Consider the following 56,904-nt stretch of genomic DNA (forward strand, 5'->3'; position numbering starts at 1 on the left):
GACGGTTGACGCCGTGGGGAGGCGCACCGTGACGTCGCGGAGAACTCGCTCGTGATCCACGTCGTTCCTGCTCGGAGGGGGGTCGGGTCGCGATCAAGGGTACTCAGCGCGACCGCCGCCGACCTTCGTACACATGTGCTATCCACAGGCTGTGGACGCAGCCTGTGGGCGGAATCGGGCCTGCGCGAGGAGGGCGTGCGGCGATAGCGTGAGGGCCCGGGCACCCGAGGAGGCCGCCGATGCTCATCGCCCAGCTCAGCGACCCGCATGTGGCCACCGGCCCGCTCGCGGCCGATCCGGCGTCCGGGCTGCACCGGGCGCTCGGCGCGGTGCTCGCCCTGCGCCCTCGGCCCGACTGCGTGGTGATCACCGGTGACCTGACCGCCAACGGGCGCCCCGACGAATACCTCGCGCTGCGCGAGATCGTCGGCGCGTTCCCGCTGCCGGTGCACCTGGCGACGGGCAACCACGACGACCGCGAGTCGCTGCTCGACACGTTCGGCGGCACCCCCTACCTGGCCGGTGGCTTCTCGGCGCACTACCACGTCGACCTGCCGGACGCGACGCTCGTGGTGCTCGACTCGCTCACCCCGGGCGGCACCGGCGGCCGGCTCGGCGACGAGCAGCTCGCCTGGCTGGACGGGGTGCTCGCCGGGCGTACCGACGTGCCCGCCGTCGTGTGCCTGCACCATCCGCCGGTCGCGGTGGGCGTATCCGGCATGGACGCCGTCGGGCTCGCCGACGCCGAAGGGCTCGCCGCCGTGGTCGGCCGGCACCCCCATGTCGTACGCGTCACCGCGGGGCACCTGCACCGCCAGGTGACCAGCGCGTTCGCCGGTACGGTGCTGACCGTCGCGCCGAGCACCTGGATCCAGGTGAGCCTGGCCATGACCGACGAGGAGGAACTCGGCTTCGTCGCCGAGCCGACCGCCTTCCTGCTCCACCTGATCGCCGACGGCGGCTGCGTGACGCACACCGTCCAGGTCAGCCACGCCGCCGGGCGCACCTGCTGGTTCTGACGCCGATGCTCTGGTATGTCGCGTACGGGTCCAATCTGCACGCCGCACGGCTCGACTGGTATCTGCGTGGCGGGTGTCCACCCGGCGGGCTGCGCACGTACCCCGGCTGCCGGGACCGCCGGCCACCGCGCCGGACGGTCCCGGTGCTGATCCCCGGCGGCGTCTACTTCGCCGGGGAGTCGCGGGCCTGGACCGGCGGCATGGCGTTCTACGACCCGCTGCTGCCCGGCCGGGCGGCGGCGCGCGGCTACCTGGTGACCGTCGAGCAGTTCGCGGACATCGCCGCGCAGGAGATGTACCGGCCGCTCGGCGCCGACCTGGCCGGCATCCGCGTGGCGGCCGAGACCGGCCGGGCGAGGCTCGGGCCGGGCCGCTACGAGACGCTGCTGCGCGTCGGTGTCCACGAGGGCCTGCCGATGCTCACGTTCACCGCGCCGCACCGGGCGGTGGAGGTGCCCTGGACCCGGCCCGCCCCGGTCTACCTCGGCCTGCTGGCGCGCGGGCTGCGCGAGGCGCACGGATGGGACGCCGCGCGCACCGTCGGCTACCTGGCGGGCCGGCCGGGGGTCGCCGGGCGGTGGACCCGGTCCGCGTTGCGCGGGCTCGTCGGCGCCGCCTACAGCGGACCGCCGGACCGGCCCTCCGGGGCGTCAGTCGAGTTCGGACAGTTTGCTCGATATGCCGGGCCGTCGGAGATGAACGACCGTTCGGTCGGCAATGGGTGTCCGGCAGGAGGTGATTCGGGCGAAGACGGTTGCCAGTGCAAGGATTTCCGCGTGACATGAGCGTCGGCGCCGGCTCCCTGTCCCTGGGAGCCGGCGCCTTCGACTACGGCCGGCGCCGACAGCGTGCGCCGCGCGGAATTTCATCTGACCGTCATGTCCGACTCGTCCGGCAGACCGGCACCCGCCGTCGAAGACAGCGACGATTCCTGATGCCGCCCCGTTCGACCTGGCGGCCGGTGGATGAGAAGCTACCCCGGCGGGGTGGCGTTCCCCCGAGTACCGCTCTCCGCGATCGACACCTGTCACGGCACGGATCAGGGTCGCCGGGCGAACCATCGTCCGGACGCCACATACCTGCATCTCACGAGGAGTTCCATGTCCGTCACCGGGATGCGACGCCGGGCCGCCGTCGGCCTGGCCGCACTCGCCGCGACCGCGTTCACCGCGGTCGCCGTCACCCCCGACCAGGCCGAGGCCCGCCCGAAGCCGGTCGACGTCCAGTTGCTCGCGCTCAACGACTTCCACGGCAACCTGGAGCCGCCGAGCGGGTCCAGCGGCACCATCGACGGTCAGCCGGCCGGTGGTGCGGAATACCTGGCCAGCCACCTGAAGTCGATGCGCGCCGCCGCGAAGCAGCAGGGCAAGGGCACCGTCACCGTCGCCGCCGGTGACCTGATCGGCGCCTCGCCGCTGCTGTCCGCCGCGTTCCACGACGAGCCCACCATCGAGGAGATGAACCTCGCCGGGCTGGAGTTCGCGAGCGTCGGCAACCACGAGTTCGACGAGGGCGCGGCCGAGCTGCTGCGCATGCAGCGCGGCGGCTGCCACCCGGTGGACGGCTGCGCCGACGGCACCCCGTTCGGTGGCGCCAAGTTCACGTACCTCTCGGCGAACGCGTTCAAGACCTCCACCGGCCTGCCGCTGATGCAGCCGTTCGGCATCAAGATCGTCAAGGGTGTCCCGATCGGTTTCATCGGGATGACCCTGGAGGGCACCCCGAACATCGTCAGCCAGCAGGGCGTCGCCGGCCTGCGGTTCACCGACGAGGCCGACACCGCCAACAAGTACGCCAAGATCCTGCGCCTGCTCGGGGTCAAGAGCATCGTCGTGCTGCTGCACGAGGGTGGCGTGCAGAACGGCGGCGGCATCAACGACTGCACCGGGTTCAGCGGCCCGATCGTCGACATCGCCAACCGGATGGACCCGTCCATCGACGTGATCGTCAGCGGGCACACCCACGCCGCGTACAACTGCAACATCAACGGCAAGCTGGTCACCAGCGCCAGCTCGTTCGGCCGCCTGGTCACCCAGATCGACCTGAAGATCGACCCACGTACCCGCGACGTGGTGAGCGCGTCCGCGAACAACGTGGTGGTCACCCGGGACGTGAAGCCGGACCAGCCCTCGACCGACCTGATCAACAGGTACAAGACCGCGCTCGGCCCGGTGGCCGACCGGGTGGTCGGCGAGACCACCGCCGCGATCACCAAGACCCAGGAGAACCTGTACCAGACCGGGGTCGACGTCAACGGCAAGCCGACGTACCAGACCGGTGAGTCGCCGCTGGGCAACCTGATCGCCGACGCCCAGCTCGCCGCCACCGACACCGAGCAGAACGCGGTCGCCGCGTTCATGAACCCCGGTGGCGTACGCGCCGACCTCGACGCCGGCCCGGTCACCTACGCCGAGGCGTTCACCGTGCAGCCGTTCGCCAACAACCTGGTGACGCTCGACCTGACCGGCGCGCAGCTCTACTGCATGCTGGAGCAGCAGTTCACAGTGGCGCGTGTGCTCTACGCGTCCTCGACCGTCAACTACGTCGTGGACGTCAACGGCACCACCGCGCCGGCCGGCACGCCGTGCGCGGGCACCCGGGTGGTCCGGGGCAGCCTGACCATCAACGGCGCCCCGGTGGCGGACACCGCCACCTACCGGGTCACCGTGAACAACTTCCTCGCCGGTGGCGGCGACGGCTTCAGCGTCCTGACCGGCGGCACCAACGCGGTGACCGGCCAGATCGACCTGGACGCCTTCACCGCGTACCTGACCGAGAAGTCGCCGGTCTCCCCGCCGGCGCTGGACCGGATCCGCACGACCACCGAGGTCGCGGCCGGCTGACGGCCGACCGCACCGCCGACGGGCCCCGGAGCGTTCGCTCCGGGGCCCGTTCGCGTGTCAGGCTGCGCGCTTCGTCGCAGGCCGCCGGCTTCGTGTCAGGTCGCCCGCGCGGGCTCGGGCTCCGGCGTCGCGGCGGCCGTCGGACGGCCGTCCTGCGCGGCGGTGAGCAGCGGACGCAGCGACAGCGCGAGCAGCGAGGCGGCCAGGCAGCCGCCCACCACCACCGCCACCCAGACCCGCCCGTCGGCCGCACCGATCAGCGGGCCGGCGGTGACCGGACCGACCACGCCGCTGATCCCGAAGATCATCGAACTCATGGCGTTGTACCGGCCGCGCAACTCGTCCGTGGCCAGCGCGTTCGTGAGCGCCGGCATGACCGGCGACAGCATCGTCTCGCCGAACCCGAAGATCGCCGAGCAGGCCACCACGCCGAGCGCCGCGAGCACCGCGTTGCCGCCGCCCACCACGCCCGCCGCGCCGAGCACCAGCCACGCGCCGGCGAAGACCGCGCCGACTGTGGCGAGTGCCCGGGTGCGGCTGCGTCCCTCCAGCCGCCGGATCACCAGCAACTGCGAGAGCACGATCATGACGGTGTTCGCGGCGAGCGCCCACGCCACCACCCGGGGCGTCACCTCCACCACCCGGACCGAGTACGCCGCGAAGCCCACCTCGATCTGCGCGTACCCGCAGGTGGTGAGCACCAGGCCGAAGAGGACCAGGCGGCGGAACGGCCGGTCCCGCAGCACCGTCAGGTAGCCGCCGGTGCTCCGGCCGGCGGACTTCGCATCCGCGGCCACCGCCGGCCGGCGCCCGACCCGCGGCAGGCTCAGCAGGATCAGCGCCGGGATCAGGTAGCTCACCGCGTCCAGCAGGTAGATCACCTCGAAGGTGAACGGACGGGCCACGTCGACCACCGCGCCGGAGATCAGACCGCCCGTGCCGATACCGAGGTTGAGCAGCGCGAAGTTGAGCCCGAAGACGCGTTGCCGCTCGCCGTCGTCGGTCAGCGACGCCAGGATCGTGTTCTGCCCGGCCCAGATCGCCGAGCTGCCCACGGCGACAAGCGTCATCACGCCGAACGCCGACGCGGTCGAGTCGACGAGCGCCAGCGAGCCGGTGCCGATCGCCTCGATCACCAGGCAGGGCAGCACCACCCGGCGTGCACCGAACCGGTCGATGAACGTGCCGGCCAGCGGCGAGAGCGCCAGCGTGACAGCGCCGAACCAGCCGATCACCAGACCGGCCCGGGTGTCGGTCAGGCCGCGTACGTCGGTGAGGTAGATGAACAGGAACGGCAGGGTGAGGCCGCGCCCGACGGCGGAGAAGAGCGTGCCGAGCAGGATCCGGCGGGCTTCGGGACGGGCGGGCAGGGCGCGGCGCAGCATGGCAGGGATTCTGTTCGGCGGGTACGACGACCGCGACCCGTTTACTCCTTACACCCGCCGTCGCCGGGCCGGAAGGTGAGCGAGCACACGTGCTCTGCCATGCTGACCCGGTGACGACGACCTGGCGGCACCTGCCCGCACCGGCCCGCGAGATCGCCGAGACGGCCACCGACGCGGTGGGCGCCGCGCAGGCCCGCGACACCGAGGCGTACGCCCCGGCCGTCGAGCGGCTGGCCGCCGCCGACCGGGCCGGGCTGGTGCTGGGCGGCGTGGTCCGGCTGCTGCTGGAGGAGGGGCACCCGGACGGGCTGGACGGCGACGACGTACGGCAGGTGCTGGAACAGTGCGTCAGGTCGGCGGCGCCGTGGTGGCCCGACGTCGACCCGCACGTGTTGCTGGTGCTGCTGGCCGGCGCGCTCGGCGTCTACGACCCCGGCGACGACGACAGCCCGCCCGACCCGGCGGCGGTCGCCCGGCACGCGCCGCTGCTCGTGGCCGATCTGCTCGCGGTCACCGGACGGCCGTTCGCCGGTTACCTGACCGCCGCGTTCGCCGAGGTGGCGCGCACGGAGACGCACGACTGACGGTTCTGTCGACCCTCCTCTTCGGCGGGCTTGATCACGGCCTGGCCTGTTCACGGCCTGGCGGCTGCCGGCTTACGGGCTGGCGGCCAGGAAGACGAACGCGGCGAGCAGGACCAGGTGCACCCCGCCCTGGAGCACAGTCGCCCGGCCCGGCACGACGGTGAGCACCGCTGTCACGGCGGTCAGCGCCAGCAGCGTCATCTGGGTGCCGCCCAGGCCCAGCACCAGCGGCCCGTCCAGCCAGATCGAGGCGATCGCGATGGCCGGGATGGTCAGGCCGATGCTGGCCATGGCCGAGCCGAGCGCGAGATTGAGGCTGATCTGCACCCGGTCCCGCCGGGCCGCCCGGGCGGCGGCGAGCGTCTCCGGCAGCAGCACCAGCAGCGCGATGACCACGCCGACGAACGCCTGCGGCAGGTTGGCCGCGCTGACCGCCGTCTCGATCGCCGGGGAGATCGTCTTCGCGTCACCGACCACCGCTACCAGCGCCACCACCAGCAGGGCCAGGCTGGCCAGCGCGGTACGCGTGGACGGCGGCTCGGCGTGCCCGTCTCCGGTCTTGTCCTCGGCGAGGATGCTGCCCTCCTGGGTCACCGGGAGGAAGTAGTCGCGGTGCCGACCGGTCTGCACCATCACGAACAGCAGGTAGAGCGCCAGCGAGGCGACCGCCGCGAAGGCGAGCTGCGCGGGGGAGAACTCCGGCCCCGGCCGGCTGGTGGTGAACGTCGGCACCACCATGCTGAGCGTGGCCAGCGTCGCCACTGTGGCGAGCGCCCCGCCGGTGCCCTCCGGATTGAACACCGCGACCTTTCGCCGCAGCGCGCCGAGCAGCAGCGACAGGCCGAGGATGCCGTTGCAGGTGATCATGACGGCGGCGAAGACGGTGTCCCGCGCCAGCGCCTGCGTCTTGTCGCCGCCGCTGATCATCAGCGTGACGATCAGACCGACTTCGATCACGGTGACAGCCACCGCGAGCACGAGTGACCCGTACGGCTCACCGACCTTGTGCGCGACCACCTCGGCGTGGTGCACAGCGGCGAGCACAGCCGCCGCGAGCAGGGCCGCCACCACGAAGATGAGCGGGCCGGGCAGCTCCCGTCCCCAGGTCATCACGAGCACGAGCACGGCGACCAGGGGCGCGACGGTGGTCCAATCGGTGAGTCGGGATCGGATCATCGGCGGCATAGGCATACTTTGCCAGGAGGCACCGTCAACCGCGCGTGGCGGGGTGGCTTCGGGCAGTCCTGTCGATCTATCCGGCCGAGGCCGGTTGCTCCAGGTGGGCGGGCAGGTCACGGAGGTTCGTGATCATGTTTCCGGCCGTCAACTCCTGCTGCGCTTCCGCATACGTGTCCAGCAAGGCACCGCGACACGTCAGGACAGGGGCCAATACCTTCGCCGCCTACGGCATCCAGCAAACCAGAACCAAACCAGACGTCGAACAACAACGCCGGGGCGCTGGCTAGGTCCTTGCTTGATTTACTCCACTGTGATAGAAATTCATCCATGCGGATGCTTTAGGCATCGCCGTTCGTTACACAGCCTGTCGTCTATTTCTAACTCGGGGGAGACTGTCGTGCAGGTCCGAAGTGTTTTAACTGCCCTAGCCGTTATGGTTACTGTTTCGGCGATCGGTATGGCACCCGCTCATGCCGAGTCGAGTAGCAGAGTCGATGACAACTCCTTTGCGAGCCAGGCGCGGGCTGGCAAACTCTCGGAACGGCAGGCGGAAGCTCTCCAGGGCCGGGTTGACGTGTACCTTCAGAAGACTGGCGGGAAGCAGATCTCGCTCAACGAGATCAAGCTCGATAATGGCGTTCTCAGGGTCGCCGTCCCTGGTGAGGCCCACCCGAGGGACTTCGTCAACGCCCCGACAAGCGTAGCGCTTGCCGATCGGTGTTTGGATGGCCAGAACAACGGCTGGTTCTGCGCGTACAGTTCCACCGGCTTCCAGGGCGATACGCTTCAATGGTACACCTGCGGAACGTACAACATGCCCTGGACTGGTTACGGCTCCTGGCGTAACAATCAAACCAGCGGCACGGTTGCCAAATTTATAAACGCTTCCGGAAGTGTAATCTACTCGACGCCCGGCGCCTACTCCAGTAGCCTCAGCTACGTCTGGACGCCCGTCTATAAGGTCAAGCCCTGCTAATCCGCTGGCTATGCGCTAGCTGGTGCAGCGCTGCTACCGCTCGCCTCCAAGGGTGAGCGGTAGTTGCGCTTGCCCGGATAAACCTTTGCGCAATCCCGGTTTGTCACCCTTACCTGGCTAGACCCGACGATGGATTCCCAGTGCGTTCAGTTTCAGGACTCTGCGAGCAGGGGCGACCCACACCTCATGGAGCTGACCAGGGCCAGGGGGACAAGGTGGAGAGTCCTACTCTGGGCCATGAGACGGTGGGGCAGGTGAGTGCGTCGGTGGCGCTGCACCCGTTCTGTTCGCAGCGGCGGCGCTATTGCTCGTGCACAGCGAAGATGCGGTTCATCCTGTCGTGCTCGTTGCGCTGATCGTGGTCGGGTCAACGCCGACGGCGGGCGCGAGGTCCTCGACCCCGATGTCGCTTCCGACTGGCGTTTCTGCGCAGCCTGACCGCCCGCGACCCTGTACGGCGTCCGCCTGGTCATCTCCGACGCTCACGCCGCCCTCGTCGCCGCTATCGGCGCGGCCCTGCCCGGGGCGTCGTGGCAGCGGTGCCGAACCACTACCTGCGCAATCTGCTGACCAAGGCGCCATGTCGGCGCAGCCGTGGATCGCTACCCTGGTCCGCGCGATCTTCGACCAGCCCGATTGTCGCGAAGCAGCGATCATCTGCCAGGACGAATCAAGGCCCCTCCGTGGAGGGGCCTTGACCTTTACTTACCTCTGGTCGGGGTGGCCGGATTCGAACCGACGACCTCTTCGTCCCGAACGAAGCGCGCTACCAAGCTGCGCCACACCCCGAGGCGTGCCGACAAATAGTAGCCCACCCGCCCCCACGGTCAAACTCGGTACCCCCCGCCCCGCACCCCCGGCGGATCTTGGTACGGATCGGCCCCCGGAGGGGCGGGCGCGTACCAAGATCTGAAGGGCGGGGCGGGGGCGGGCGGGGGAACTGTCAGCGGGGGATCAGCGTCAGGATGCTGGCCTCCGGGGGGCAGGCGAAGCGAACCGGGGCGGTGGGGTGGGTGCCGAGGCCGGCGGAGACGTGCAGCCAGGAGTCCGAGCCGGGCCAGCGGTGCAGTCCGCGCGCCATCGAGCGGGGCAGCCCGCAGTTGGTCACCAGGGCGCCGTACCCGGGCACGCAGACCTGGCCGCCGTGGGTGTGTCCGGCGAGCAGCAGGCCGAAGCCGTCGGCCGCCATCCGGTCCAGCACCACGGGCTCGGGGGAGTGGGACACCGCGATCGACAGCGCCGCGTCGCCGCTGACCGGGCCGGCCACGGCGTCGTAGTCGTCCCGTTCGATGTGCGGATCGTCGACGCCGACGAGTTCGATCTCCCGCCCGCCGGCCTTGAGCGTGGTGCGGGCGTTGTTCAGGTCGGCCCAGCCCGCGCCGGTGAGGATGTCGCGCAGCTCCTCGTACGGCAGCGGCACGCCCTCGGTGTACTCCCGGTCGGGCAGGAAGTAGGTGAAGGGGTTCTTGAAGACCGGCCCGGTGTAGTCGTTGGAGCCGAAGACGAACGCGCCGGGCAGGTCGAGCAGCGGTTGCAGGGCGCGCAGCACGCCCGGCACGGACTCCGGGTGCGCCATGTTGTCGCCGGTGACCACCACCAGGTCGGGGTCGAGCGCGGCCAGCGAGGCCACCCAGTCCTGCTTGCGTCGCTGGTCGGGCGTCATGTGCAGGTCGGACAGGTGCAGTACCCGCAGCGGTTCGGCGTCGGTCGGGAGGACCGGTACGTCGTACCGGCGGAGGGTGAACATGTTGCGCTCGATGAGCGACGCGTACGCCAGGGTGGCCGCACCGGCGGCGACGGTTCCGGCCGCGAGCCGGAATAGTGTGCGCTTTCGCATGGCGTTCAGGGTAGTTTCACCGTCCATGAGCACGCTGAAGGACCGTCTCACCGCCGACATGCGCGCCGCTCTCAAGGCGCGCGACGAGCTGACCACCTCCACGCTGCGGATGGCCCTGGCCGCCGTGGGCAACGCCGAGGTCGCCGGCCGGGAAAAGCGCGAGCTCAGCGACGACGAGGTGCTCGCCGTGCTGACCAAGGAGGCGAAGAAGCGCCGGGAGGCGGCGGTGGCGTTCGCCGACGCCGGGCGCGCCGAGCAGGCCGGCAAGGAGACCGCCGAGGGTGAGGTGCTGGAGCGCTACCTGCCCAGGCAGCTCCCCGACGAGGAGCTGGCCGAGCTGGTCTCGGGGGCGCTCGCCGCGGGTGGCTTCACCGGCAAGGCGCAGATGGGCCCGGCCATGAAGGCCGCCCAGGCCGCGGTGGCCGGCCGGGCCGAGGGTGGCCGGGTGGCCGCCGAGGTACGCCGCCAGCTCGGCCTCTGAGCCGGCGCTCCCGTAGTGCGGAAAGGACGACGGCCACCTCCCGTAGGAGGTGGCCGTCGCTGTCTGCTGTCTGGAATCAGTTCCCGGGTCGTCCCGGTCGGCCGTTACCTGGTCCGCCCGGGCCACCCGGCCGGTCCGGCGTCGCGCCGCCGCCCTGCTCCGGGGTGGTGCCCTTGCCGGAGCTGACCTCGATCATCACCACGCCGCCCTTGATGGTGCGCCCGTCCGGGCTGGTGCCGGCCGCGGTGCCGGCCGGGCACTCCGACGCCACCTTGTTGCTGGAGACCACCGGCTCGAAGCCGGCGCCCTTCAGCCGGGACTTCGCGGTCTCGATGGACTCGCACTTCACACCCGGGATGGAGCGCTGGTCGCCCAGGACGATCTTGCCGCTGGGCGGCGTGAAGTTCTTCCGCTCCTTGCCCCTCATGGCGTCGCGCAGCGTCTGGTAGACCGCCGGGTTGATGCCGGTGGGCACGTCGTGACCCATCTTCTGGGTGGTCTGCGGCCAGTCCGGGTCGGCCATGATGCCGGCCACCGCGTACTGCTTGGTCATCGCGACCAGCGCCGAGGTCTTCTCCGAGTCGGTGGTGCCGGACTTGCCGGCCACCGGAGCGTCGACGATGCCACGGACGTTGCCGGCGGTGGGGGTGCCGCACTTGGTGGTGGAGGAGCGGTCACCGACCGGGCAGCGGGCGGCGTCCACGGCGGCGCGGGCCACCTCGGTGCTGATCCGCTGCTCGCAGCGCGGGTTGGCGACGTCCAGCTTGTCGCCGTCCGGGCCACGGATCTCCTGCACCGGGATCGGCTCGCAGTACTTGCCGTCGGCGGCCAGCGTGGCGTACGCGTTCGCCAGCTCCAGCGGCGTGGTCTGGGAGACGCCGAGGCTGAACGCGCCCCACTGGTGCGGGTTGGCGGCGAGCTGCGCGTCGCTCGACGAGCGGAACGAGATGCCGAGCTTCTGTGCCGCCTTCACCACGTTCTCCGCGCCGACCCGCTGCTGCAGGTCGATGAAGAACGTGTTGACCGAGAAGCCGAAGCCGCTCCACATGTTGTGCATGCCGGCCATCGCGGGGTTGGCGTTCTTCGGGCAGTACTTGTTGGTGCCCGGGCAGGCGGCGGGCGAGTTGAACTCGACCGGGTAGTCGGACTTGAAGACCGGCCCCGCGTTGATGGGGTAGCTGAGCGGGTAGCCCTTCTCCAGCGCCGCCACCAGCGTGAAGATCTTGAAGGTCGAGCCGGCCTGGTAGCCGGCGATGCCGGGACCACCAGTGACCAGCGGGTTCACCGTGTTGGGGTAGTTACCCCGGATCTTCTTCTTGGCCTTCTTCGGGTCGCTGGAGATCTTGTTCTGCGGGTCGGCCGGGTCGTCGAGCTTGAAGTTCCGGTTCACCGCCACGGCGCGGACCCGGCCGGTGCCCGGCTCGATGGCGGCCACCATGCGGGCCGCCTTGCTGCTCTCGCCGAGCTTGTTGCGGACTGCCTTGTCGGCGCCCTTCTGGGCCTGGACGTCCAGCGTGGAGATGATGGTGTAGCCGCCGCTCTTGAGCCGCCGCTCACGGTCGTACGAGGTGGCGCCGAACGTCTCCTGCTGGAGCCACCAGCGGTAGAGGTAGTCGCAGAAGAAGCCCCACGAGCGGGTGGTGGTCTGGGTGCAGCCGTTCGGGGTGCGCTTGCCCTTGACCACGAGCTTGATCTTCTTGGCGGCGTCGGCCTCCTGCTGGGTGATCGCGCCGATCTGCACCATGTTCTGGATGACGTAGTCGCGCCGGCCGGCCGCCTCCGGGTAGCCCGACTTGGTGGTCGGGTCGAACGAGGTGGGGGCCTTCACCATGCCGGCGAGCATCGCCGACTCCTGGATGTCGAGCTTGCTCGGCGGCTTGTTGAAGTAGACCTGGCTGGCCGCCCAGATGCCGTACGCGCCGTTGCCGAACGCGGCGATGTTCAGGTAGCGCCGGAGGATCTCGTCCTTGGAGAGTTCCTTGTCGACCTGGAGCGCCAGGCTCATCTCGCGCAGCTTGCGGCCGCTGGTGTCCTCGGTCGCGGCGACGACGTCGGCCGGGTGGGTGGCCGAGTAGGAGATGGCCAGCCGGACGTACTGCATGGTGAGCGTTGACGCGCCCTGCCGGGAGGAGCCGGCGGCCTGGTTGTTGACGAAGGCGCGCGCCACACCGTTGATGTCCACGCCGTTGTGCTTGTAGAAGTCGTGGTCCTCGGCCGCGATGATGGCCTGCCTCATGTACGGCGAGATGTCCTCGAACTTGACGTCCTTGCGGTTCTCGTCGTACATCGTGGCCAGCACGGTCTTGCCGTCGGACGCGAGCAGCTTGGTGATCTGCGGGGCGCGGGCGACTGTCAGCTCCTTGGGCAGCGCCTCGAACGTCTCCGCACCCGCCTTGGCGGCCAGTCCGGACATCGCCGCCACGGGGAAGGCCGCCGCGGCGACCACCACTCCGGCCAGTAGGCCGCAGATCAGCAGCGATGCGGCGTTGGTCAGCACGTTGTGGTCACGTTTCCGCATCCAGGTCACCTCGACAGGGTACGCGAGCAGGGAACGGCGGGCGCGCGGGGAACTTTCCCCATTTCCTGCACGCGCCGGCCTCGTTGTGCTAAACGCACGAGCCCTGGTCCGAGGTTGCGTGAGATCCGGCGGAAGTCTCGCCGAACTCCGGGAGCGGCGCAGCGTTTTCACGTAGTCGGGCCGGGTAGTCGCGGGGCGAAAGCCCGGGAAGCCGGGAGTGTCCGGAATGATGGATTTCGCCGACAACGTTGCGTAATCGGGCGACTACACAGCATGATGGTGGCGGCGACCGCAGCCATGTGTCGTTCGTGCCTCCCTGGGGAGGCCGGCGCGAACGACCGGGGGGATGCACGAGGGGCTGCTCGCGCGAAGTCGGTAGGTACTGCAAGGGGGGACGTGTACAGATGGGCATGATCACTGACTGGCCGTCACTGGCGGCGTGTCAGAACGGAGACCCGGACGCGTTGTTCGTACAGGGCGCCGAACAGAACGTGGCGAAGAGGATCTGCCGGAGCTGCCCAGTTCGGTACGAGTGCCTGGCCGACGCGCTCGACAACCGGATCGAGTTCGGCGTGTGGGGTGGCATGACCGAGCGCGAGCGCCGGGCGTTGCTGCGCCGTCACCCGCAGGTGACCAGCTGGCGCAAGATGTTCGAGGCGGCCATGAAGAAGAACGCCAAGGAGAAGGCCGGCAAGGACAAGGTCCTGGTCACCACGGCCACCTGACCGGCCCGGTCAGCTCCGGCTGATCGCCTCGCCGATCGTCCGCAGCCCGTCGACGTCGTGCACGTCGGCGGGCTGCGCGGTCACCGACACCGCCGGCACCGCCGGGAACGCCTCGGTGAACCGGGCCGCCACCCGCTCCTCGCGTACCGCCTGCTGGGCCAGCGCGGCGTGCGCGCGCAACACCTCGGCGGCGCCCTCGTGCCCGCCCATGCCGGCCAGCCGCTCCGCGGCGGCCAGGCTCTCCGCCGCGGACAGGTCCGCCGCCGGCCGGTGCACCCGGTTGAGCACCAGCCCGGCCAGCGGCATCCGCTCTTCGCGCAGGCGGCCGGCGAAGTAGGCGGCCTCCCGGACCGCGTCCGGCTCCGGCGCCGCGACCAGCAGGAACGCCGTCTCCCGGGCCTGCAGGATCCGGTACGTCTGTTCGGCGCGCTGCCGGAACCCGCCGAACATCGAGTCGAGGGCGGCCACGAAGCCGGACAGGTCGGTGAGCAGCTGGGCGCCGATCACCTTCTGCACCACCTTGGAGAACATCCCGAAGCTCGCCGTGACCAGGCTGAACATGCTCCGCCCGCCGCTGCGCGCGGGGGCCAGCAGCAGCCGCAGCATCCGGCCGTCGAGGAACCGGGAGAGCCGGGCCGGCGCGTCAAGGAAGTCGAGCGCGGACCGCGACGGCGGCGTGTCCACCACGATCAGGTCCCACTCGCCCCGGGCGTGCAACTGGCCCAGCTTCTCCATCGCCATGTATTCCTGCGTGCCGGCGAAGGTGGAGCTCATGGCCTGGTAGAAGGGGTTGGCGAAGATCTCCGCCGCCTTCGCCGGGTCGGTGTGCTGAAGCACCACGTCGTCGAACGTGCGCTTCATGTCCAGCATCATGGCGTGCAGTTCGCCGCCGCTGGCCTCGACGTCGATGCCCTTGACCTGGCGGGGTGTGTTGTCCAGCTCGGTCAGGCCGAGCGACTGCGCCAGCCGGCGGGCCGGGTCGATGGTGAGCACCACCGTCCGCCGGCCGTGCCGCTCGGCGGCCCGCAACGCCAGCGCCGCGGCGGTGGTCGTCTTGCCCACTCCGCCCGCCCCGCAGCAGACCACGATCCGTACGCCGTCGTCGGCGAGGATCTGGTCGACGTCGAGCGGAGGCGCCGCGTCTTCGGAAGGCACCAATCGAGCGTATCGGTCCCGAGGGGCACTCTGCTCCGTGCCGGCCGCAGGTGTGAGTCAATCCGCCCGGACGAGGGCCTCGGCGAGCGTCTCCAGCCCGGCCCGGTCGACCCCGTCGGGCAGCAGCGGCAACTCGACCAGGGGCAGGCCGAGATCCACCAGGTCACCGCGGAGCGAGTCCTCCAGCTCACGGCGTACCTGCTGGTCACGAGCCTCCTCGACGAGCCCGGCCACGGTCGGGCCGTCGGTCGGCAGGCCGGCGGCGGCCAGCCCGCGCTTCAGCTCGGCCGCCGTCACCGCCCGCCCGGCCGGCACCGGCGGGCGGACGCCGTTGACGATCACCCGGCCGACCGGGAAACCGAGCTGGGTCAGCTCCGCCACCGCGTCGAGCGTCTCCTGGACCGGCATCTCCTCCAGCAGCGTGACCACGTGCACGGCGGTCATCGGCGACCGGAGCAGCGCGGAGACACCGTCGCTCTGGGTCTTGATCGGGCCGACCTTGGCCAGCCGGGCGGTCTCCGCCGTCACGTTGAGGAAGCGGCCGATCCGCCCGGTCGGCGGCGCGTCCAGCACCACCGCGTCGTACGTCCGGCGCGACCCGCTGGTCCGGGTGGTCGCCTCCTTGACCTTGCCGGTGAGCAGCACGTCGCGCAGGCCCGGCGCGATGGTGGTGGCGAAGTCGATCGCGCCGAGCTTGCGCAGCGCCCGGCCGGCGGCGCCGAGCTTGTAGAACATGTCCAGGTATTCGAGGAGCGCCTCCTCGGCGTCGACCGCCAGCGCCCGCACCTCACCGCCGCCTGGCGCGTCGGCGAGGTGCCGTTCCTCGTACGGCAGCGGGTCGGTGCCGAACAACTGGGCGATGCCCTGCCGGCCCTCCACCTCGACGAGCAGGGTGCGCCGGCCCCCGGCGGCCAGGCCGAGGGCCAGCGCGGCGGCCACGCTCGTCTTACCCGTGCCGCCCTTGCCGGTCACCACGTGCAGGCGGGCCGGCCATCTGCCGGCGGACTCGGCCGGCTGCTCACTAGCTGCCACCCGTCGAGCCTAACCAGCCGTTGGGACCAGCTCTGTCCGGCCGGTGGGATCAGCCGACCTCGCAGACCCACCAACCCGTCTTCCGCACCACGGTGAAGCGCAGCGCCTGCTCGGCGACCTTCTCGTCGGCGGTGGTCATGGTCACCCGGGCGGAGACGGTGGCCCGGTCGCCGGTCTGGTTGTCGACTGTCGGGGTGGCCCAGCGGAACCGGGGGTTCTGGTACTGCGCGACGTACTCCCGCACCTCGGCGACCTTGGTGGCGATCCTCTCGTCGTCGCGGGCCGCCGAGCAGACGAACGCGGCCGCCTTCTCGGCGTCGCGCTCCTGGTAGACGGCCTTGAGGAAGCCGTCCACCGCGACCTGCGGCTCCTTCGCGCCCTGGCCGTCCTCGCTGTCGCGCAGCGCGAGGAACGCGGCAGTGCCCCCACCGCCGCAGAGCAGGACGGCGGCGGCCAGCACCAGCGAAGCGATCAGCGCGGCCGGTCGCTTGCGCGGCTGCGTGCCGCCGGACGGGTACGCCGGCGGACCGGCTGTGGGAGGGGATCCCGGCGGCGCGCCGCCGGGAGGCGGCGGTTGCGGATTCGGGTCGCCGGGCGTGCCGGCGTCGCCACCGGCGGGTGGTTGGGTCATCTGTCTCCCCCGGGTTGCGGCTCCCGTCGCCGCCCCAGGCGACGGGCACGGGTCGAGGTGTGCGGGCGCGCGTCGGCGCGCGTCCAGCCGGAAGGGTAACGGTCGGCGAGGCGCTTGCCAGCCCCGCGTACACGCCCCATCGGACGGAAACCGGCTATCGCCTTCCCGACCAGCCTTGTGTCGTAAATGTGACTCGACGTGACCAGGCGTGCGCGTCCCGTTGCCGGGAGTTGGTGGAGGCTCTACGTTCGTCCAGACGCGGAGAGCCGGACCGGGGACGGTTCCGAGCCGAATGGCGGTTTTGGTGAACAGGTACGACGCCCGGAGGCGACGGATGCGCGACGCGGAGAACAGTCCCCGAGCCCAGTTTCCGGGCGACTGGGCCGGGCGGCCGGGGGAGGCGGAGCTGCCGTTCAACGAGCGGTCCTACGGCCTTCCCGCCGAGGTGGTCCGGACGCTTCCCCGCCCCGGCGGGAAGGGGCGGGACGAGGACGAGCCCGGCTACGTCATCCACCTGCCGGTCCGGGTATCCGACCTGGCGGCGGCCACCGCGCTCGCCGGCACCGTGGCGACCTCGCTCGGCTTCCTCGTGGAGCTGGACGCGGGCGAGACCACCGTCTCCACCGCCGACGACCAGAACAACAGGCACCGGGTCTTCTGCGACCTGCTGCTGCCCGACCGCAGCCGGTGTCCGCAGCCCTTCGAGCACGAGGGCCCGTGCGGCGAGCCGCCACTGCCGCCGGAGCCGCGTCCCGCGTCCTGGTGACGGCGGCGGACCGTAGGCTGTGCCTGACCGAAGTCCAAGTCAGGCAAGGGAGCCCTCCTCCGATGCAGAAGTGGGAATACGCCACGGTGCCGCTGCTGGTCCACGCGACCAAGCAGATCCTCGACAACTGGGGCGAGGACGGCTGGGAACTGGTCTCCGTGGTCCCCGGCCCGAACCCGGAGCAGCTCGTCGCGTACCTGAAGCGTCCGAAGGGCTGACCCGGATGAGCAACGGACCCCACGCGAAGCTCGCCGAACTCGGCCTCGAACTGCCCGAGGTGGTGCCGCCGGTGGCCAGCTACGTGCCGGCCGTCCAGTCCGGGCAGCACGTCTACGTCTCCGGCCAGTTGCCGATGGCCGAGGGCAAGCTGCTCGCCACCGGGAAGGTCGGCAACGGCGTCTCGGCCGAGCAGGCGAAGGACCTGGCGCAGCGGTGCGCGCTCAACGCGCTCGCCGCGATCGACGCACTGGTCGGGCTGGAGAACGTGGTGAAGGTCGTGAAGCTGACCGGCTTCGTGGCCAGCGCACCGGGCTTCACCGGACAGCCCGGCGTGATCAACGGCGCCTCCGACCTGTTCGGCGCCGTGTTCGGCGAGGCCGGGCGCCACGCCCGCAGCGCCGTGGGCGTGGCCGAGCTGCCCCTCGACGCCCCGGTAGAGGTAGAGGTCATCGTCGAGGTCGCGTGACCCGGCCGTTCCCCCGCCCGCGATCTTGCGGTTGCCGCCCCGGCAGAAGCCCCAGACGGGGACAAAGCTCGGGCCGGTACCGCAAGATCGCGGGGAGCGGCGGGCGGAGTCGTACGATCGCAGCCATGGGTGGGCGGATGGCCGGGGCCGCGGGAGCGCTCGCGGAGGAGCTGCCGGCGTGGGTGACGTTGCTGCGTGCGCCGAACCCGGGGCCGATGACGCTCGACGGGACGAACACGTGGGTCCTGCGGGCCGGGCCGGACGCGCCGGCCGTCGTGGTCGACCCCGGGCCGGCCGACGAGGGTCATCTGGCCGCGATCGCGGCGCAGGGGCCGATCGGGCTCGTGCTGATCACGCACGGGCACGCGGACCACACCGAGGGCGCGCCCCGGCTGCGCGAACTGCTCGACGGCGTGCCGGTGCTCGCCGCCGACCCGGCGCACACCGCCGGAGGCGAGCCGCTCACCGCCGACACCACCCTCGACCTGGGGCTGGACCTGCGGCTGCTGCCCACCCCCGGGCACACCGCCGACTCGGTCTGCCTGCTCGCCGCGCACGACGGCGACCGCGTCGTGCTGACCGGTGACACCATCCTCGGCCGTGGCACCACAGTGGTCGCCCACCCGGACGGGCACCTCGGCGACTACCTGTCGAGCCTTGAACTGCTCTCCGCGTACCGGGAGATCCCGGCGCTGCCGGGCCACGGCCCGGCGCTCGCCGACTGCGGGGTGGCGGCCGACTTCTACCTGGCCCACCGGCGGGCCCGGCTGGACCAGGTGCGCGCCGCCGTCGCCGCGGGCGCCACCACCGCGGCCGAGGTGGTGGCGGTGGTCTACGCCGACGTCGACAGGTCGCTGTGGTGGGCCGCCGAGTGGTCGGTCCGGGCCCAGCTCGAACACCTCGGAGTGGAGCAGCCGTGACCTGCCCGGTGTGCGGAACCGTTGCCGTGCCCGGGGCGCGGTTCTGCCACAACTGCGGGGCGGCGCTGCCTGCCGCCGCCACACTGCCCGCCGCCGAGCGCCGTGTGGTGACAGTGCTCTTCGGCGACCTGTCCGACTTCACCTCCTGGTCGGAGGACCTGGACCCGGAACGGGTCGGCGCGGTCACCGACCGGGTGCTCGCCGCCCTCGCGGGTGCGGTGAAGACGTTCGGCGGGCACGTCGACAAGCTGACCGGCGACGGGATCATGGCGGTCTTCGGCGCCCCGGTCGCGCACGAGGACGACGCCGAGCGGGCGGTCCGCGCCGCGCTGTCCATGCAGCGCGCGGTGCGGCGGGTGCTCGACGACGAGCGCGGCGGCGGCGCACCGCTGGGCCTGCGTGTCGGCCTCAACACCGGGGACGTGATCGCGGGCATCCAGGCGGCGATCGAGTACACGGTCATCGGCGACACGGTGAACACCGCCGCCCGGCTGGCCGACGCCGCCGCCGTCGGCGCGGTCTACGCCGGGGCGCGTACCTCCGCCGCCACCCGGCATGTCGCGTCCTGGCGGGCGCTGCGCCCGCTGCGGCTCAAGGGCAAGCGGGAGCCGGTCGAGGCGTACGAGCTGCTGGGCCTGCTCGACGCGCCCGGCACCCGGTCCGGCCTCGGCGACGAGGCGCCGTTCGTGGGCCGGGAGACCGAGATCGGCCGGGTTGCCGGCCGGCTCGCCGAGGTGATCGACCGGGGCGAGCCCCGGGTGCTGCTGATGACCGCCGAGGCCGGGATCGGCAAGTCCCGGTTCGCTGCCGAGGTGGAACGCCTCGCCGCCGGCTACGACGTCGGCGCCGGGCGGTACGCGGCGCACACCGGCGCCCGGGTGCTGTCGGTGCGCTGCGCGGCGTTCGGCGAACGCCGCCGGCTGGCGCCGCTGGCCGACCTGGTCCGGGCCGCCGTCGGCCTGCCAGGTGACGCGGCCACGGCGGTGACGCGGGCGGCCGTCGAGGAGCGGCTGCGCCGCCTCGGCCAGCGCCTGTCCCGGCTGCCCGGCGACCCGCCGCCGATCGCCGTGGACCAGCTCCTGGCCCTGCTCGGGTACGCCGAACTCCCGCCCGCCACGGAGAACGGCGAGTGGAACGCGGCCGGGCCGCCACCCGACGACGAGGCGGTGCCGACCGCTGTCGCGGACCTGCTCAGCGCGCTCGCCGGTGAGGCGCCGCTGGTGATCGTGGTGGACGACCTGCACGACGCCACCGCCGAGACGCTCAAGGCGCTGGCGCTGACCCTCAACCGGCTCAGCGGGCCGGTGCTGGTGCTGCTGCTCGGCCGCCCCGAGCTGGTACGCACCGCCGGCGCGCTCACCCGCGTCGCGGACGCCGAGGTGCACGCGCTGCCGCCGCTGCGCGGCGCGGACGCCTCCCGGCTGCTCACCAGCTACCTGTCCGGTGGCCGCATGCCCCAGGCCGACACGGACCGGCTGCTCGCCACCGCGCAGGGCAATCCGTTCTACCTGGCCGAGCTGGTCACGTTGCTGATGGAGCGCGGAGCGCTCACCGCCGGGCCCGGCCGGGGCGTCGATGTCGGCTGGCGGCTCGCACCCGGTTCGCTCGGCAGCCGGCTGCTCTCCCGGGACCTGGCCGCAGTGCTCGCGGCGCGTATCGACGCGCTGCCGCCGAACGCCCGCTCGGCACTGCGCGACGCCGCGGTGGTGGGCGACACCGTACCGGCGGGCGCGCTGGAGGCGCTGCGAGAGCAGCGGGTCGGACGCGACGGGCGGCCCGCCGCGGTGGCCGCCGTCGAGGAGGACCGGGCGGTGGAGGAGCTGCTGCAACGGCGCATGCTGCACCGCACCCGCAGCGGGTTCGCCTTCGCCACCCCGCTGATGCGCGAGGCCGCGTACGCCGGGGTGAGCAAGGCCGAACTGGCCGAGCGGCACGCGGCGCTGGCCCGCTGGGCCGCGCCGGAGAGCGTCGACGGGACCGGTGCCGCTCCGGGTGGCACCTTCACCGAGGCCGCCCGGGACGACTTCGTCGCCGAGCACGTGGAGCGGGCCACAGTCCTCGCCGACGCGGTCAAGCTGCGCCCGGACGCACCGGCCCGGGCGGTCACCCCGCTGGGCGTGGCCGCGCTGGGCCGGGCCGCCCGCCGGTCGCTGCGGTCGGGGGAGCCGGCGCTGGCCGTCGAGTACGCCGAGCGCGCCGCCGAGCTGGCCCGCGACGGGGTGCCGGCGGCCGACCGGGTGACGCACGCCCGGGCACTGCTCCAGATCGGCCGCCCGGCCGACGCGCTCGCGTTCGCCGAGAAGATCGCCGCGAACACCGCCGACCCGGCCACCCGGACCGCCGCGCTGCTGCTCGCCGGGCAGGCCCAGCAGACCCTCGGTGACGCCGAGCGGGCCGAGTGCAACTGGCAGGAGGCGTTGCAGGTGGCCACCGAGGCCGGCCTGCCCACCCTGCGGGCGTCGGCGATGCGGCGGCTCGGCATGGCCGACTTCATCGCCGGCCGGCTCGGGCAGGCCAGCAGCCGGCTGGCCGCGTCCTATCAGGTCAGTCTCGCCGCGCGGGATCCCCGCGGCCAGGCGTGGTCGTTGCAGAACCTGGCCTGGGTGACCACCACCCGTGGCGACTTCGCCGGCACGGACGCGGTACTCGGCCGGGCCGCCCGGCTGTTCGCCGAGCTGAAGGACCCGTACGGGCGGGCCTGGCTGCGCGGCACCACGGCGTTCGCCCGGCTGCTCGCGGGCCGGCTGCGGGAGGCGTGCCGGATGGCGCGGGTGTTCCTGCCGTTCGGGGAGCGCGTCGGCGAGGCGTGGGCGGTGGGTACGTTGCGCGCGGTCGAGGCGTACGCCACCGCCGAGCTGGGCGACCTGGCCGAGGCGGACCGGGCCGCGCGCCGCGCGTACCGGGACTTCGCCGAGGTCGGCGACGACTGGGGGCAGGGCTTCGCGCTGGTGGTGCGTGGGGTGGTGGCGCGCGGGCTGGGCGAGCCGGAGCACGCCGGCGACCTGCTCACCGACGCGCTCGAATACGCCGACCGGACCACCCACCCGCTGCTCACCGGCATGGCCGGCACGCTGCGCGGCTTCGTGGCGCTGGACATGGGCGACCACGAGACCGCCGAGCGGGAGGCCCGGTCGGTGCTGACCCGGGTGGAGCCGCACAACCCGCAGGCGCCGGCCCAGGTCGCGCCGCGCGTGCTGCTCGCCATGGCCCGGCTCGCGGCGGGTGATCCGGGCACCGCCGTGGGGCTGCTCGCCCCGGTCGCCACCGGTGCGGCGAACGCGCCCTCGCTGCTGTTCTCCCGGCGGCAGACGATGGCCCGGTACGCCGCCGCGCTGCTCGCCCACGGCCAGCGCGAGCAGGCGCTCGACTGGGCCCAGCGGTCGATCACCGCGCCCGCCGAGGACGTGCGCAGTCAGGTGGTGGCGCGGCTGGTGCTGGCCGAGGCGCTCGACGCCTGCGGTCGCCGGGCCGAGGCGCTGACGAGCGCGGAGGAGGCGGTACGCCTCGCGTACGCCACCGAGCAGCGCAGTGAGCGGATGGTCGCGGACGCGTTGCGGGTGCGCCTCTCCGGCGGCTGATCGCCGCTTGTTCTGACGGTTCCGGGGATGTGTTCGGCCCGGTGGCCGGTTAGCGTGGGTCGGCGACAGTCGTGGATCGACTGTCGCCTCCCGGTGCGCGTACGTGTCACCGGCAGGACACGCTGGGGAGGAACGATGAGGCTGCCGCGCTCGGGCGCCGGCTGGACGATCGCCGTCTTCGGACTCCTCGCGCTGCTGCTCGGCGCGCTCGGTCTGATCTGGCCGGAGACGCAGCTGCGCCTGCTCGGCTTCGAGGTGCCGGCCGAGCGCGCTCCGGGTGACTACACCGGCACGTTCCTCACCGCGTCCTCGATGGCCTCGTTCAACATGGGGGTCTACTACCTGCTCGCCGTCGCCACCGAGTGGCGGCCGTTCTACCGGTTCACCGTGTGGTTCCGCCTGGTCACCTTCACCGTGTTCACCATCGCGGTGCTCTCCGACGTCGCGCCGGACCGCTTCTTCGCGGTCGCCGCGTGGGAGGGGCTGGGCGCGGTCGCGACAGCCGTCGGCCTGTGGTGGGACGCCCGGCGCGGGGCCGCCGTCACGCCCGACTCCGTCCCGGGTCCGGTGCCGGCCACCGACGCGGCGCGCTGACGGGCCCGGATCGTTGGGTATTTTCGAGCCGTGACCGAGACCCCGCCCGGCGCCGTACGGCTGCCCATCGTGCCCGGTCTGACCGACTTGCAGGTGTTCGCCCGGGGCGGCTACGCCACCATCTACCGGGCCACCCAGATCTCGGTGGGCCGCGAGGTCGCGGTGAAGATCGAGAACCGCACGCTGGACAGCGAGCGCGACCAGGCCCGCTTCCTGCGCGAGGCCCGCGCCGCCGGGCGGATGTCGTCACACCCGCACGTGGTCGACCTGTTCGACGTCGGGGTCACCGTCGACCAGCACCCCTACCTCATCATGGAGCTGTGCGACGGCTCGTACGCCGAGCGGATGCGCACCTCCCCGCTGGGCCCGGCGGAGACCCGCGACCTCGGCGTTAAGATCGCCGACGCGCTGGCGCACTCGCACGCGGCGGGCGTCCTGCACCGCGACGTCAAGCCGGCGAACATCCTGCACTCCGAGTTCAACTCGGCCGTACTCGCCGACTTCGGCCTGGCGGTGCTCGCCGAGTTCCGTGACTCCTCGGTCATGCTGGAGGCGCTCACCCCGGCGTACGCGCCGCCGGAGACGTTTAACCACAGCCCGCCCACGCCCGCCGTGGACGTCTACTCGCTGTGCGCCACGCTCTACGCGCTGATGTACGGCCGCCCGCCGCGCTGGCACTCCGAACGCAACCCGAGCCTGGTCACCGTGCTGGAGATGTTCCAGCAGCCGATCCCGGGCCTGCCCGGCGTGCCCGGCGAGCTGATCGACGTACTCCGGTTGGGCATGTCGAACGACCCGGGCGCGCGGCCCTCGGCGGTCGAGCTGCGTGGCCTGCTCGCCTCGCTGCCGCTGGACGGCGCCCCGGCGACCGGCGGCCTGTACGACGGCGGCCGGTTCCACAGCGGCGGTGGGCCGAACCCGCGACCGCCCTCGGACGACGACCACCCGACGGTGGCCTCGCGTGGCCGCCGCTGGCCCCGGCGCTGGTTCCTCGGCGGCGCCGGGGTGCTCGCGCTCGCCGCCTCGGCCGGAGGCGGCTGGGTGGCCGCCGGCCACACGCCGGCCGCCGTGCCGACGCCGGCAACAAGCGGTGTGGCCGGGGCGGCGCCGGCACCGGGATGCGCGTCCGCCGACGTGCGGTTGCCCGCCGGGGCGCGCTGCGCGGACGAGCTGGAGTGCTTCGGTCCGGTACGGCTGCGCCGCGACCGCGCCGAGGCGAGCCGGGTGCCGTGCGACGGCCAGCACACCTGGGAGACCTACGCCGCCGGTGACCTGCCGGCGGGGCTCACCGGTGCCCGGCACGAGAAGGTCGCGGCCGACCCGGCCGTCGGCAAGGTGTGCAACGCCGACACGTTCCGGCTGGTCAGCGGCGGCAAGTCGGCGAGCGGGTGGAACCTGGAGGTGCTGCCGCCGGAGGCCGAGGCGGACCGCACCTACCGCTGCCTGGCGGGCCGGGGCGTCAACGCGCTCGCCGGCCCCACGCTCACCGGTCGCTGAGCCCGTTCACGGTCCGGCCCTGCCGCACCGACCTCGGGTCGAGCGTCTCCAGCGTGTCGGCGTCCACGGCTGCCGGCGTCCGCATGCCGCGTACCACCCGTGGGTCCAGCGTCTCCAGCGTGTCCGCGTCGATCGGCTGACCCGCCGGGGTGCGCAGGTTCCGTACCGCGCGCGGGTCGATCGCCTCGAGCGTGTCGGCGTCCACCCCGTAGCCGGCGTGGGGGACCGGCCAGCTCTCGGACTGCGGAGCCGGCACGCCGGTGCCGCCGGGCTGGCGGGCGGCGGTGATCGTCACTCCCGCGATCATGGCGAGCAGGACGCAGGCCAGGGCCAGCACGACCGACAGGATGCCGGGCGGACGCCACACGGCGAGGGCCACCACCGCCGCCACCGTCGCCATGGACGCGACGACGGCCTTCACCCGCGCATCGGGCTTCGGGAACGATCTCACCCGACAAGCATGGCCCAGCACGTCGACCTGTCAACCGGCGGGATGAGACGGCTTCCCGTCAGCAACGCTCCACTTCGGAGCGGCGAGTAGCGACGATCGAGAAAAAATCGTTACATCCTTTGGTCGTTTGTCGTATCGATCCCCGTTTGGGGTCCACCAGCGTGTCCCTCGATCCCTAGAGTGACGAGGGTCGAGGTCTCCTCGACGCACTTGTTCCCCGACGGAAGGCAGCCTCATGCCCCGTACATTCCGATCCCTGGCCGCAACCGGGATCGCCGGCGTCCTCCTCGCCGGACCGGCCGTCGCGCCCGCCGCCGCGGCGACCCCGCAACCGCCCGCGTACGACAGGACCAGCGCCGCCGAGGCACGCCGTGTCGACCGCGTGCCGACGCCGAAGCTCGACTGGTACGCCTGCTACGACTACGCCGAGTGCGCCACGGTCCGGCTGCCGCTGGACTACGACAACCCGAAGGGCGCCACCACCGAGGTCGCCCTGCTGCGGGTCAAGGCCCGCGACCAGCAGCACAAGGTCGGCAGCCTCTTCCTCAACCCGGGCGGCCCGGGTGGCTCCGGCACCGGCATCGCGCTCGCCGCGCCCTACTTCCTCGGCGACGACCTGCTCGACCGCTTCGACATCGTCGGCGTCGACCCGCGCGGCGTCGAGGCCAGCGACAACATCAAGTGCTTCCGCTCGGTGAAGGACCAGACCCGGGCGTACGCCGGGCTGAACGTCGCGTTCCCGTGGACCAAGGCGGAGGAGAAGGCGTACGTCGCCGCGTCCAAGGCGGTCGGCAAGGCGTGCTCCACCACCGGCAAGCCGCTGACCGGCGCGGCGTCCACCGCCGAGGTGGCCCGCGACATGGACGTGCTGCGCCGGGCCGTCGGCGACAAGTTGCTCAGCTACCTCGGCTTCAGCTACGGCACCGCGCTGGGCCAGTACTACGCCAACATGTTCCCGGACCGCTTCCGCGCGCTCGTCGTCGACGGCGTGCTCGACCCGAACGCCTGGGTCGGCCAGGGCAGCGCCCGCAACCAGCTCCAGGAGACGCGGCTGCGCAGCGCCGACGGCGCCTACCGGGCCCTGCGCGAGATCCTCGTCCGGTGCGGCAAGGCCGGCGCCGATAAGTGCGAGGTGGCCGCCCACGGCAACCCGCTGGCCGTGTACGACACGGTGGCCAAGCGGCTGCGCAAGAAGCCGGTGGTGATCGACGACCCGGACTTCGGCTCGTTCACCGTCAGCTACGCCGACTTCGTCGGGGCCACGCTCGGTTCGCTCTACGACCCGTACGGCTGGCAGTCGGTGGTCGAGATCACCGTCGAGCTTCTGGCGCTGACCGACCCGGCCGCCGGCAAGGCCGCCACCGCGTCGGCCCGCAAGGCGCTCGCCGCCCGCGCCGCGCAGGCCCGGGAGCAGCGGGGGTACGACTTCCCGTACGACAACGGGCTGGAGACGTTCCTGACCGTCGACTGCACCGACGCGTACCACCCGAAGAACGCCGACGCCTGGCCGGCGCTGTCGGCGAAGGAGGACAAGCGTGCGCCGTACTTCGGTCGGGCGTGGGCCTGGGGCACCTCGCCCTGTGCCCGCAACACCTGGACGGTGCGGGACGAGGACGCCTGGACCGGGCCGTTCAACCGGGTGACCGCCGCTCCGGTGCTGGTGGTCGGCAACTACTGGGACCCGGCGACCAACTACCAGGGCGCGGTCAGCTCGGCGAAGCTGCTGCCGAACAGCCGTCTGCTGAGCAGCGACAGCTGGGGGCACACCGCGTACGGCACCTCGGCGTGCGCGACCGGCCGGATCGACGCCTACCTGCTCACCGGCAAGCTGCCGGCCAAGGGCACGCTCTGCGTCGGTGACGCGCAGCCGTTCCAGGAGGAGGCGTCGGCCGAGCGGGCGGACGCGTCGAAGAGCGAGCTGGCCCGGGCCGGCGAGCCGAGGCGGGGCGAGCCGAAGCGGCTGCCGCCGGTGGCGACGCCGCGTCCGGCGGTCGGCTCGCTGACCGTCCGCTGATGGACCCCCGGGGTACGGCGGGTGATCGGGCACCCGCCGTACCCCGGGCCCACCCGGCGCTCGACGAGGCGAGAAACGTCATGGGTGTCAAAGCGGGCCGGAGGCACCCATGACGTTCCACTCACCGGACGGGTGGGTCAGTAGGACTTGTCCTGGCCGAGGACGTGCTGGGCGACGAAGTTGAGGATCATCTCCCGGCTCACCGGCGCGATCCGTCCGGCGCGTACCGCGCCGAGCAGCGTCGACACGCCGTACTCGGTGGTCATGCCGGCTCCACCGAGCGCCTGCACGGCGGTGTCGACGGCGAGTGCGGCGGCCTCGCCCGCCGCGTACTTGGCCATGTTGCCCGAGATGCCGGCTTCCAGGTCGCGGCCCGCGTCGTAGAGCGTGGCCGCCTTGTAGATCATCAGCCGGGCCAGCTCGACCTGGACGGCCGCGTGTGCCAGCGGGTGCGACACGCCCTGGTGGGAGCCGATCGAGTTCCCGCCCCACACCTTGCGGGTGGACGTGTAGTCGCTGGCCTTGTCGATCGCGTACCGGCCGGTGCCGGCACCCATCGCGGCCACCGTGATGCGCTCCGGGTTGAGCCCGGCGAACAGCGCCGGGAGGCCGGCGTCCAGCGACTCGCCGACGAGCGCGTCGGCGGGGAGCCGGACGTCGTCGAGGAAGAGCATGAACTGGTTCTCCGGCGACAGGATCTCCATGTCCAGCTTGGACTTCTCGAAACCGGGCGCGTCGGTCGGCACGATGAACAGGGCCGGCTTGAGCTTGCCGGTGGACGCGTCCTCGGTGCGGGCGACCACGAGCACGTGCCCCGCCTCGTCCACCCCGGAGATGTAGATCTTCCGGCCGCTGAGCAGCCAGTCGTCGCCGTCACGGCGGGCCACTGTGGCGAGACGGTGGAAGTTCGAACCGGCGTCCGGCTCGGTGATCGCGAAGACGATCTTCTGGGAGCCGTCGGCGAGACCGGGGAGGTGCTTCTTGCGCTGCTCCTCCGTGCCGTGCCTGTGGATGATCGTGGCGGCGATGGCGGGGGAGACCACGAGCAGCAGCAGCGGGCAGCCCGCCGCCGCCAGTTCCTCGCAGACGAGCGTCAGGTCGGTGATGCCGCCGCCACCGCCGCCGTACTCGGTGGGGATGTTGACGCCCAGGTAGCCCAGCCGGCCGGCCTCGTGCCACAGCTCGGTGGTGTGCTCACCGGCCTTCGCTTTCGACACGAAGTAGGAGTGGCCGTACTTGCGGCCCAGCTCCCGCACCGCGTCGCGGAGCTGGTCCTGCTCGGGGGTCAGGTCGAAGTTCACTGCGGGTCCTCCTCGGGGTCCACCACGGCAAGTACGGCACCCGTCTCGACCTGGCCGCCGGCCGGTACCGGCAGCTCCGTCACCACGCCGTCGGCGGGGGCGAGCACGGGATGTTCGAGCTTCATCGCTTCCAGCGTCAGCAGCAGGTCACCGGCGGCGACCCGCTGACCGACCTCGACGTGCACCCGGGTCACCGCGCCGGGCAGCGGCGCGAGCAGCGACCCGGCCGCGAGTTCCGCGGTGGGCAGGGGCAGGCGGGGCAGCTCGGTGAGGCTCGCCGCCCCGTCCGGGCCGTCCACGAAGACCGACGACCCCGCCCGGTGTACGCGGAAGGCCAGCCGCACCCCGTCGACGTCGAGCACCACCCGGTCCGGGGCGGCCGCCACCAGCTCGACCACCGGCAGCTCGGTGTTAACAGGGGACCCTTCCTCTACCGGATCCGTTAAGAGGGGGCCCTTCCTTCCCCACTCGGCGAGGGCGCCGGTGCGGTCGAGGCGGTAGTGCACCTCGATCTCCTCGTCACCCGGGCCGGTGAAGCGGGTGACCTGCGGGAAGGACGGCACGTTGCGCCAGCCCGAGGGCAGACCGGCCAGCACCGGCGCGACCGCCCGGCGCGCGGCGGCCCCGGCGAGCGCCGCCGCGAGTGCCGCAACCGGAAGCTGCTCGGCGGGGAGCAGCGGCTCGAACACCTCCGGGTGCCGGTCCAGGAAGCCGGTGTCCAGGTCCACGGCGGCGAACTCCGGGCTGCGCAGCACGCGGACCAGCAGGTCCCGGTTGGTGGCCACGCCGTGCAGCTCGGCGCGGGCGAGTGCGCCGGCCAGCGCCCGGGCCGCCTCGGTGCGGGTGGGCGCCCAGGCGACGAGCTTCGCCAGCATCGAGTCGTAGTGCACGCTCACCGTCGAGCCGTCCACCACACCCGAGTCCAGGCGCAGCCCCCGGGCCGGGCCGAACTCGGCGGCCACCCCGGGGATCGCGAACCGGTGCAGCGTGCCGGTGGCCGGACGGAAACCCTGGGCCGGGTCCTCGGCGCACAGCCGTACCTCGATGGCGTGGCCGTCGGCCGGCGGTGTGGCGGTGACCGGCAGCGGCTCGCCCTCGGCGACGAGCAGTTGCAGCCGGACCAGGTCCAGCCCGGTGGTCAGCTCGGTGACCGGGTGCTCCACCTGGAGGCGGGTGTTCATCTCCAGGAAGTACACCTGACCGTCCGGCGCCAGCAGGAACTCCACCGTGCCGGCACCGACGTAGTCGACGGCCCGCCCGGCCGCCACCGCCGCCTCGTGCAGCGCCGCCCGCACGTCGTCGGGCAGCACGCCCGGCGCCTCCTCGACGATCTTCTGGTGGCGGCGCTGGATGGAGCAGTCGCGTACCCCGAGGGCCACGACGGTGCCGTGGGCGTCGCCGAAGATCTGCACCTCGACGTGCCGGCCGCGTTCCACGTACCGCTCGATGAAGACCGTGCCGTCACCGAACGCCGCCGCCGCCTCGCGGCGCGCGCCCGCGACGGCCTCGGCCAGCCCGGCCGCGTCGCGGACGATCCGCATGCCCCGGCCGCCGCCGCCGGCGGAGGCCTTGACCAGCACCGGGAAGGCGGTCACCTCGGCCGGGTCGGTCCAGGTGGGCAGCATCGGCACGCCCGCGTCGGCGAGCAGCGCCTTGGCGGCCATCTTGTCGCCCATCGCGGCGATCGCCTTCGCCGACGGGCCGACCCACGTCAGGCCCGCGTCGGTCACCGCCGCCGCGAACTCGGCGTTCTCGGCCAGGAAGCCGTAGCCGGGGTGGACGGCGTCAGCGCCGGAGCGCCGGGCCGCGTCCAGGATGGCGTCGATGCGCAGGTACGTCTCGGCCGGTGTGTTGCCTGGTAGCCGGACGGCCTGGTCGGCGTCGGCCACGAACGGCGCGTCGGCGTCCGCGTCGGAGTGCACGGCGACGGTGGCCACGCCGAGGGCGCGGCAGGTGGCGAAGACCCGGCGGGCGATCTCCCCCCGGTTCGCAACCAAGAGCTTCGTGATCAATTTGGGTACGCCCCCTACATCCGGAAGACGCCGAAACCGTCGGCGCCCTTCACCGGTCCGTTGTGGATCGCCGACAGGCACAACCCGAGGACGGTACGGGTGTCCCGGGGGTCGATCACGCCGTCGTCGTAGAGCCGCCCGGACAGGAACAGCGCCCCGGACTGCGACTCAATCTGCTGCTCGACCATCATCCGCATGGCGGCGTCGGTGTCCTCGTCGTACTCGCGTCCCCGGGCGGCGGCCGCCTGCCGGGCCACGATGGACAGCACACCGGCGAGCTGCGCCGGGCCCATCACCGCCGACTTCGCGTTCGGCCAGGTGAAGAGGAACCGCGGCTCGTACGCCCGGCCGCACATGCCGTAGTTGCCGGCGCCGTAGGAGGCGCCCAGGTTGACGGTCAGGTGCGGCACCTTCGAGTTCGACACCGCGTTGATCATCATGGCGCCGTGCTTGATGATGCCGCGCTGCTCGTACTCGGTGCCGACCATGTAGCCGGTGGTGTTCTGGAGGAAGATCAGCGGCGTGTCCGCCGCGTTGGCGAGCTGGATGAACTGGGCCGCCTTCTGCGCCTCCTGGCTGAACAGCACGCCCCGGGCGTTCGCCAGCACACCGACCGGGTAGCCGTGCAGCTCACCCCAGCCGGTGACGAGCGCGGTGCCGTAGCCGGGCTTGAACTCGTCGAACGCGCTGTCGTCGAGCACCCGGGCCAGCACGTCGCGCGGGTCGAACGGCACCTTCAGGTCGGCGCTGGCGATGCCGAGCAGCTCCTCCGGGTCGTACCGGGGCGGCAACGGATCCGGGTTGCGCGGCGCCGGGCCCTGCTTACGCCAGTTGAGCCGGCGGACGCACTGCCGGGCCAGCCGGATGCCGTCGCGCTCGTCCTCGGCGAGAAAGTCGGCCAGGCCGGACGTGGTGGCGTGCATCGCCGCGCCGCCGAGCGACTCGTCGTCGGTGACCTCGCCGGTGGCCATCTTCACCAGCGGCGGTCCGGCCAGGTAGACCTGCGAGCGGTCGCGGATCATGATGGTGAAGTCCGACATGCCCGGCACGTACGCGCCGCCGGCGGTGGCGTTGCCGAAGACCACGCTCACTGTCGGGATCCGCTGCGCCGACAGCCGGGTCAGGTCACGGAACACCCGGCCGCCGGGAATGAAGATCTCCGCCTGGGTGGGCAGGTCCGCGCCGGCCGACTCGACCAGGTTCACCATCGGCAGCCGGTTGGCCGCCGCGATCTCACCCGCCCGCCGGGTCTTCGCCAGCGACCACGGGTTGATCGCGCCGCCGCGTACCGTCGGGTCGTTCGCCACGATGAGGCACTCGACGCCCTCGACCACGCCGATGCCGGTCACGGTGCTGGCGCCGACCGGGAAGTCGGTGCCGAACGCGGCCACCGACGACAGCTCCAGGAACGGGCTGTCCGGGTCGAGCAGCAGCTCGATGCGCTCCCGGGGCAGCAGCTTGCCGCGACCGTGATGGCGGGTCACGTACTTCTCGCCGCCACCGCCCCGGGCCTGGTCGAGTGCCTCCTCCAGTTCGGCGAGGCGTTCCAGCAGCGCCTCCCGGTTGGCGGTGAAGGCGGGCGCGGACGGGTCGATCGTGCTCTGCAGAACTGTCGTGCTCACAGGCCCATGCCCTTCGCGATGATCTCGTTCATGATCTCGGTGGCGCCACCGCCGATGCCGAGCAGCCGGGCGTCGCGGTAGTGCCGCTCCACCTCGGCGTCACGCATGTAACCGAAACCGCCGTGCAGTTGCAGCGCCGCGTCGACGACGAAGTCGCACGCGGACACCGCCACGTTCTTCGCGACCGCGACCTCGGTCACCACCGGCTGCCCGGCGGCGACCCGCTCGGCGACCTCGTGCACGTACGCCCGCGCCGCCTCGGTGCGGGAGTGCATCTCGGCCAGCCTGTGCCGGACGACCTGCCGCCCGACGAGCGGCCGGCCGAACGTCTGGCGGTCCCGGCACCACCGCACCGTCAGGTCCACGCAGCGCTGCGCGGTCGCGTACGCCTGGGTGGCGAGCGAGATCCGCTCGTTGGCGAACTGCTGCATGATGGCGAGGAAACCGGTGTCCTCCGGGCCGACCCGGTTCGTCACCGGGACCCGGACGTCGACGAAGGACAGCTCAGCGGTGTCGGAGCAGTGCCAGCCCAGCTTCTCCAGCCGCCGGCCCACCGTGAAGCCGGGCGTGCCCTTGTCGATCACCAGCAGGCTGACCGAGCCCGAGCCGGGGAAGTCGGTGCAGACAGCAGTGGTGACGAAGTCGGCGCGGACCCCGCTGGTGATGTACGTCTTGGACCCGTTGACGACGTAGTGGTCGCCGTCGCGGACCGCGCAGGTGCGGATGCCCGCCACGTCCGAGCCGCCGTCCGGTTCGGTGATCGCCAGCGCGCCGATCATCGTCCCGGCCAGCGCCGGCCGGACGTACCTGTCGATCAGCCCTTCGTCCTGGGTCTCGACCATGTGCGGCAGCGCGATCCCGTGCGTGAACAACGCGGCGACCAGCCCGGACGACCCACCCGAGCGGATGATCTCCTCGGTGACCACCATCGAGTCGAGCAGGTCGCCGCCGCTGCCGCCGACGGACTCCGGGAAGCCGATGCCGAGCAGGCCGATCTTCGCGGCGGTCTCGTGCAGCGACCGGGGCAGCTCGCCGGCCCGCTCCCAGTCGGACAGGTGCGGCAGCACCTCACGGGTGACGAACGAGCGGGTCAGCTCGCGCAGCTGCCGGCGTTCCGGCGTGTCAACGATGGTCATGCGGGTGCCTCCGTCGGTAGGTCGACCACCCGGGAGCGCAGCAGCTCCCCGAGGGCCTTGGCCTGGGGGTCGAACCGGGTGGAGGCGGCCACGCCCTGCCCGAGCAGGCCTCGGATCACGAAGTTGACAGCGCGCAGGTTCGCCAGCTCGTACCGCTCGACGGTGAGCGCGGCGGTCTCCGGCAGCAGCTCGGCCAGCCGTTCCACACTCAGCCAGTCGCGCAGCCAGGGCCAGGTCGCATCGGTACGCGCCCAGACGCCCAGGTTGGCGTCGCCGCCCTTGTCGCCCGACCGCGCGCCGACCAGCTCACCCAGCGCCCCCCGCCGGGTGCCGTGCAAGGAAGGGCCCCCTGTTAACGCCTCGTGTTGTATAGGGGCCCCCTGCAAACCGCTCGTCACCGTAGGCGGCGCGATCGGCACCCGCTCGCCGGAGGGCAGCACCGCCACGTGCTCGACCGCGTCCTGCGCGATCGTGTCGGCGGTGAACACGCCGTACGGCGTCGCGTCGCCGGGCAGCGTGGTGAGCGTGCAGCCCGGGTAGGAGGCCAGCGCCAGCTCCACCGCCGCCGCCGAGAACGCCCGCCCGGCCCGCGACTTGTCGCCGTCACGCATGTGTACGTGCAGCAGCGCGCTCGCCGCCTCCGTGTCGCCGGTGTCCGGGTGGTCGGTGCGGGCCAGCGTGAACTCCAGCCCCTCCGTGCCGACCGACTCCTCGATCTGGCCCCGGACCAGCGCCGCCTTGGCCGGGATGTCCAGCCCGCACAGCACGAACGTCATCGAGTTGCGGAAGCCGCCGAGGTTGTTGACGCCCACCTTGAGCGTGTCCGGCGGCGGCGTGCCGCGTACCCCGGAGACGCGTACCCGGTCCGGGCCCTCCTGCTCCAGCCGTACCGTGTCCAGCCGGGTCACCACGTCCGGCCCGAGGTAGTCCGGCCCGCCCACCTCGTACAACAGCTGGGCGGTGACCGTCTCGACGGTGACCGCGCCGCCGGTGCCGGCGTGCTTGGTGAGCACCGACGAGCCGTCCGGGTGCAGCTCGGCGATCGGGAAGCCGGGCCGGTGCCCGCCGTCCGGCAACTCGGTGAAGAAGCTGAAGTTGCCGCCGGTGACCTGCGCCCCGCACTCGATCAGGTGCCCGGCCACCGTGGCGCCGGCCAGCGCGTCCAGGTCGTCGCGGGTCCAGCCGAAGCGGGCGATCGCCGGGCCGACAGCCAGCGAGGCGTCGGTGACCCGCCCAGTGACCACCACGTCCGCGCCCGCGTCGAGGCAGGCCGCGATCCCGAACGCGCCCAGGTAGGCGTTGGCGGTCAGCGCGTCCGGCCGCTGGATCGCGTCGCCCTCGACGTACCCGACCCGGACCTGGAGGCCGAGCCGGTCGCCGAGCGACTTGATCGCGTCGGCCAGCCCCGCCGGGTTGAGGCCGCCCGCGTTCGTGACGAGCGTGACGCCGCGTTCCAGCGCGGTGCCGAGCACGCCCTCCAGCTGGCGCAGGAACGTCTTCGCGTAGCCCAGCGACGGGTCACGCATCCGGTCGCGGCCGAGGATGAGCATGGTCAGCTCGGCCAGGTAGTCACCGGTCAGCACGTCCAGCTCGCCGCCGTCGATCATCTCCCGCCAGGCGGTGAAGCGGTCGCCGTAGAAGCCCGACGCGTTCCCGATCCTCAGCACGCTCATGAGGCAACCCCGTCCGCCGGCTCGCGCTTGTCGCCGGGCGGGCCGGCGAACGCCTGGGCCACGTCCAGCCACTCGTCGGCCACCGGCCCGGTGGCAGTCAGGGCCAGGTCGGCGCGGTGCCGGCGCTGGGTGACGAGCAGGCAGAAGTCGAGCACCGGGCCGGTCACCCGGTCGGCCGCGTCGGCCGGACCGAACTCCCACACGTCGCCGCCCGTGGGCGCGGTCAGCTCGACCCGCACCGGCGCCGTGGGCACCTCGCGGCCGTGGGCTGCGAAGCCGTGCCCGAGGGTACGGAAACCGAGGTGCGCGATGTGGCGCAGGCGCCCGGTCGGGGTACGGGTGACACCCAGCGCGTCGGCGACGTCCTCGCCGTGCGCCCACGTCTCCATCAGCCGGGCGGTCGCCATCGAGGTGGGCGACATGCTGGTGCCGTACCAGGGGATCTTCTGCCCGGCCGGGACGGCGGCGAGCGCCCCGGCGAGCGCCGACCGGCCGGCACGCCAGCGGGCCAGCAGCGCGGGCGCCGGTGCGAGGAAGGACTCGGCGCCGTCCTCGACCAGACGCGACGGGTCCGGCGCGGCCATAACCGAGGCGAAGAACGCCGACTCGTCGGTGGCCGCCAGGTAGGCGACGTGGTCGGTCCAGGCCAGGTGCGCGATCTGGTGCGCGACGGTCCAGCCCGGGGCCGGTGTCGGCCGCTCCCATCCCTCCGGCGGCAGGTCCGCGACGAGCGCGTCGAGTTGTTCGGACTCGGCGGCCAGGTCCGCGAGCAGGGCTGTCAGGTCGACCATTGTGCCTCCGGGCGGGGGTGGGGCGTCAGGTGATCAGTGCCGCCGGCTCTCGGGGGTGAGCAGCGCGGCGAGCTGGCGTTTCCAGGTGCTCAGCAGGGCGGAACGGCGGGGCGAGTCGTCGCTGAGCAGGTTGGCCACGCCGAGGCCGCGAAGCAGGTCGAGGGTGGCCTGCACCGACTCGCGCACCCCCGGCTGGCGCTCGTCCACGCCGAGCAGCTCGACGGTGAGCCGGTACATCTCGCGGCCGATCCGCGCCTCCAGCGGCACCAGCGCGGCGCGCAGCTCGGCGTCGGTGCGGGCGGCCACCCACAGCTCCAGCGCTGCCGCGAACAGCGGGCCGGTGAACGAGGCGGCGAGCAGGTCCACCACTCCGTCGAGGCGCTGCGGCCCGGACGGCAGGACCGCCGCCTCGGCGCGCAGCTCGGCCGCCCGGCGCTCGGTCAGGTGCGTGACGGCGGCGGTCACCAGCGCGGCCTTGGTGGGGTAGTGGTGCAACTGGGCGCCCCGGGAGACGCCGGCGTGGGCCGCCACCACAGTCGTCGTGGTGCCGGACCAGCCGTGCTCCACCAGGCACTCGACGGTCGCCTCCAGCAACCGGGCCTGGGTGGCCCGGCTGCGCTCCTGCTGTGGAACTCGGCTCGACACGCAGACAGCCTGCCCCGCCCAAAACAAACAGTCAAGCCTGACTTTTTTGGTCGTCCCCGACGTCGAACCCGGACCGCTATCCGACACCTCCGCGCGGCCGTCATCCGCGATATCGTGCTGGATCACGGGGAGGCACAACATGAATGAATTTGTGCTCGTCGGAGGGGCGGGTTTCCTGGGCACGGCTACCGCCGAGGTGCTGCTGGCCGCCGGCGCGCGAGTCACCACCGTGGACCGTCACCCACCCGCCGAGGCGAACACCGCCGCCGGCCTCGACTGGATCAGGGCGGACCTGCTCACCGCCGAACCACCCGAGCTGCCGCCCGGCATCGTCGTGGTGCTGCTCGGCGCGAGCCACCCCCGGCCCCGCCACCCCTGGACTCTGCCGCTGGACAACGCGGTCAGCACCGCCCGGCTCCTGCCCCGCCTGGCCGGACGCCAGGTGGTGCTCACCTCCTCCGTCGAGGTCTACGGCGCCGCGTCCGGCCCGCTCACCGAGGACACCACGCCCGACCTGCCGTGGTCCGCCGGGGAACTCGACAGCTGGTGCGCCCGCGTGCGCGACCTCGCCCGGGAACCCTGCCCGCCGTGGCGGGCCGCCCCACTGGCCCGGGCGATGGCCGACGCCGACCCCACCCGGCGGTGGACGTACGCGATGGCGAAGCTCGCGCAGGAACGACTCGTCGCGGACGCGATCCCGCCCGACCGGCTGACCGTGCTCCGGCTCGCGAACGTCTTCGGCCCGGGCCAGCACCGGGTGGCCACCCGGCTGGTCCGCCGGGCCCGCCAGGGACTGCCGCTGCCGGTCACCGCGGACACCGTACGCAGCTTCCTGCCCGCCGACACCCTCGCCCGGCTTCTCCTGCGCGGGATCGACCCCGGCGTATGGAACGTGGGCGGGGAACCGGTGCCGCTGACCGACCTCGCCACCTGGATCCGGGACCTGTGCGGCTCGTCGGCGCCGCTGCTGACCATGCCGCGCCCGGCGCCGGACAGCTCCGGCCTGGTGGTCACCGACAAGCTGACCGCCGCCGGCCACCGGGTCGAGCCGCTCCACCCGGCCCTGGCGACGCTGGTGGCCGAGGTCGACGACGACCGGGCACCCCTGTTCCGGCCGCCGCTGCCGGTCGTCGTACCACCCCCGCCGGCACACCCCGAGACGGTCGTCGCCCGCCAGCAGGAGGCGCTCGTCAGCGGGGAGGTCAAGCACGGCAACCGGTGGACGCGCGAGCTGACCGAACGCCTCGGCAAGGAGCTGCAACTCGACGACGACCATCGGGTGCTGGTCACCGCCTCGGGGACCGCCGCCCTGCGGATCATGGTGGCCGCCACCGTCGGCCCGGCCCGCCCCGGCGACGTGGCGGTGCTGCCGTCCTACACCTTCCCCGCGACCGCGGAGATCCTGGTCCAACTCGGCTACAGACTGCGCTTCGTCGACGTGGACGCCGCGACCTGGACGATCGACCCGGTAGCCGTCGCCGCCGCGATCGAGCGGGGCGGCGTACGACTGGTGCTCTGCGTCGACACCTTCGGCAACCCGTGCGACTACCCGGCCCTGCGGGCGGTCTGCGACCCCGCCGGGGTGGCCCTGCTGGCCGACTCCGCCGCCGCCCTCGGCAGCCTGCACCAGGGGCGGCCGGTGGCACAGCAGGCGTTGTCGCACTCGTACTCGATGAGCTTCGCCAAGGTGGTGTCGGCCGGCGGCGCCGGCGGTGCGCTGGTGCTGCCCACCGACGCCGCCGAGGCGGTCCTCGCCGCACCGGCCGGCTGGACCCGCTCCGAGCTGATGAACGAGCTGCACGCCGTCGTCGCGGTCGACCAGCTCGCGGAGCTGGACACGCTGGTCCGGTGCCGGAGCGAGGTGGCCGAGGTCTACGCCGCCGCGGCGTCCGCCCTGCCGGTGGAGGTCCAGCGGGTGCGCCCCGGGGACCGGCACTGCTGGGTGCACTGGGTTGGTCGCTTCGCCCGGCGCGACCGCGTGGCGACGCGGCTGGCCGCACTCGGCGTGCGGACCAAGCCCTACTTCGCGGCAATCCACAGTGGCCCACTCGGCGGCGGTGAGCGCCTACCGGTGACCGAACGGCTGGACGCCGAGGCGCTGGCCCTGCCGATGTCCTCGGAACTCACAGTGGAACAGGCGGAACGGGTCGTCGCCGCGCTCCGCCGCTGCCTGGACTGAACCGGGACGGGCGGTCACCCCGGCGCGCGGCGGCCGGTCACCAGGAGCTGCTTGCCGGCGTCGGCGAGGACCGGGTCGTCGCCCAGCCGTCGCTCCAGCTCCAACAGCGCGTCCCGGTCGGCGTCCAGCCGTCCGGCCAGCCCGGCCCGCCCCAGCGCGGCGGCGCTGACCAGCAGCCCGGCGCTGCGGATCTCGACCAGGCCGGCGGCGCGGAACGCGGCCTCCAACCGGGCCCGGTCCAGCAGGTGCAGGTCGGCGGCGTGCCCCTCGGCACGCCAGACACCCCGCCGGCGGGCCAGCCGGTCCACCGCCTCGTCGTCCCGGCCCGCACCGACCAGCTCCAGGACCAGGCCCACCAGCGAGTCGACGAGCACGGCCAGTACCCCGCCCGGACGCAACCACCCGGCCAGGTGCCGGACCGCCCGCTCGGGATCGGCTGTGTACTGCAGGGAACCCATCGCCAGCACCGCGCCGGCCGTAGCCGGCAGCGTCACCTCCGTCATCGAGCCCTCGACCAGTGTGAAGCCGGAACCGGGCGGCCGGCGGCGCAGCTCGGCCACCATCCCCGGCGCCTGTTCGACGCCGGTCACCGGATGGCCGAGGTCGAGCAGCCGCCGCGCCCACCGGCCCACGCCGCAACCGGCGTCCACCACCGGGGCGCCCGGCGGCACCAACGCGAGCACCCGCTCCCACGCCAGGTCGTCGTAGGCACGCCGGTGCGGCACCGCGAAGTGCTCCTCGTAGCCGGACGCCAGCGCGTCGTACAGCGGCTGGCTCGGGCGCATCGGCTCAGGCAAGACTGCGCCGCCCCCGCAGCCACTGCCGGTCGGCCAGATAGGTGCCCGGCCGCCAGCGCAGGTTGAGGCTGTAGTTGCTGCCGCAGCCGACACACTCCTTGCGGAACAGCCGCGCGTGCTCGGCACGGTATTCCGGACCGTCGACGATCTCGGCGATCGGGCGCTGCCGGACCGAGGCGGTCGGATCGTGGGCCCAGCAGCCGCCGATCTCCCCCCGGGAGTGCACCATCAACTTGAGCTGCGACTCGGCGCACGGCAGGTCGCGCTGGACGAGGTCGTCGAAGTGCCCACGCAGGTAACGCAGCTCCGAGTAACGCGGCAACCACCGCCGGTCGGCCCGGGCCATCGCCTCCAGCTCGGCCAGCGCCGCGTCGAGCCGGTCGCCCGCCACGTCGGTCTGGTCGGTGACCGCGTCGGTGCGGAACAGGAACGTCCGGTCGGTGACGAGGTTGAGATAGAGCGTCACGCCCAGCTCCTGGGCCAGCGCCGCGATGCCGGGCAGGCTGTCCACGTTGTCCCGCATGACGGTGAAGTTCATCCGTACCTTCAGACCGAGCCGGTCCCGGGCGGCGATCAGGTTCCGCAGGTGCCGGGTCGTCGTCTCGAACGCGCCGAGCCGCCCGCGGATCCGGTCGTGCACAAGTGCCGTCGGGCCGTCGACGGAGACGTTGAAGCTGCGTACGCCCGCGGCGAGCACCTCGTCCAGCACGGGCGGGGTGAGACGGATGCCGTTGGTGTTCAGATGCAGGTGGCGTACCCCCACCTCGCGGGCGTACGCCATCAGGGTCAGCGCGTCCGGCCGGATCAGCGGCTCGCCGCCGGTGAAGTTGACCTTGTGGATGCGCAGCGCGACGAGCTGACGCAGGACGTCGCGCCACTCGTCGGTGGAGAGTTCACCCTTGGTGTTCGTGGTCCAGCAGCCGCAGCTCGTGCAGCGCAGGTTGCAGTTGTCGGTGAGGAACAGCTCGGCGACCAGTGGCCGTACGTGCAGCCGGGGCGCGAACCGTTCCTTGACGGCGAGCCGGCCGAAGAACCAGGCGAGGCGGGCGGTGTCGGCGACGGTCACGGCAGTCTCCGGGCGATGACGAAGAGGTTGGCCGAGCGGAACAGCCGGCCGTCGAGGTGGATGCCGCGCTCCAGCAGGCGGCGCACCGGGCCGCCGGTGAGCAGCGCCGGGATCTGCAACCACCGCCAGAACAGGTTGGCGCCGGTCACAGTGGTCGGGGTGAAACCGGTCGCGCGCAGCAGGCCGAGCAGGTCTTCGGTGCGGTAGTTGGTGTGCCGGTCCCGGCCGACCGACATGTCGCCGCGCAGGTTGTCGGAGAGGTCGGCGAACCGGCTGTGCCACACCTGCGACCCGAACCGCCACGAGTAGATCCGGCGGTGCAGCCGGGGGAAGTCGAACTTGGCGTTGTCGGGATCGAGGAAGGTGAAGACGTGCCGCCGGGGAACGGTGAGCACCAGCAGCCCGTCGGGGGCGAGCACCCGGTGCGTCTCGGTCAGCAGCGCGGTCTCGTCGGGCACGTGTTCCAGCACGTCGAGCAGGCTCACCGAGTCGAAGTGGCGGTCGGCGAACGGCAGCGGCTCGCCGACCCCGAGCCGGTGCAGCGGCAGATCCGGATGGCGGGCCGCCAGCTCGGCGAGGTAGCCCGGGTGCGGGTCGGCGCCCTCGCAGGTCACGGTGCCGTGTTCGTGCAGCACGGCGAGGAAGTCTCCGGTGCCGCAGCCCAGATCGAGGTGCCGGCCGGTGCGGCCGGACAGCGCGTCCCAGGCGAACGCGTACCGGCGTAGCGGGTGGGTGGCGAAGGGCCGTACACCCGCCCGGTGCGTCGCCTCGTCGGCCCGGCTCATCGGACCAGCCGGGCGCAGAGCGCGTCCAGAGTGGCGGCCAGGCGTTCGCCGTCGACCGGGCCGGGCAACGGGCGTTCCGCGAGCAGCAGCTGTTGCCGTTGCGGATGCTCGGCCACCACGGCCGGCAGCTCGGCCACGTCCCACACCGCCACCACCCGGCCCGAGCGTTCCTCCGCGCGCAGGTAGTCGACCTGGTGGTCGTTGCCCATCTCGCCCCGTGCCGCCTCCCGGGCCACCGCGACCGGCACCCGGCCGAGCCGCTGGACCAGCCGCACCGTGTTCCCGGCGTGGGTGATCACCACGTCGGCGGCGGCCAGCCGACTCCGCAGGTCGTCCAGGGGCAGGAACGGGGCGTGCGGGCACGGCGGGGTCACCGCCGACGTGCCGGTCTGGACGAACACCTCGTGCGCGGCACAGAGCGGTGCGACGGCCTCGATCAGGCGGTCGAACGGCCACGGGCCCATGCCGACGGTGACCAGGAGGCGGGCCATGACTAGTAGAGCTCCCCGATGAGGACCGCGCGGGGCCGGGACGCCAGCAGGGCGGGTCGCTGCACCAGCACTGCGGCGGCGAGGCGGGAGCAGAGCCGCGCGGCGGCCCCGGCGGGCCCGGTCATGTTGAACGTCTCCAGCCACAGCGACGGCACCCTGAGCAGGCGGGCGGCGAGGAAGACGCCGACGGCCACGCCGGTGCCGGCCGAGACCACCACGTCGGGTCGCTCCCGGCGCAGCAGCCGCAGGGCCCGCCAGGCCGCCGGCAGCACCTGCCACCGGGTGCGCGTCGACAGCTCGGGCTGCCAGTGCACCCGTTGCCCGGCCAGCGCCACCTCGGTGTCGGGGGCGCGGACCGCCACCCACACCGGGTCGTGCCGCTCCCACCACGGGCGGAGCGCGAGCAGATCGAGCAGGACCCCGCCGCTGCTGGAGACGAGGAGGATCCGATACCGCCGGTCCATCACCTCACGCTATCCCAGCGTCGCGGATCGCGATGTCCCGGTCCAGACAGGACGGTCGATCCCGGGGGACCCGGGTCAGCGGCCGTCGCGCGGTGCGAAGACGGCCAGGGCGTCGGCGTCGGAGTGGCGGGAGCGGACGTACTCGTCGGCCCAGGCCTCGGCGTCCGGGAACGCCGAACCCGCGGCGACGGCGGCGCACGCGGCGTCCACGTCGAAGCGGGTCCGGCGTAACTGCACGCCCGGGCCGAGCAGCGCCCACCAGGCGCCGGCGCCCCCGTACGGCATGCCGACGCTGCCCGGGTTGACCACCAGGCGGCGGTCGACCAGCCGGGTGAACGGCATGTGCGTGTGCCCGCAGACCACCGTGCCGACCTCGGCCGGCAGGCCGGCGAAGACCTCTGCCCAGCGGTCGAGCCGGGAGTCGACGAGCACTACCTCCTCGTCGTCACGCGGGGTCGCGTGGCAGAACAGCACCTCGCCCAGCCCGGTGACCGGCACCGTGACGGACGGCGGCAGCGCGGCCAGCCGGGCCACCTGGTCGTCGCGCAGCTGCCCGGCGGCCCAGTTCGACACGGCGACGGGGGCCGGCCGGCCGGCCCGCGCCTGCACCAGCTCGCGGTCGGCGTTCCCGCCGACCCAGCACGCCCGGTCACCGAGCGCAGCCAACCGGTCCAGCACCTCGACCGGCTGCGGACCGGCCGCCAGGTCGCCGGTGAGGACGATCAGCTCGGCGGCGGCCACGTCCGGCTCGGCCAGGACGGCGTCCAGGGCGGGCAGCACACCGTGGATGTCGGAGAGGACGGCGACGCGATCAGGCATCGTCCCAGCCTGGCGTCACCGGTCCGGGAGGGCCAAACGATTCTGCGGCGGGCAGAGACGGCAGCGGCCCGGCTCCACGCGGAGGCGGGCCGGGCCGGGAAGCCGGTACGGAGGTCAGACCCGCGCGCGGCGGGCCAGGCGCTCCGGGTCGAGGATGATGATGCTCTTGCCGTCCAGCCGCAGCCAGCCGCGCGAGGCGAAGTCGGCCAGCGCCTTGTTGACGGTCTCCCGGGAGGCACCGACGAGCTGGGCGATCTCCTCCTGGGTGAGGTCGTGCGTCACGCGCAGCACGCCGCCGTCGCGGGTGCCGAACCGGCCGGCCATCTGGAGCAGGTTCTTGGCGACCCGCCCGGGCACGTCGGTGAAGATCAGGTCGGCGAGCGAGTCGTTCGTGCGGCGCAGCCGGCGGGCCAGCACCCGCAGCAGCTGCTCGGCGATCTCGGGCCGGTTGTTCAGCCACGGCCGCAGGGCCTGCTTGCGCAGCCGGACCAGGCGGGTGTCGGTGACCGCCGTGGCCGTCGCCGTACGCGGACCGGGGTCGAACAGCGACAGCTCGCCGACCATGTCCGACGGGCCCATCACGGCGATCAGGTTCTGCCGGCCGTCCGCCGCGCGGCGACCAACCTTGATCTTGCCGGACAGGAGGATGTAGAGACTGTCGCCGGGTTCGCCCTCGTTGAAGACGATTTCGCCCTTGCGGACCTCGATCGTCTCCATCTCCTTGGCGAGCGCCTCGGCAGCCTCCGGGTCGACACCCTGGAAGATCCCGCTGCGGGCCAGTACCTCGTCCATCGCGCACCTCCGCCTGCGCGTGCCGTCCGTCGGCCGGGTCCGCCGTCCGCTGATCCCTCGCGCGCCGCCAGTCTAGGCGCACATGAGTAGGAATCAGAGGTGCACCCCTGGAATCTTGATCGTTGGGCGTAACCCACCGGACCTGGTGAGCAGCTAAGATCCCGCACTCGGCCCGGCCCGGCGCCACCCGTTCCCACCTGTGATCGTAGGGTGACCGGCGTGCTGTGTGAGCCGTTCCTGACCAGCCGGTCCGAAACCGGGTGGGACATCCCGCTGCTGGTGTGGCGGGCCGAGAGGCCGCTGCTGGCGGTCGGCTCCGCGCCGCTGGGCGGGGGGATCGGCGTCCGCGGGTGGGTGCTCAACGCGACGGTGCCGATGTCGTACGACCGGGACGACCCCGCCGCCCACCTGGCCGACCTGGCGGACGGCCTCGGCCTGGACGGCCCCGGTGTGGGGCTGCTGACCGGCGTGGACGTGACCGAGATGGTGCGCCGCACCGACGGCGGCGTCCGGGTCTGGGCGACTGTGGGCCTGGGCACGCCGGTGTGGGCCGCCGCGCCCGAGCCGGCCCACGCCGCATCCGGCCCGGCCCCGCACGCCGCATCCGGCCCGGTCCGGCCCGCGCAGCACGTCGGTACCGTCAACATCGTCGCGTACGTGCCGGTGCGGCTGAGCGAGGCCGCACTGGTGAACGCCGTGGCCACCGCCACGGAGGCGAAGGCGCAGGCGATCTGGGAACTGGGACTGCCGGCCACCGGCACCCCCACCGACGCGGTGACTGTGCTCTGCCCGGCCGAGGGCGATCCGGCGGCTTACGGCGGCCCTCGCTCGGCCTGGGGCGCGCCGCTGGCCCGGGCCGTGCACGCCGCCGTGCGCTCCGGTGGCACCGGGACCGTGGTGCCGTGGTCCGACCGGCGGGCGGGCTGACGTGGGCTCGGCGTATTCGACACGCCGGGTTTTCCGACCGATCGGCCCTCGTCGCGGCGTTCCGGGGACGGTAGCGTCGCCGACGATGTACGCTCCCGCCCGTTCTGTGCCCCGTACCCTCCGTGCCGCCGTCGCCGGGACGCCCGCCGCCGCTCCCGGGCCGCGTCGCGCGGTGCTCGGCCGGCGCCTCGCCGCGTTCGCCGCGCTCGTCGCCGTCCTCTTCGTCGCCGGCTGCGGCGGTGAGGCCGGCGGGTCCGGCGATCCCAGGTGGCAGGCGGGCCAGGGCGGCGGGTCGACCGGCTCGGCCGGGCCCGCGACCGGCGACCAGCCGGCGGCGCCGGACGGCGCGAACGAGCCGTCGATCTCGCTCACCGCGACCGGTGACGTGATCATGGGGAACGCGCCGGACCGGCTGCCGCCCAACGGCGGCAAGGGCTTCTTCGACGACGTGAAGTCGGCGCTCAAGGGCGACCTGGTGATGGGCAACCTGGAGGAGCCGCTCACCGACGACACCGGCGCCGGCAAGTGCGGCCCGGAGCCGAAGAACTGCTACCAGTTCCGCGCGCCGCCCGGCTATGCCGCGCACCTGCGCTCGGCCGGGTTCCAGCTGCTCAACCAGGCCAACAACCACGGCTACGACTACGGCCGGCAGGGCTACGAGAACACCCAGTCGGCGCTTGAGGCGCACGGGCTCAAGCACACCGGCGCCCCGGGCGAGATCACCGTGGTGGACGTCAAGGGCGTCAAGGTCGCCGTGGTGGGCTTCTCGTCGTACCCCTGGTCGAACAGCCTGGTCGACCTCGACGCCGCCAAGCAGGTGATCGAGATGGCGAAGGAGTCGGCCCAGATCGTCGTGGTGCAGGTGCACATGGGCGCCGAGGGCGCGGACAAGACCCGGGTGAAGCCGGGTACCGAGATGTTCTTCGGCGAGAACCGCGGCGACCCGATCCGCTTCTCCCGGACCGTCATCGACGCGGGCGCCGACCTGGTCATCGGGCACGGCCCGCACGTGCTGCGCGGGATGGAGTTCTACAAGGGGCGGCTGATCGCGTACAGCCTGGGCAACTTCGCCGGCGGCGGGAAGTCGCTGAACAGCTCGGGCCGGCTCGGCTGGGGCGGGGTGCTCAAGGTGTCGCTCACCGCCGAGGGGAAGTTCGTCGGCGGCACGTTCACCTCCACCGTGATGAACGGCGTGGGCCGTCCGTCGGTCGACCGGCAGAACCGCGGCCTCGGGCTGGTCCGCGAGCTGAACCGGACCGACTTCCCGGACACCGGCGCGAAGCTCGACGGAACCGGCAAGATCACCGCACCGGCGGGTGGCTGAGCGCACGCCGGCCGCGCCGAGCCGCCGGAGCGTCGGCCCCGCGACGTAGGCTGGCCGACGTGACCACGCGCTCCCCCGAGACCGACCTCGGCCGTACGCGCCGTGCCCGGCGCATCGGCCGGGTGCTGACCGAGACGCACCCCGACGCGCACTGTGAGCTCGACCACTCCAACGCGCTGGAGCTCGCCGTCGCGACGATCCTGTCCGCCCAGTGCACCGACAAGAAGGTCAACGAGGTCACGCCGAAGCTGTTCGCCCGCTACCGCACCGCCGCCGACTACGCCGCGGCGGACCGCGCCGAGCTGGAGGAGCTGATCCGGCCCACCGGGTTCTACCGCAACAAGACCAGCTCCCTGATCAACCTCGGGCGGGCGCTCTGCGAGCGGTACGACGGCGGGGTGCCCGGCCGGCTCGACGACCTGGTGACCCTGCCCGGGATCGGCCGCAAGACCGCGAACGTCATCCTCGGCAACGCCTTCGGCGTCCCCGGCATCACCGTCGACACCCACTTCCAGCGGCTGGTGCAGCGGTGGCAGCTCACCACCGAGACCGACCCGGTGAAGATCGAGCACGCGATCGGCGCGCTCTACCCGAAGCGCGACTGGACGATGCTGTCGCACCGGGTGATCTTCCACGGCCGCCGCGTCTGCCACGCCCGCAAGCCCGCCTGCGGCGCGTGCACGCTGGCGAAGCTGTGCCCCGCGTACGGCACCGGGCCGACCGAGCCGGCCGCCGCGGCCAAGCTGCTGAAGGGCCCCCGGGCCCGTGACCTGGCGGTCGCCGTCGGCCTCGACCCCGACCTGGTGCCGCAGCAGGCCGCCGCGGCGGACGTGCCGTGATGCGCCGGCTCGCGTACCTGCTCGTCCCGCTGCTGCTGGCGGCGGCGGGCTGCACCGCCACGGCCGAGCAGCCGGAACGCCCGGCGCCCGCCACCCGGGCCCAGCGGCCCTCGCCGTTCGCCGACTGCACCCCGCTGACCGTCGCGCCCGCCGCCGCGTCCCCGGCGCCCGCCGGGAAGGCCGGGGAGCAGCTGCCCGACCTGACGCTCAACTGCTTCACCGGCGGCACACCTGTGAATCTGCGCGACGTCAAGGGCCCGGCCGTGATCAACGTGTGGGCGTCCTGGTGCCCGCCCTGCCGCAAGGAGCTGCCCGCCTTCCAGCGGCTCAGCGAGCGGGCCGACGGCCGGTTCCAGGTGATCGGCGTGAACAGCCGGGACAGCCGCGGTGGTGCGCAGTCCATCGGCGAGGACTACGGCGTCGACTTCCCGATGCTGCTCGACCAGGGCGACGCGTTCCAGCGCGCGCTGGAACGCAACGCGTTCCCGCTGACCGTGCTGGTCGACGCCGACGGGCGGATCCGGCACACCGACGCGACCGGCGCGCTCGACGACGCCCGCCTCGCCGCTCTGCTCGAACGCCACCTCGGGGTGCGGGTATGACCCGACGCCCGCCGGGATGGTTCGACCCGTTGCTGGGCCGGCTCGGCACCGCGCGGGCGGAGGACTTCACCCGCATCGTCACGCCGGAGAGCGGCGGCCGGGAGAGTGCCGTGCTGGTGCTGCTCGGCGAGGAGCCCGGCGCCGGGCCGGACGTGCTGGTCCTCCAGCGCGCCGCGACGCTGCGCAACCACGCCGGGCAGCCGGCGTTCCCCGGCGGCGCGGCCGACCCGGAGGACGCCGACCTCCGCGCCACCGCGTTGCGCGAGGCCAACGAGGAGGTCGGCCTCGACCCGGGCAGCGTCACGGTGCTGGCCGAGCTGCCCCGGCTCTGGATCCCGGTCAGCGACTTCGTGGTCACCCCGGTGCTCGCCTGGTGGCACGACCCGCACCCGGTGCATCCGCGTGAGCCGGCCGAGGTCGCACACGTGGCCCGGCTGCCGGTGACCGAGCTGGTCGACCCGGACAACCGCATGCGGGTACGCCACCCGAGCGGCTGGATCGGCCCGGCCTTCTCGGTGCGCGGGATGCTCGTCTGGGGCTTCACCGCGGGCGTGATCGACCGACTGCTGGAGATGGGCGGCTGGTCCCGGCCCTGGCCGCACTCCCGGGTGGTGGATCTGCCGCCGGTCGACGCCACGCCCGCTCCCTCGGCCGGCACCGAGACGGCCGACGAGAGCCCGGTGCGCTGATCACCCGTACGCATCCCCGGGTCACGTTCCGCGAGCGCTGAGCCGACCGCGGGCAGGGTGCCCGTACCCTTGGGGCGTGTCCGCCGTGGATCTCGTCCTTCTTCTGCTCATGCTCGTGTTCGCGATCAGCGGATACCGTCAGGGTTTCGTCATCGGGGCCCTGTCGTTCTCCGGCTTCTTCCTGGGTGCGCTGCTCGGCCTCCAGGTCGGGCCGCTGATCGCCCAGCAGTTCGAGGCCAGCGGCACCCGCGTGCTGATCTCCCTGGTGGCGATCTTCGGGCTCGCCGTGCTGGGGCAGGCGCTGGCCGGCTGGCTCGGCTCCAACCTGCGGGCCGCCATCACCGGGCGGACCGGCCGGAAGATCGACGACGTCGGCGGCGCGTTCATCTCGGTCGTCGCGGTCATGCTGGTGGCGTGGCTGGTGGCGGTGCCGCTGGGTTCCTCGTCGGTGCCCTGGCTGGCCGCCTCGGTCAAGAACAGCGCACTGCTCACCGTGGTGGACCGGGTGCTGCCCGACCGCGCCCAGGACCTGTCCACCGCCCTGCGGGACACCGTCGACACGAACGGCTTCCCCGACGTGTTCAACGGTCTGGGCAGGACCCCGGCCCGGCAGGTCGCACCGCCCGACCCGGCGCTGGCCAACTCCCAGGTCGTGCAGAACAGCAGGCGGTCGGTGGTCAAGGTGCTCGGCTCCGCGCCGAGCTGCTCGCGCCGCATCGAGGGCTCCGGCTTCGTGTACGCCGACGACCGGGTGATGACAAACGCGCACGTGGTGGCCGGCACCCGCTCGGTGGCGGTGGAGTTGCGCGGCGAGCGGTACGACGGCGAGGTCGTCGTCTACGACCCGGACCGGGACCTCGCCGTGCTCTACGTGCCGGGGCTGCCCGGACCGTCGCTGCGGTTCGCCGCCGGGCCGGCCGCCACCGGCGCGGACGCGATCGTGCTCGGCTTCCCGCTCGACGGCCCGTACGACGCCCGCCCGGCCCGGATCCGGGACGTCGACCGGATCACCGGACCGGACATCTACTCGGCCGGTGACGTCAACCGGGAGATCTACACGATCCGGGCGCTGGTGCGCAGCGGCAACTCCGGCGGCCCGCTGGTCTCCTCGAACGGTCTGGTGCTCGGCGTGATCTTCGCGGCGGCGGCGGACGACCCGAACACCGGCTTCGCGGTGACCGCGGCCGAGGCGCGACCGGTGGCGCTGGCGGGCGCGGAGCGTACCCGGGGAGTCGCCACCGGCGACTGCACCTGAGCTGGCCGGCGGCGCTCAGCCGCCCACCGGTGCTCCCGCCGGTGTCGCCTCGTCACCGGAGCGGGACAGCGGCAGATGGGCGCGGCCCCAGGTGAGCGTGCGGTCGAGGACCGCCCGCGCCATGATCGCCACGCAGGCGCCGCCGTTGAGGAACGAGGCGACCACGTCGCTGGGGTGGTGCATGCCCCGGTACATCCGGGTGAGCGCCACGCCGATCGGCACCAGCACCAGCAGCGTCCACCAGGTGGCCTTGGCCGGGGTGCTGCGTGCCCGCAGCGCCAGCAGCAGCGCCAGACCGACGTAGAGCGCGGTGGCCGCCGACGTGTGCCCGGACGGGAAGCTGGACGTGGGCGGGGAGGCGTCCATGTGTGCCACGGCCGGACGGTTCCGGTCGATGACCATCGTGGTGAACAGGAAGATCAGCGCCTGTGCGGTCACCGCCGCGCACAGGAACAACGGTTCCCGCCAGCGGTGCAGCACCAGCCGCAGCACCAGGGCCGCCAGCACCGTCACCACGACGATCATCTGGGTGCTGGCGAGCGTGCTGAACACCAGCGAGACGTCGTTCCAGCCCGGCGTCCGGTCGCCGGCCAGCTCACGGTTGACCGTGTCCTCCACTGTGAACGGCCACGTGTGGGCCAGCACCCGGGTCACCAGCAGGCCCAGGCCCACCATCAGCGCGAAGAGCAGGACCAGCGGCAGCAGGACACGCCGGGTGACTCGGATCACGACATCGGACATGGCATCGCCTGTACCCCGGCGCGGGTCCGGCTACGCCCGCCCGCCCTCCGGCCCCTGGTCGGCCAGCTCCGGCTCGACCCCCTCACGCAGCGGACGCGCGGACCGCCGCCCGGTGCCGCTGCGCCAGGTGGCGAAGCCGGCCGATGTCGCGGCCACCACGGCGGCCCCGAGCACCCAGCCACCCACCACGTCGCTGGTCCAGTGCACGCCCAGCGCGATCCGGCTGATCCCGGTCACCACCGTGACCAGCACGGCGGCCGTCCACAACGCGACCCGGCCCCGGCGGCTGTCCCGTGCGAACGGCAGGAACACCAGCAGCAGCACGCCGGCGGCCAGCGTGGCGTTGAGCGCGTGCCCGGACGGGAACGAGTAACCGGCGGCCCGCGCCACCGGTTCGAGCAGATCCGGCCGGTCCCGGCCGACGAGCAGCTTGAGCAGCGCGCCGAGCAGCCCGCCGGTGACCATGGTGACGACCACCCACACCGCGAGCCGGGGCGCGCCGCGCCGGACCAGCCAGACCACCACCGCGACGGCGGCGACCCGCAGCGGGCCGGGTCCGAAGACGTGCGTCCAGACCGTCATCACGTCGACCCAGACGGGATGGTCCTGCGCGTACCCGTGGAACGCGTCGGTGATCGAGGCGTCCAGCCGCAGCAGGGGCGGCCAGGCGCCGAGCACCAGCAGCGCGATCAGGGCGAACGGCACCAGCACCAGGAACGCCGCGACAGCGGCCACTGTGAGCCGCAGGCCGAGAGAGTGCTCGCGGTCGAGGCGGCGATCGCGCCACGACCGGTGCGTGACCGGCGCCCCGGTGGTCTCCATGGGGCTTCCCCTACCCACCTGAGGGCAGGGTCAGACTGGTTCAGCGGCGGGTCTGCCGGAACCGCCGCACCATCAACGCGGTGCCGGTGACGAGCGCGACGAACAGGGCCAGGCCGGTCCAGAGCCGCTCCGGGGCCCAGACCTCCGTCTGCCCCGCCGGCCGGGCGGTCCAGCCCTCCGCCGTACGCCCGACCGGATCGCCACCCCGGCCCGCCGCCGCGGCCCGGGTGTCCCGCCCCTCGCCGGGTGCCGGGCCGAAGCCCACCACGCCGGGGGAGGCGTTGTCGTCCAGCGGGTTGTGGCCCACCCCCGGCACGTCGCCGGTCAGCGCGGCCACCGGATCGACAAGGCCGTAGCCGAACCGGTCGTCCCGGCCGGTCGGCCCGAGGTCCCGGGCTGTGGTGATCAGCCGGTTGACCACGTCGCCGGCCGACATCTTCGGATAACGGGCGCGGACCAGGGCGGCGGTCGCGGCGACGAGCGGCGCGGCGAAGCTCGTCCCCTGCACCCGCCAGTAGCCGTCCGGCCGGGCGCCGTAGAGCCCGGTGGCCGGGGCGCTGAGCACCGTCTCGTGCCCGGTGATCGAGCCGGACCAGAGGTTCTCGCTGGTCCGCTCCAGGCCGGTGACCGCGAGCACACCCGGTTCCCGGGCCGGATACCAGACCTCGGTGGTCGTCGAGGTGGCCAGGTTGCCGGTGCAGGCCACCACCACCACGTCCCGCGCGAACGCGTAGTCGAGCGCCGCGGCCAGGGCCGGGTTGTCGATGCTGCCGCCGAGCGACAGGTTGACCACCCGGGCGCCGTTGTCGACCGCCCAGCGCACCGCCTTCGCGATGATCAGCGCGTCGTCGTAGCGGTTCTCGGCGTCGAGGACCCGGACCGGGAGGATCTTGGCATCCGGCGCGAGCCCCACCACGCCCCGGTCGTCGTCGGCCCGCCCGGCGATCAGCCCGGCGACGGTGGTGCCGTGCCCCACCGGGTCCGGGCCGTCCGAGCCGTCCGGCGTCACCAGATCCAGGCCGGGCAGCACCTGACCGACCAGGTCGGGGTGGGAGCCGTCCACACCGGAGTCGATCACCGCGACCACCACGCCGCGCCCGGTCGAGGTGCGCCACGCGGTCGTCGCCCGCAACTCCTCCAACTGCCACTGCTCGTCGCGTACCTGGTCGGTGCGCAGCAGGCCGCCGGGGGCCACCCAGGGCCGCGCCACAGTGGCCGGGGCGGCGGGCGCGGCGTGTGCCGGCGGCGCCAGCGGACCGGCCACGGTGACCAGTGCCGACGCGGCGGCGAGGAGCGCGCGTCCGGCGAGACGCCGGGGCGGCCCACCGGGCAGTCCCTGCCGATCCCCTGTCACATTCCCCAGCCGTTCGGTCGCGTCAGACACATGCTGCACGGAGATTACCGGTTGTCCCGCCCGTCACGGGGCAACTCGGCGAGCCCGATCACCCGGGCGGGAGATGCGCCAGCTGCACCAGGCGCACCCCCTCCCGGCGGGTGACCAGCCGCGCCCGCCCCGGGGGGAGCGGCCCGGCCTTCACCTGGCCGACGAGAGTGCCCTCCTCCGGCCCGCCCGACATCACCAGCCCGGCCGTGGACAGCTCGCGCAGCCGCTGCACGATCGGCTCGTACGCGGTCCGCCCGGCACCGCCGGTACGCCGCGCCAGCACCAGGTGCAGCCCGATGTCCCGTGCGTGCGGCAGGTGCTCCTCCAGCGCCCGCAACGGGTTCGTCGGGCCACCGGCCACCAGGTCGTAGTCGTCCACGAGCACGAACAGCTCCGGCCCCTTCCACCACGACCGGCTGCGCAACTGCGCCGGGGTCACCTCCGGCCCCGGCTGCCGCCCCTGGAGGTAGCCGGCGGCCGACTCGATCAGCTCGGCGGTGTGCGGCGCGGCGGTGCCGTACCCGATCAGGTGCGGAGTCTCGATCACGCCCATCAGGCTGCGCCGGTAGTCCACGAGCATCACCCGGGCCTGCTCCGGGGTGAACCGGTTGACGATCGAGGTGGCGAGCGCGCGCAGGAACGACGACTTGCCGCACTCGGCGTCGCCGAAGACCAGGAAGTTCGGCTCGGTGGTGAAGTCCAGCACCACCTGGGACAGGTCCGCCTCGGCCACGCCGATCGGGAACGCCAGCCCGCTCGTCGCGCTCTGGTCCAGCTCGGCGTACGGCAGCACCGGCGGAAGCAGCCGCACCCGTGGCGCGGGCGGACCGGTCCACGCGCCGGCCACCGCCTTGACCAGGTCGGCCGTCTCGGCCCCCAGCGCCTCGACGCGGGGCTCGGCGGTGAGGAAGTGCAGCCCGCCGGGCGTGATGCCGCGTCCCGGACGCTCCTCCGGCACGGTCGCCGCCAACGCGCGCTTGACCACCACCGAGTCGGCCGGGTCGCCCAGACGCAACTCCAGCCGGGAACCGAACAGGTCGCGGATCGCCGGGCGGAAGTCCGACCAGCGCAGGGCGCTCGCCACCACGTGCACCCCGTACGCCAGGCCCCGGGTGGCGAGCTCGGTGACCAGCGGTTCCAGGTCTTCGTACTCGCCGCGCAGCGTGTTCCACCCGTCCACCACCAGGAACACGTCCCCGAACGGGTCGGGCGCGCCCGCCGCCCGCCGCCGTCGCCACGCGGCCATCGACTCCACACCGGCCTCGGCGAACCGTCGCTCCCGCTCGGCCAGCAGCCCGGCGACCTCGCCGACGGTACGGCGCACGGCGGTGCCGTCGGAGCGCCCGCTGACGCCGCCCACGTGCGGCAGGTCGCGCAGCGCGCCGAGCGTCCCGCTGCCGAAGTCGAGGCAGTAGACCTGCACCTCGGCCGGGGTGTGGGTGAGCGCGAGCGCGCAGACCAGCGTGCGCAGCAGGCTGGACCGGCCGCTGCGGGTGGTGCCGACCACCGCGACGTGCCCGGCCGCGCCGTCCAGCGCCAGCCAGAGCAGGTCGCGCCGCTGCTCGAACGGCTTGTCCACCACCGCCACCGGCACCTGTAGCGCCCCGTGCAGCTCCGGATTGGCCACCGCGAGCCCGCGTACCGGGTCGGCGCCGACCGGGCCGAGCAGCTCGTCCAGGGCGGGCGACGCGTCCAGCGGCGGCAGCCACACCTGGTGCGCCGGCGGGCCCTGCCCGGCCAGCCGGTCCACGAGCAGATCCAGCAGCGTCTCGCCGCCGTCGTCCTCGGCCGGGAGGGCGGCGGGCACGGGCGGCTCGGGCACCGGGACCAGGTGGGTGGAGAAGGTGAGCACGCGCGCCTCACCGGCACCGGACGCGCCCGCCGCCCCGCCGCGCCGGCGGACCGCGCCGGAGACGTACGCGGCCTTGAACCGGACCAGCGGGTCGGTGCCCGAGCGCAGGTAACCGTGCCCCGGACTGCGCGGCAACTCGTGCGCGTCCGGCACGCCCAGCACCGTCCGGGACTCCAGCGCCGAGAACGTCCGCAACCCGATCCGGTACGACAGGTGCGTGTCCAGCCCGCGCAGCCGCCCCTCCTCCAGCCGCTGGCTCGCCAGCAGCAGGTGCACCCCGAGCGACCGCCCCAGCCGGCCGATCTGCACGAACAGGTCGATGAAGTCGGGCTTGGCGGACAGCAGCTCGGAGAACTCGTCGCAGATCAGCAGCAGCGACGGCAGCGGGGCCAGCGGCGAACCGGCCGTCCGGGCCCGCTCGTAGTCGCGCACGCTCGCGAAGTTGCCCGCCCGGCGCAACAGCTCCTGCCGGCGCATCAGCTCACCGTTTATCGCGTCCACCATCCGGTCCACAAGCGGCAGCGCGTCGGCCAGGTTGGTGATCACGGCGGCGGTGTGCGGCAGCCGCTCGAACGGCGCGAACGTGGCGCCGCCCTTGAAGTCGACGAGCACGAAGTTGAGCTGCTCCGAGCTGTGCGTGGCGGCCAGCCCGAGCACGAGCGTGCGCAGCAGCTCCGACTTGCCCGAGCCGGTAGCGCCGATCAGCAGGCCGTGCGGGCCCATCCCGTCCTGCGCCGACTCCTTCAGGTCGAGGTCGATCGCCCCGCCGTCGGCGCCCACCCCGATCGGCACCCGCAACCTGTCCCGCGCGGCCCGGGGCGCCCAGCCCTGCTCGGCGGTGAAGCTCTCCGGGTCACCCAGACCCAGCAGCTCGGGCAGGCCCAGCTCGGCGCCGGGCAGCGCGTCCGGCCCCCGTACCGTGCCGGCCAGCCGCAGCGGCGCGAGCCGCCGGGCCACCGCCTCGGCGTCGGCGGGCGCCAGCGCGTCGGCGGCACCCACCTCGGCGTGCCCCTCGGCGGAGTGCGAGTGCAGGCGGCCGTCGACCAGGTCGAGCAGGAGCGCGTACCGGTCGAGCAGCCGGGGCGGCGGGGTGTCCAGGTCGAGCACGGTGACCGCGTCGATGCCGCCGTCACCGGCCAGGTCGCTCGCGCCGGTCAGGTCACCGCCGTCGAGCAGCACCACGACGTGCGGCCCGTCCGTGGCCGTGCCGTGCGGGCTGAACCGGGACCGGGCGCCGAGCACGTCGTCGAGCAGCCGTTCCAGGTCGGCGGCGGAGCTGGTGACCAGCCGCACCGGGCCCAGCGCGTCGGTACGCGCCGGATGATGGGCGTGCGGCAGCCACTTCACCCACTCCCAGACGGCCCGGCGTTCCGGCCCGGCGCAGACCGCGATCAGCAGCTCGTCCGGCGCGTGGAAGACGGCGAGCTGGGTGAGCACCGCCCGGGCCAGCGCCTGCGCGGCGGGCGAGCCGGCGCCGCGTACCGGGCCGGCCGGCCCGCGCACGAAGACCCGGGCGAAACTGCGCAGCGACAGCGCCACCGGCAGGTCCGGCACCACCGAGTACGCGTCCAGGAAGCGCCGCAGCGCCCCGGCCGTCATCGGCTCCAGCTCCTCCAGCGGGCGGGTGACCGGTGGGACCAGCGGGGTGGCCAGCGTCTGCGGCCCCGTACCGACCCGGACCACGGCGAAGTCCGGGTCGCCGGGCCGGCGTTCCCAGACCCGGTGACTGTCGACAGTCGACCAGAGCCGCCCCGGCTCGGGATGGCGGTAGGACAGCCCGGCCCGCTGGGCGCCGGCGGTCTCCCGCACCCGGCGCCGGAGCGTGCCCAGGTGGCGCAGGTATTCCCGGCGGGCGGCCATCAGCTCGGACTTCTTCGGCCCGGCGCTGCCCCAGGTGGTCACCAGCATCGCCACCGAGGAGAGGCCGAACATGCCGCCCACGACGTACGAGTAGGCGCCACCGCCGCGGCCGAACATCATCGCCATGGCCACCGTCCCGCCGAGCATCGGCAGCACCGTCAGCGCCTGCTGCCAGCGCCCACCGGCGGCGGCGGGGATCTCCGGCGGCGCCTCGACGGGCAGCTCGCCGACCGGGATCTCCGGGGCCGGGCGGCGTGGCGGCCGCTTGATGACGACAGTGGACACTCACCCTCCCCGAACGTGGCTCTGGGTAACCCGAGCCTGGCTCATCGTAGGTAAAGTCCTCTCGTCCGTCAGCCCACTCCCTCCGCGCGATATGGAGATGCCTCGATGACAAGCGGGCTCGCCCGGGTCACCATCAGCGCGCCCAGGCGGCGGGTCGACGTGGCCCTACCGGAGCAGGTCCCCCTGGCCGAGCTGCTGCCCGAGGTGCTCCGGCACGCCGGCGAGGGGCTGGCCGACGACGGGGAACGGCACGGCGGCTGGGTGCTGCGCCGCACCGACGGCGCGGTGCTCGCCACCGCCCAGGCGCTGCTGCCGCAGGGCGTCCGCGACGGCGAGGTGCTGCACCTGGTGCCGGCCCGCGCCGAGTGGCCCGAACTGGAGTACGACGACGTGGTCGAGGCGATAGTCGACGGCGCCCGGCGCCGGGGCGCCGCCTGGTCGGGTCACGCCACCCGGGCCGCCGCGCTGGCCGGTGCCGCCGTACCCCTGGCCGTCGGGCTGGTCGCGGTGGTCGCGGCCGGTCCGGGGGAGCACGGCTGGCCGGTCGCCGCGGCGGTCGCCCTGATCCTGGTGCTCACCGCAACCGCCGCGTCCCGGGCATACGGGGACGGCCCGGTCGGCGCCACCCTCGGCGGGTACGCGCTGCCCTGGGCGGCGGTGGCCGGAGCGCTCTCGGTCGCCTCCGGCGATCCGGTCGGCCCGATCGTGGGCCTGCGTTGGGTGGGCGCCCCCGAACTGCTCGTCGGCTCGGTGGCGCTGCTGCTGGTGGCGGTGCTCGGCCTGCTCGGCGTGGCCAGCCGGTCCCGCGTCTTCGTGGCCGGGGTGACTGTCGGCCTGGCAGGTGTGGCAGCCGCGCTCGGCGGGTTGCTGCTCCACCCGGA

At 73.2% G+C, this 56,904-nt stretch carries 50 protein-coding genes, 1 tRNA gene and 1 pseudogene (2 of these 52 only partly in view); 24 read left to right on the forward strand and 28 right to left on the reverse strand.

Features of this window, described 5'->3' with window-relative positions:
* Positions 1–60 carry the 5' portion of a diguanylate cyclase gene (locus ACGFIA_RS12715; protein ID WP_393259920.1) on the reverse strand. 1,398 nt of this gene lie to the left of the window's left edge, so the window shows 60 of its 1,458 coding nt (coding positions 1–60); the start codon lies at positions 58–60; its stop codon lies beyond the left edge, outside the window.
* Positions 61–239: 179 nt separating this feature from the next.
* Here ACGFIA_RS12715 and ACGFIA_RS12720 point away from each other — a divergent pair, with 179 nt between their 5' ends.
* The 3 genes from ACGFIA_RS12720 to ACGFIA_RS12730 all read left to right on the forward strand — a co-directional run bounded on the left by ACGFIA_RS12720 (position 240) and on the right by ACGFIA_RS12730 (position 3,862).
* Positions 240–1,019 carry a phosphodiesterase gene (locus ACGFIA_RS12720; RefSeq protein WP_393259923.1) on the forward strand — a complete coding sequence of 260 codons (780 nt, stop codon included), beginning with the start codon at positions 240–242 and terminating at the stop codon, positions 1,017–1,019.
* Between the two features lie 5 nt (positions 1,020–1,024).
* Positions 1,025–1,804, forward strand: coding sequence for a histone deacetylase (locus ACGFIA_RS12725; RefSeq protein WP_393259925.1), 780 nt, complete (start codon positions 1,025–1,027; stop codon positions 1,802–1,804).
* Between the two features lie 315 nt (positions 1,805–2,119).
* Positions 2,120–3,862 (forward strand): bifunctional metallophosphatase/5'-nucleotidase, encoded by a 1,743-nt coding sequence (locus ACGFIA_RS12730; RefSeq protein WP_357468717.1) that lies wholly within the window; start codon positions 2,120–2,122, stop codon positions 3,860–3,862.
* Between the two features lie 95 nt (positions 3,863–3,957).
* Here the strand turns inward: ACGFIA_RS12730 and ACGFIA_RS12735 are convergent, their stop codons facing one another.
* A complete protein-coding gene (locus ACGFIA_RS12735; RefSeq protein WP_357385357.1) occupies positions 3,958–5,247 on the reverse strand; it encodes an MFS transporter in 1,290 nt (429 codons plus the stop codon).
* Between the two features lie 110 nt (positions 5,248–5,357).
* Between ACGFIA_RS12735 and ACGFIA_RS12740 the strand changes: the two genes are divergently transcribed.
* Complete coding sequence (locus ACGFIA_RS12740) at positions 5,358–5,831, forward strand: hypothetical protein (RefSeq protein ID WP_357479312.1); 474 nt, start codon at positions 5,358–5,360, stop codon at positions 5,829–5,831.
* 72 nt (positions 5,832–5,903) lie between these two features.
* Here the strand turns inward: ACGFIA_RS12740 and ACGFIA_RS12745 are convergent, their stop codons facing one another.
* Positions 5,904–7,007, reverse strand: a complete 1,104-nt coding sequence (locus ACGFIA_RS12745; RefSeq protein ID WP_357468723.1) for an ionic transporter y4hA — start codon at positions 7,005–7,007, stop codon at positions 5,904–5,906.
* Between the two features lie 400 nt (positions 7,008–7,407).
* On the opposite strand from ACGFIA_RS12745, the gene ACGFIA_RS12750 reads away from it, so the two are divergent.
* Entirely contained in the window at positions 7,408–7,986 is a 579-nt protein-coding gene (locus ACGFIA_RS12750) for a hypothetical protein (protein WP_393259930.1), read from the forward strand.
* A gap of 456 nt (positions 7,987–8,442) precedes the next feature.
* Positions 8,443–8,532 (forward strand): annotated as a pseudogene (locus tag ACGFIA_RS12755) (transposase); the annotation flags it as partial.
* Positions 8,533–8,698: 166 nt separating this feature from the next.
* On the opposite strand, the gene ACGFIA_RS12760 reads toward ACGFIA_RS12755, so the two are convergent.
* Positions 8,699–8,775: transfer RNA gene (locus tag ACGFIA_RS12760), tRNA-Pro, on the reverse strand.
* A gap of 154 nt (positions 8,776–8,929) precedes the next feature.
* A complete protein-coding gene (locus tag ACGFIA_RS12765; RefSeq protein WP_393259932.1) occupies positions 8,930–9,823 on the reverse strand; it encodes a metallophosphoesterase in 894 nt (297 codons plus the stop codon).
* Between the two features lie 25 nt (positions 9,824–9,848).
* On the opposite strand from ACGFIA_RS12765, the gene ACGFIA_RS12770 reads away from it, so the two are divergent.
* Positions 9,849–10,304: a GatB/YqeY domain-containing protein gene (locus ACGFIA_RS12770; protein ID WP_357385383.1), complete on the forward strand. Its 456-nt coding sequence runs from the start codon at positions 9,849–9,851 to the stop codon at positions 10,302–10,304.
* A gap of 76 nt (positions 10,305–10,380) precedes the next feature.
* Here ACGFIA_RS12770 and ACGFIA_RS12775 read toward each other — a convergent pair whose 3' ends face one another.
* Complete coding sequence (locus ACGFIA_RS12775) at positions 10,381–12,822, reverse strand: transglycosylase domain-containing protein (RefSeq protein ID WP_357468731.1); 2,442 nt, start codon at positions 12,820–12,822, stop codon at positions 10,381–10,383.
* 404 nt (positions 12,823–13,226) lie between these two features.
* On the opposite strand from ACGFIA_RS12775, the gene ACGFIA_RS12780 reads away from it, so the two are divergent.
* Positions 13,227–13,547 (forward strand): WhiB family transcriptional regulator, encoded by a 321-nt coding sequence (locus ACGFIA_RS12780; RefSeq protein WP_043327856.1) that lies wholly within the window; start codon positions 13,227–13,229, stop codon positions 13,545–13,547.
* Positions 13,548–13,556: 9 nt separating this feature from the next.
* Here the strand turns inward: ACGFIA_RS12780 and ACGFIA_RS12785 are convergent, their stop codons facing one another.
* From ACGFIA_RS12785 to ACGFIA_RS12795, 3 genes are read right to left on the reverse strand one after another with little or no spacing between them, the layout of a single operon-like run.
* Positions 13,557–14,705, reverse strand: a complete 1,149-nt coding sequence (locus ACGFIA_RS12785) for an ArsA-related P-loop ATPase (RefSeq protein ID WP_357385387.1) — start codon at positions 14,703–14,705, stop codon at positions 13,557–13,559.
* A gap of 54 nt (positions 14,706–14,759) precedes the next feature.
* Positions 14,760–15,734, reverse strand: a complete 975-nt coding sequence (locus ACGFIA_RS12790; protein WP_357468734.1) for an ArsA-related P-loop ATPase — start codon at positions 15,732–15,734, stop codon at positions 14,760–14,762.
* Positions 15,735–15,783: 49 nt separating this feature from the next.
* Positions 15,784–16,365: a hypothetical protein gene (locus ACGFIA_RS12795; RefSeq protein ID WP_357385391.1), complete on the reverse strand. Its 582-nt coding sequence runs from the start codon at positions 16,363–16,365 to the stop codon at positions 15,784–15,786.
* Positions 16,366–16,699: 334 nt separating this feature from the next.
* Between ACGFIA_RS12795 and ACGFIA_RS12800 the strand changes: the two genes are divergently transcribed.
* The 7 genes from ACGFIA_RS12800 (at position 16,700) to ACGFIA_RS12830 (ending at position 24,405) form a co-directional block, all read left to right on the forward strand.
* Entirely contained in the window at positions 16,700–17,131 is a 432-nt protein-coding gene (locus ACGFIA_RS12800) for a hypothetical protein (RefSeq protein WP_357385580.1), read from the forward strand.
* A 62-nt stretch (positions 17,132–17,193) separates the two neighbouring features.
* Positions 17,194–17,349, forward strand: coding sequence for a DUF4177 domain-containing protein (locus ACGFIA_RS12805; protein WP_013289021.1), 156 nt, complete (start codon positions 17,194–17,196; stop codon positions 17,347–17,349).
* Positions 17,350–17,354: 5 nt separating this feature from the next.
* Positions 17,355–17,816: a RidA family protein gene (locus ACGFIA_RS12810; protein ID WP_174535414.1), complete on the forward strand. Its 462-nt coding sequence runs from the start codon at positions 17,355–17,357 to the stop codon at positions 17,814–17,816.
* A gap of 125 nt (positions 17,817–17,941) precedes the next feature.
* On the forward strand, positions 17,942–18,736 hold the full coding sequence (locus ACGFIA_RS12815; RefSeq protein WP_393259937.1) for an MBL fold metallo-hydrolase: 795 nt from the start codon (positions 17,942–17,944) through the stop codon (positions 18,734–18,736).
* Positions 18,733–22,314 carry an adenylate/guanylate cyclase domain-containing protein gene (locus tag ACGFIA_RS12820; RefSeq protein ID WP_357385394.1) on the forward strand — a complete coding sequence of 1,194 codons (3,582 nt, stop codon included), beginning with the start codon at positions 18,733–18,735 and terminating at the stop codon, positions 22,312–22,314. Before ACGFIA_RS12815 ends, ACGFIA_RS12820 begins: the two co-directional genes overlap by 4 nt.
* Positions 22,315–22,449: 135 nt before the next feature.
* On the forward strand, positions 22,450–22,908 hold the full coding sequence (locus ACGFIA_RS12825; protein ID WP_357385396.1) for a hypothetical protein: 459 nt from the start codon (positions 22,450–22,452) through the stop codon (positions 22,906–22,908).
* 30 nt (positions 22,909–22,938) lie between these two features.
* Positions 22,939–24,405: a serine/threonine-protein kinase gene (locus ACGFIA_RS12830; protein ID WP_357385398.1), complete on the forward strand. Its 1,467-nt coding sequence runs from the start codon at positions 22,939–22,941 to the stop codon at positions 24,403–24,405.
* Here ACGFIA_RS12830 and ACGFIA_RS12835 read toward each other — a convergent pair.
* Complete coding sequence (locus ACGFIA_RS12835) at positions 24,392–24,856, reverse strand: hypothetical protein (protein ID WP_357385400.1); 465 nt, start codon at positions 24,854–24,856, stop codon at positions 24,392–24,394. The genes ACGFIA_RS12830 and ACGFIA_RS12835 overlap by 14 nt on opposite strands.
* A 235-nt stretch (positions 24,857–25,091) precedes the next feature.
* On the opposite strand from ACGFIA_RS12835, the gene ACGFIA_RS12840 reads away from it, so the two are divergent.
* Complete coding sequence (locus ACGFIA_RS12840) at positions 25,092–26,870, forward strand: alpha/beta hydrolase (RefSeq protein WP_393259942.1); 1,779 nt, start codon at positions 25,092–25,094, stop codon at positions 26,868–26,870.
* A gap of 137 nt (positions 26,871–27,007) precedes the next feature.
* Here ACGFIA_RS12840 and ACGFIA_RS12845 read toward each other — a convergent pair whose 3' ends face one another.
* The 7 genes from ACGFIA_RS12845 to ACGFIA_RS12875 are packed head-to-tail and all read right to left on the reverse strand — an operon-like array spanning position 27,008 to position 36,050.
* Positions 27,008–28,171: an acyl-CoA dehydrogenase gene (locus ACGFIA_RS12845; protein ID WP_357468749.1), complete on the reverse strand. Its 1,164-nt coding sequence runs from the start codon at positions 28,169–28,171 to the stop codon at positions 27,008–27,010.
* Entirely contained in the window at positions 28,168–30,183 is a 2,016-nt protein-coding gene (locus ACGFIA_RS12850; RefSeq protein WP_357385406.1) for a biotin carboxylase N-terminal domain-containing protein, read from the reverse strand. The genes ACGFIA_RS12845 and ACGFIA_RS12850 overlap by 4 nt, the downstream gene beginning before the upstream one ends.
* A 14-nt stretch (positions 30,184–30,197) precedes the next feature.
* Positions 30,198–31,805 carry a carboxyl transferase domain-containing protein gene (locus tag ACGFIA_RS12855; RefSeq protein ID WP_357385408.1) on the reverse strand — a complete coding sequence of 536 codons (1,608 nt, stop codon included), beginning with the start codon at positions 31,803–31,805 and terminating at the stop codon, positions 30,198–30,200.
* Positions 31,802–32,941 carry an acyl-CoA dehydrogenase family protein gene (locus tag ACGFIA_RS12860; protein ID WP_357385409.1) on the reverse strand — a complete coding sequence of 380 codons (1,140 nt, stop codon included), beginning with the start codon at positions 32,939–32,941 and terminating at the stop codon, positions 31,802–31,804. The genes ACGFIA_RS12855 and ACGFIA_RS12860 overlap by 4 nt, the downstream gene beginning before the upstream one ends.
* Positions 32,938–34,614 (reverse strand): acyclic terpene utilization AtuA family protein, encoded by a 1,677-nt coding sequence (locus ACGFIA_RS12865; protein WP_393259947.1) that lies wholly within the window; start codon positions 34,612–34,614, stop codon positions 32,938–32,940. The genes ACGFIA_RS12860 and ACGFIA_RS12865 overlap by 4 nt, the downstream gene beginning before the upstream one ends.
* A complete protein-coding gene (locus tag ACGFIA_RS12870) occupies positions 34,611–35,405 on the reverse strand; it encodes a TIGR03084 family metal-binding protein (RefSeq protein WP_393259950.1) in 795 nt (264 codons plus the stop codon). The genes ACGFIA_RS12865 and ACGFIA_RS12870 overlap by 4 nt, the downstream gene beginning before the upstream one ends.
* Positions 35,406–35,438: 33 nt before the next feature.
* A complete protein-coding gene (locus tag ACGFIA_RS12875) occupies positions 35,439–36,050 on the reverse strand; it encodes a TetR/AcrR family transcriptional regulator (RefSeq protein WP_357385413.1) in 612 nt (203 codons plus the stop codon).
* A 139-nt stretch (positions 36,051–36,189) separates the two neighbouring features.
* Between ACGFIA_RS12875 and ACGFIA_RS12880 the strand changes: the two genes are divergently transcribed.
* Positions 36,190–38,229, forward strand: a complete 2,040-nt coding sequence (locus ACGFIA_RS12880; protein WP_357468755.1) for an aminotransferase class I/II-fold pyridoxal phosphate-dependent enzyme — start codon at positions 36,190–36,192, stop codon at positions 38,227–38,229.
* A 14-nt stretch (positions 38,230–38,243) separates the two neighbouring features.
* Here the strand turns inward: ACGFIA_RS12880 and ACGFIA_RS12885 are convergent, their stop codons facing one another.
* From ACGFIA_RS12885 to ACGFIA_RS12915, 7 genes are all read right to left on the reverse strand, one after another.
* Positions 38,244–39,014 carry a class I SAM-dependent methyltransferase gene (locus ACGFIA_RS12885; protein ID WP_393259954.1) on the reverse strand — a complete coding sequence of 257 codons (771 nt, stop codon included), beginning with the start codon at positions 39,012–39,014 and terminating at the stop codon, positions 38,244–38,246.
* A gap of 4 nt (positions 39,015–39,018) precedes the next feature.
* On the reverse strand, positions 39,019–40,092 hold the full coding sequence (locus tag ACGFIA_RS12890; protein WP_357468761.1) for a radical SAM protein: 1,074 nt from the start codon (positions 40,090–40,092) through the stop codon (positions 39,019–39,021).
* Positions 40,089–40,877 (reverse strand): class I SAM-dependent methyltransferase, encoded by a 789-nt coding sequence (locus ACGFIA_RS12895; protein WP_393259957.1) that lies wholly within the window; start codon positions 40,875–40,877, stop codon positions 40,089–40,091. The genes ACGFIA_RS12890 and ACGFIA_RS12895 overlap by 4 nt, the downstream gene beginning before the upstream one ends.
* Complete coding sequence (locus tag ACGFIA_RS12900; RefSeq protein WP_393259960.1) at positions 40,874–41,368, reverse strand: hypothetical protein; 495 nt, start codon at positions 41,366–41,368, stop codon at positions 40,874–40,876. The genes ACGFIA_RS12895 and ACGFIA_RS12900 overlap by 4 nt, the downstream gene beginning before the upstream one ends.
* A gap of 2 nt (positions 41,369–41,370) precedes the next feature.
* Positions 41,371–41,832: a glycosyltransferase gene (locus ACGFIA_RS12905; protein ID WP_357385424.1), complete on the reverse strand. Its 462-nt coding sequence runs from the start codon at positions 41,830–41,832 to the stop codon at positions 41,371–41,373.
* A gap of 75 nt (positions 41,833–41,907) precedes the next feature.
* Positions 41,908–42,651 carry a metallophosphoesterase family protein gene (locus tag ACGFIA_RS12910; protein ID WP_357468771.1) on the reverse strand — a complete coding sequence of 248 codons (744 nt, stop codon included), beginning with the start codon at positions 42,649–42,651 and terminating at the stop codon, positions 41,908–41,910.
* A gap of 114 nt (positions 42,652–42,765) precedes the next feature.
* Entirely contained in the window at positions 42,766–43,443 is a 678-nt protein-coding gene (locus ACGFIA_RS12915) for a Crp/Fnr family transcriptional regulator (RefSeq protein WP_007466162.1), read from the reverse strand.
* A gap of 219 nt (positions 43,444–43,662) precedes the next feature.
* Here ACGFIA_RS12915 and ACGFIA_RS12920 point away from each other — a divergent pair, with 219 nt between their 5' ends.
* The 6 genes from ACGFIA_RS12920 (at position 43,663) to ACGFIA_RS12945 (ending at position 49,079) form a co-directional block, all read left to right on the forward strand.
* Complete coding sequence (locus tag ACGFIA_RS12920) at positions 43,663–44,370, forward strand: adenosylcobinamide amidohydrolase (RefSeq protein WP_357469060.1); 708 nt, start codon at positions 43,663–43,665, stop codon at positions 44,368–44,370.
* Between the two features lie 106 nt (positions 44,371–44,476).
* Complete coding sequence (locus ACGFIA_RS12925; RefSeq protein ID WP_357385429.1) at positions 44,477–45,694, forward strand: CapA family protein; 1,218 nt, start codon at positions 44,477–44,479, stop codon at positions 45,692–45,694.
* A complete protein-coding gene (nth, locus tag ACGFIA_RS12930; RefSeq protein WP_393260430.1) occupies positions 45,691–46,533 on the forward strand; it encodes an endonuclease III in 843 nt (280 codons plus the stop codon). Before ACGFIA_RS12925 ends, nth begins: the two co-directional genes overlap by 4 nt.
* Positions 46,533–47,135, forward strand: coding sequence for a TlpA family protein disulfide reductase (locus ACGFIA_RS12935; protein ID WP_393259965.1), 603 nt, complete (start codon positions 46,533–46,535; stop codon positions 47,133–47,135). Before nth ends, ACGFIA_RS12935 begins: the two co-directional genes overlap by 1 nt.
* Entirely contained in the window at positions 47,132–47,824 is a 693-nt protein-coding gene (locus tag ACGFIA_RS12940; protein ID WP_357385435.1) for a CoA pyrophosphatase, read from the forward strand. Before ACGFIA_RS12935 ends, ACGFIA_RS12940 begins: the two co-directional genes overlap by 4 nt.
* A gap of 76 nt (positions 47,825–47,900) precedes the next feature.
* Positions 47,901–49,079, forward strand: coding sequence for a MarP family serine protease (locus ACGFIA_RS12945; RefSeq protein ID WP_357468780.1), 1,179 nt, complete (start codon positions 47,901–47,903; stop codon positions 49,077–49,079).
* Positions 49,080–49,094: 15 nt separating this feature from the next.
* Here ACGFIA_RS12945 and ACGFIA_RS12950 read toward each other — a convergent pair whose 3' ends face one another.
* The 4 genes from ACGFIA_RS12950 to eccCa form a co-directional block, all read right to left on the reverse strand.
* On the reverse strand, positions 49,095–49,820 hold the full coding sequence (locus ACGFIA_RS12950) for a phosphatase PAP2 family protein (RefSeq protein WP_357468783.1): 726 nt from the start codon (positions 49,818–49,820) through the stop codon (positions 49,095–49,097).
* Between the two features lie 30 nt (positions 49,821–49,850).
* Complete coding sequence (locus ACGFIA_RS12955) at positions 49,851–50,642, reverse strand: phosphatase PAP2 family protein (protein ID WP_357468786.1); 792 nt, start codon at positions 50,640–50,642, stop codon at positions 49,851–49,853.
* Between the two features lie 40 nt (positions 50,643–50,682).
* Complete coding sequence (mycP, locus tag ACGFIA_RS12960; protein WP_393260432.1) at positions 50,683–51,975, reverse strand: type VII secretion-associated serine protease mycosin; 1,293 nt, start codon at positions 51,973–51,975, stop codon at positions 50,683–50,685.
* A 109-nt stretch (positions 51,976–52,084) separates the two neighbouring features.
* Positions 52,085–56,023: a type VII secretion protein EccCa gene (gene eccCa, locus ACGFIA_RS12965; protein WP_357468792.1), complete on the reverse strand. Its 3,939-nt coding sequence runs from the start codon at positions 56,021–56,023 to the stop codon at positions 52,085–52,087.
* A 105-nt stretch (positions 56,024–56,128) separates the two neighbouring features.
* Here eccCa and eccD point away from each other — a divergent pair, with 105 nt between their 5' ends.
* Positions 56,129–56,904 carry the 5' portion of a type VII secretion integral membrane protein EccD gene (eccD, locus tag ACGFIA_RS12970; RefSeq protein WP_357468796.1) on the forward strand. It continues 607 nt past the right edge of the window, so only the first 776 of its 1,383 coding nucleotides appear in the window; it begins with the start codon at positions 56,129–56,131; its stop codon lies off the right edge, out of view.

Origin of the sequence: Micromonospora sp. NPDC049203 (assembly GCF_043197215.1) — a bacterium.
Classification (GTDB): domain Bacteria; phylum Actinomycetota; class Actinomycetes; order Mycobacteriales; family Micromonosporaceae; genus Micromonospora.

Coding starts and splice junctions, on each gene's coding strand:
- ACGFIA_RS12940 (WP_357385435.1), top strand. CDS start 47,132: ATGACCCGACGCCCGCCGGGATGGTTCGACCCGTTGCTGGGCCGGCTC.
- ACGFIA_RS12805 (WP_013289021.1), top strand. CDS start 17,194: ATGCAGAAGTGGGAATACGCCACGGTGCCGCTGCTGGTCCACGCGACC.
- ACGFIA_RS12730 (WP_357468717.1), top strand. CDS start 2,120: ATGTCCGTCACCGGGATGCGACGCCGGGCCGCCGTCGGCCTGGCCGCA.
- ACGFIA_RS12825 (WP_357385396.1), top strand. CDS start 22,450: ATGAGGCTGCCGCGCTCGGGCGCCGGCTGGACGATCGCCGTCTTCGGA.
- ACGFIA_RS12870 (WP_393259950.1), bottom strand. CDS start 35,405: ATGGTCGACCTGACAGCCCTGCTCGCGGACCTGGCCGCCGAGTCCGAA.
- ACGFIA_RS12810 (WP_174535414.1), top strand. CDS start 17,355: ATGAGCAACGGACCCCACGCGAAGCTCGCCGAACTCGGCCTCGAACTG.
- ACGFIA_RS12735 (WP_357385357.1), bottom strand. CDS start 5,247: ATGCTGCGCCGCGCCCTGCCCGCCCGTCCCGAAGCCCGCCGGATCCTG.
- ACGFIA_RS12815 (WP_393259937.1), top strand. CDS start 17,942: ATGGGTGGGCGGATGGCCGGGGCCGCGGGAGCGCTCGCGGAGGAGCTG.
- ACGFIA_RS12775 (WP_357468731.1), bottom strand. CDS start 12,822: ATGCGGAAACGTGACCACAACGTGCTGACCAACGCCGCATCGCTGCTG.
- ACGFIA_RS12880 (WP_357468755.1), top strand. CDS start 36,190: ATGAATGAATTTGTGCTCGTCGGAGGGGCGGGTTTCCTGGGCACGGCT.
- ACGFIA_RS12895 (WP_393259957.1), bottom strand. CDS start 40,877: ATGAGCCGGGCCGACGAGGCGACGCACCGGGCGGGTGTACGGCCCTTC.
- ACGFIA_RS12885 (WP_393259954.1), bottom strand. CDS start 39,014: ATGCGCCCGAGCCAGCCGCTGTACGACGCGCTGGCGTCCGGCTACGAG.
- ACGFIA_RS12915 (WP_007466162.1), bottom strand. CDS start 43,443: ATGGACGAGGTACTGGCCCGCAGCGGGATCTTCCAGGGTGTCGACCCG.
- ACGFIA_RS12795 (WP_357385391.1), bottom strand. CDS start 16,365: ATGACCCAACCACCCGCCGGTGGCGACGCCGGCACGCCCGGCGACCCG.
- ACGFIA_RS12860 (WP_357385409.1), bottom strand. CDS start 32,941: ATGACCATCGTTGACACGCCGGAACGCCGGCAGCTGCGCGAGCTGACC.
- ACGFIA_RS12905 (WP_357385424.1), bottom strand. CDS start 41,832: ATGGACCGGCGGTATCGGATCCTCCTCGTCTCCAGCAGCGGCGGGGTC.
- ACGFIA_RS12955 (WP_357468786.1), bottom strand. CDS start 50,642: ATGGAGACCACCGGGGCGCCGGTCACGCACCGGTCGTGGCGCGATCGC.
- ACGFIA_RS12765 (WP_393259932.1), bottom strand. CDS start 9,823: ATGCGAAAGCGCACACTATTCCGGCTCGCGGCCGGAACCGTCGCCGCC.
- ACGFIA_RS12865 (WP_393259947.1), bottom strand. CDS start 34,614: ATGAGCGTGCTGAGGATCGGGAACGCGTCGGGCTTCTACGGCGACCGC.
- ACGFIA_RS12950 (WP_357468783.1), bottom strand. CDS start 49,820: ATGTCCGATGTCGTGATCCGAGTCACCCGGCGTGTCCTGCTGCCGCTG.
- ACGFIA_RS12840 (WP_393259942.1), top strand. CDS start 25,092: ATGCCCCGTACATTCCGATCCCTGGCCGCAACCGGGATCGCCGGCGTC.
- ACGFIA_RS12900 (WP_393259960.1), bottom strand. CDS start 41,368: ATGGCCCGCCTCCTGGTCACCGTCGGCATGGGCCCGTGGCCGTTCGAC.
- ACGFIA_RS12770 (WP_357385383.1), top strand. CDS start 9,849: ATGAGCACGCTGAAGGACCGTCTCACCGCCGACATGCGCGCCGCTCTC.
- ACGFIA_RS12910 (WP_357468771.1), bottom strand. CDS start 42,651: ATGCCTGATCGCGTCGCCGTCCTCTCCGACATCCACGGTGTGCTGCCC.
- ACGFIA_RS12725 (WP_393259925.1), top strand. CDS start 1,025: ATGCTCTGGTATGTCGCGTACGGGTCCAATCTGCACGCCGCACGGCTC.
- ACGFIA_RS12935 (WP_393259965.1), top strand. CDS start 46,533: ATGCGCCGGCTCGCGTACCTGCTCGTCCCGCTGCTGCTGGCGGCGGCG.
- ACGFIA_RS12800 (WP_357385580.1), top strand. CDS start 16,700: ATGCGCGACGCGGAGAACAGTCCCCGAGCCCAGTTTCCGGGCGACTGG.
- ACGFIA_RS12720 (WP_393259923.1), top strand. CDS start 240: ATGCTCATCGCCCAGCTCAGCGACCCGCATGTGGCCACCGGCCCGCTC.
- ACGFIA_RS12745 (WP_357468723.1), bottom strand. CDS start 7,007: ATGATCCGATCCCGACTCACCGATTGGACCACCGTCGCGCCCCTGGTC.
- ACGFIA_RS12780 (WP_043327856.1), top strand. CDS start 13,227: ATGGGCATGATCACTGACTGGCCGTCACTGGCGGCGTGTCAGAACGGA.